Origin of the sequence: Actinocatenispora comari (assembly GCF_017312725.1) — a bacterium.
Lineage (GTDB): Bacteria > Actinomycetota > Actinomycetes > Mycobacteriales > Micromonosporaceae > Actinocatenispora > Actinocatenispora comari.
In genome coordinates this window covers 225752-283422 of record NZ_BOPO01000055.1, presented here as the reverse complement: position 1 = coordinate 283422, position 57671 = coordinate 225752, and the positions used below count along the sequence as shown (strand labels likewise).

The following is a 57671-nucleotide window of genomic DNA, read 5'->3' as shown; positions in this document are numbered from 1 at the left end:
GTCACGCAACCCCGCGGCGCCCCGGCGGGCGATGGTGCGCAACTCGCTCGGCTCCCGCGTCCAGTCACCGGTGGCCGCATCGCGCCGCTCGTAGACGGCCACCGCCGCGGTCAGTCGCCACGGCGTGGACAGGCCCTTGGCGAGAGTCCCCTGCGGATGCTCGTCGAGTTGCCGCAGCACCGGCTCCCACCGCTCGGCGTCGTCGCAGCGCCGCTCGACGAACTCCCGCACCGTGGCCGGCCGTACCGGGGCGATCTGCACACGGACCGCGTCCCTGGGCCACACCTTGATGGCCTGCAGGGCCTGGCAGGTTCGGGTCCGGCAGGTCAGCACGACATCCGCCTTGCCCGTGCCGGCACGGTAGGCGTTGATCGCCCGTACGGCCTTCCCGGAGCGCGACTCGTAGCCGGGTTTGGCGGCCCCGTCCATCTCGTCGAGTCCGTCGAGCACCGGCAGGACCCGCCGGTCCTCGACCAGCGCCGCGGCGGTCTCGGTGTTCAGTCCGTAGCCGTCCTGCAGGTGGGCGACGAGCCAGTCCTCCAGCGACGTGTCGTTGGGCCAGGCTTCGAGCGAGAGCCGTACCGGCACCGCGTCGCCGGGGTCGCGCAGCGACAGCAGGTCCAGCATCAGCTGCAGCGCGAGGACCGTCTTGCCCGACCCGGGCGCGCCGCTGATCACCAGCCGCCGCCGCCCGACGGGCAGCGCTCGGAAGTGGGTACCGATGTCACGCAGTTGCAGCCGCTCCGCGGCCACCTTCCCCTCGTGCCGGGCGGCCGGCTCGATGCTGAGGTCGAGGTCGAGCGCCTGGTCGTCGTCGCCGAGCAGCCGGGCACGTTCCTGTCGCTCGGCCGCAGCGACCGAGCGGGCCAGCCGATCCGCGGCGACCGCAACGTCGTTCTCCTGCCGGCGGCCCCGCCACAGCGGCCACACGCTGGCGGCCAGCGAGGCCAGCCCGACCACCGCCGACACCGGATCGACCTCACCGAATCGCAGCCGCCGCCACACCAGCGCCACCGACACGACGAGCCCGACCAGCCCCAGCAGGCCGACGGCCCAGTCCGCCTGCCGCCGCGTCGTCGCTCTCCCCATAACCGACCATGATGTATGAGCCGTTCCAACCACGATCGCCCGGATCGACCGCGAAATCACGGCCGATCCACCACCACCGGCGACGGACGGTCCTCAGATCACGCGGTGCCGCGGACCGGCCGCCATCCTGCGAATCTGCCGTTCAGGATCGGCGAGTGCCCAACTGTTCGGCCACGAGTGGTCCGGACCGTCGGTGGCAGCCATGCGCCTGATCTCCGGCGCGCTCGGTGCGCTCGGTGCGCTCGTCGGCATCGCCCTCTGGCAGAGCGCCGTCGACGACGGCTGGAACGGCGACGTCGAGCGCAGTCACCCGGTCCGTCGCGTAGAGGCGCGCGAAACGCGTCAGGACACCTGCTCCTGCAACAGCCTCGGTCTGCCACCGTCCGGCGCGGTAGGCAATACTCACGTCCGTGACCGTGACCATGATCGAGATGGACGACAAGGTGCGGTTACGCACCTGGACTGCGGGCTCCACGGTCTCTCAGCGATTCCCCGCGGTGTTGCTGCACGGTGGGCCGGGCCTCCCCGACTATCTCGCACCGGTCGCACACATGATCGACGACCTGTGTCTGATCCATCGCTACGACCAGCGCGGCACCGGCGATTCGCCCTGGCAGGGAGAACACACCATCGACCGCCACGTTCGAGACCTGGCGTCGTTGCTCGATGCGTGGGGGCACGACCGGGTGGTGTTGATGGGCCATTCGTTCGGCACCAACATGGCCAGCTACTTCCTGCTCGCCCATCCTGAGCGGGTGGCCGGTCTGGTTCAGATCGCCGGGCCCTTCCTGGACCCGTGGCGAGAAGCCGACCAAGCCGCGCAACGGGCGAGGCGTACTGACGAGCAGCAGGCAAGGCTCGACGAACTCGAGGCGATCGAGTCGCGCACGGAGAGCGAAGAGATCGAGTACCTCACCCTCTCATGGTTCACCGATCACGCCGACCAGACTCGGGCCTGGGAGTGGGCGCTCGCATCAGCTCACACGCTACGGCCGGTCAACTACACGATGAACGCCCAGCTCAACGCCGCCAAGAAGATCGACCCGCTGGAAGCCCATGTGGACGAACTGCGTGAGCACCTGCCGCCCGGCGCCGTGATCATCGGCGGTGCCGGCGACAGCCGCCCCGCTGATGCCCTGCGACGCCTGGGAGAACAACTGGGCTGCGAGGTCAGCATCCTCCCGAACGCCGGGCACAGTCCGTGGTTGGACGCACCGGAACAGTTCGCTGCGGTGCTGCGCACCGCAGTCCAGGCCAACCCAACGGCCAGCTGACCAGGCACTGATCCTTCACGTGCCGCCGCTGATTCCTCAGCCCAGCATGTAGCGGCGCCCGGTCTGTATGACTCGACCGGTCAATGATCCGTGGGCGCGGTGACCGTGCGGGCGCACCATCGCGCCCGCACGGCGTGAGTCAGTAGTGCGTTGTATGAGTCCAGAACGTGCAGTGGTGCTGGTCGCGTAGTTGTTGGGTGGGGATCAACAGGCTCGCGCCGGCTGGGCGTATCGACAGGACCTGCTGGTGCTGCCGGTCGTAGCGTGGCCAGGTCGGGCTGTGCGCGGCGGCCGGGTTGCCGGTGCGGGCGAAACTCGTCCACTCGGCGAGCAGTTGGTCCTGCAGCGCGGCCTGGTTGGGATCCAGCTTTCCGGACGGGTAGTGCACGAGCAGGTTGGTCCCGCTGTGTACGGCGCCGACCGGTGCGGTGATCTCGTGCGCCGGGTTGTCGGCGTCCTCGTCCAGGTCGGCGTAGAGCGGGATGTGCCGGGCCAGGTTGTCGTTGGCGGTCAGCAGCGGGCACACCGACGCCGAGTCGGCCATGATCGTGCGGTAGGCGATGAACGGCGAGGAGTACCGGCTGAGCGGGTAGAGCCGCCGCACCGTGGGGGCGAGCCGACCGAACTGCTCGGTGGTCAGCTGCCGGTACTGCGCCGGCGTGTCGGCGACCACGGTGTGCAGTCCGGGCTGGTTCGCATAGATGCCGCCGTTGAACTCGTCGCGTCCCACGTCGGTGATCAGGCTGACGTGGTTGACGTGACCGGTGGCGAACGCCTTCGCCGGCGACATGGTCAGCGTGGTGCCGTTGACGATCGGGCCGATCGTGCCGCCCGCGGTCGGATCGACGAACTGGCCGCCCTTGTCCACCAGCGTGGCGACGGGCACCTTGCGCAGGCACACCGCGACGTCCCCGTGGTCGCAGCCGAGTTTCGCGGCGAACTGGGCGCCGGTGCGCTGCGCCTGCGACTCGGTGTAGTACGTGGACTTGCAGTCGGCCTTCGACCAGATGGTGTTGTTCTCGTAGTTGTAGAAGCCGCTGACGCTGATTCCCTTCTGGAACAGGCGCTTCGCGGTGGGCGAGGCGACCTGGTCGCAGACGCTCGCGCCGCCGGCCGACTCGCCGAAGACCGTCACGTTGTGCGGGTCGCCGCCGAAGTGCGTGATGTTGCGCTGCACCCAGCGCAGCCCGGCCTGCTGGTCCTGCAGGCCGTAGTCGCCGGAGTGCTCGCCGAGCGCCGCGTGCGCGAGGAAACCGAGCACGCCCAGCCGGTAGCCGACGTACACGTAGACGACCCGCCCGGTGCGCACCAGGTTCTCGCCCTGGTCGGTACGGTTCTCCCCCAGGAACCCGCCGCCGTGGAACTCGTACATCACCGGCAGATGCTCACCGAGCTTGGCGTCGGCCGGTTTCTCGATCTTCAGGTACAGGCAGTCCTCGCTGGTGTCGGCGCCGGCCACGCTGGGCTCCGGGCAGCTCTTGGCGGGCTGGGTCGCCGGCAGCGTCGTGCTCCACGGTTGGTGCGGCTGCGGCGGCCGCCAGCGAAGGGCACCGACCGGCGGCGCCGCGTACGGGACGCCCTGGTACGAGGTCACGCCATCGGCGCTGGTGCCGCAGACCGGGCCGTCCGCGGTGGCCACGGTGGTGCCGGAGGTGCACGACGGGGCGGCGGCGCCGTGCTGCGAGCGCGTCCACAGTGCCGGTACCGCCAGCGCGAGCGCGGTGATCACCGCGATGCCGGCGGCGGCGATCGTGGTACCCGGTCGCCACCGGCGTTTGTCGTCGGGTAAGTGGGCCATCTGGGTGCTCCCCTCACGCAGTCCTGCGTTTCGTGGAGCCGAGGATCTGGGCTTACCACACGCGAGACGGTCCTCAATGGACGGTCAGGCGAGCGTCTCCGACACCATCGGGCCCTGCGCCGGATGGTCCGGGGGTGGGTCTGCGTCGTCCTCGGGCTCCGTGACCGACGCGCACGCGGGAAGCCACCTCCACGACGCCCGAGCGGGAGCGACGCTCGAACCACCACCGGATCTCACCCATGTCGAGCCACCTGACCGACCAGTCGATAGATCCTCTTTGTGGCGAAAGTACTGCTATCGCAACATGCTTGCAATGCATTCCACCGACAACCCCCGGGCAGGTAGCGCGGCGGGCCAGCCGCGACGGGACGACGTGCGCGGCAACGCGACCGCGCCGCGGGCCGCCCACCGGGACCGACCACGCCGGCGTTGAGCCGTGACCGAGATGCGGCTATGGTCATGCCATGGGCGCGGGTGTACCTCGGGTGCGGTGTCAGCTTTGCGGGAAGCGCGACCAGCACGCCACCCGCGTCGGGCTCAGAATGGCCCCACTGATGTTCTGTGACGGCTGCACCAAGCGGCTGGAAAAGGGCCAGGTGACCGAGGTTCCGCTGCGCGTCGTGCGCCAGGTCTGCCGGCAGCTCGACTCCCGGGACAGCAGCGTGCGCAACTGCGCCACCCGCAAGCTCGCCCAGCTTCGCGACCCGCGTTCCGCGGATGCCCTGGACGCCTTCCTGACCAGGGTCGACAACAACTCTCTGGACGGCCTGCGGGCGTTGCTGAACACCGGCGACCCCCGCGCGGCCGAGCACCTGCGAGCCTGCGTGACGAAGTACAACTCGCACGAGGCCATGAAGATGCTGGTACAGGCCGGTGATGAGCACGCGTTGGCAGAGCTTGGCGCCCTCCTCGTCAAGCACCCGTCGTACCTGGCGTTGAGGTCGCTGGTGGAGGTCGGCGACCAGACCAGCGTCGAGTACATCTACCAGACGCTGCGCGATCACCAGAGCTGGTGGACGACGAGTACCTCGTCGTACAACGCGGCCGAGTCGCTGGGCGGCGCACCGGACATCACCCACGTCACGAGTTGGGAGATCGACAGTGCGCTGCTTCGGCTGCATACCCTGAGTAAGCGGCTGACCGGCGACGGGCACCTGCTGTCGGTGCAGATCGCGGCCCGCCTGGCGCAGGACCCGGCGTGCGCGCACCGCGACGCCGCCGCGGACGCGCTGATGCGCTACCTGGTGGAGTGGCGGCTTGGCGGCAACGCGGCCTGCCGGAAGGTCGTTGCTGCCGCGGTAGGTCACTTCGAGCAGGGCGATGACGCCAGCCAGGCCCGGGCCGAGAAACTGCGCCGCATCCTCGATCCTGCCTGACAGGCGGCGACCTGGCAGCTCAGAGGCGGGCCGGGACGCCGGGAGTTCGAGCCCTACACCCGCGACGGGTCGGAGGGAAGGGAAGGGGCGCCGGCGGCGCCCGTGTGCGCCGTGCCACCCGCGTAGGCGGTGGTCGCGGCTTGGAAGAACGAGCGGATCAGCGGACTGGTGTGCCGCTGGTTCCAGGCGGCCACCGCGCGGCTGGGTGGCATGTCGATCAGTGGCACCACCGCGAGTCCGTCGGCGGGTTCGTGGTCCAGGACGGTCATGCCGACCGTGCCGTTCCAGAGAACGGCCTGCTGGCACTCCTGGACGGTGCGCACCACCGGGCCCTCGCGACGTTGTCCACCGTGCCAGTACGACTGCCAGCGGGGGTCGGTGCCCTCCGGAAACCGGAACCAGCGGCGGTCGGCCAGGTCGGCGAGCTTCAGGCTGTCGCGGCCGGCGAGCGGATCGTCGGCCCGCAGCAGCGCGCCCACCGGATCGGCGCGCAGTTCCCGTACGGTCAGGGCGGTCTCGTCGAACGGCCGGCGAGTCAGCGCCACGTCGACCAGCCCGGCGTGCACCCCGCAGGTGGGGTCGGTCAGCTCGGTCTCGCGGACACGTACCTCGACGCGCGGGTGCTGCCGGCGGAAGGCGACGGCCAGCCGGGTCACCCGCGGATCGGTGCTGTCCCCGAGGATGCCGACGGTGATGCTGGCGGCACCAGCGGCCGCGGCCACGCGTACGCGCGCCTGGTCGGCGCGGGCGAGCAGGGAGCGCGCCTCGTCGAGCAACACCTCGCCGACCGGGGTGAGCGTGACACCAGCGGGGGAACGGACGAACAGCTCCGCGCCGACCTCGGTTTCCAGCTGCTTGATCGCACGGCTCAGTGGCGGCTGACTCAGGTGCAGCCGGGCGGCGGCCCGGCCGAAGTGCAGCTCCTCGGCGACGGCCACGAAGTAACGCAGGGACCGCAGTTCCATACAGCGACGATACCCATCGGGTATCGCGGTCTCGGGATAGGTCTTGGACAGGGGCACTGCCCTGGCAGTGGAATCGAGGCATGACCGACGAACCGACAGCCACCGGGCCGGCGGCCGACCCCGCCGTCTCGGTGGTCGGCCCGGGCGACGGGGAGACCATCGTCCTGGGCACCACGCGACTGCGCATCCTGGAAGACGGCAGCAACACCGGACACCGCCTCGGGCTCGCCGAGTCCGTCCTCGCGCCGCACACCCCCGGACCACCGCAGCACCGCCACGCCCAGCACGACGAGGGTTTCTACGTCATCTCCGGCACGGTGCGGTTCACCGTCGCGGACAAGGACCACGACGCCACGGCGGGCACGCTGGTAATGGTCCCGCCCGGCGCTCCGCACACCTTCGCCAACGTCACCGACGAGCCGGCCACCATGCTCAGCACCTTCACGCCGGACCTGTACGTGCAGTACTTCCGCGACCTGCAGGACATGATCGCCAGCGGCCAGGCGCTGACGCCACCGGCGAGCATCCAGGCGATGCGGCGCTACGCCACCGAGCCCGCCACCGATCTCAGCGAGAATCCGTAGGCGGTGAGAGCCCCGGCTGAGCCCGTGGGCGCGGCCGAGGCGCTCCCTGCAGGTACGGTCAGCCCGCGGGCTTCGCCGCCACCGGGCCGGTCGGGGCCACCGTGCTCGCCCATGCGGTCGGGCTGCTGCTGAGCGTGTAGCGAAGCGTGTTGGTCGAGCGCAGCGTGTCCAGCGGCAGCCACGAGCGGGCCTGGCTCTTGCCGTCGGCGCGCAGCGAGCTGATGAACGGTGCGCTCGCGGCGTCCCGGTCGGTACGGATGCGCAGCCGGTGGTTGCCCAGATGCACGGTGGCGGACGGGAACTGCGGGGTGGACAGCGCCAGCCCACCGTCGGCCTGCGAGGCCGGGAACATCCCCAGCGAGGCGAACACGTACCAGCTGGACTCCGCGCCCATGTCGTCGTTGCCGGGCAACCCGTCACGGCCGGTGCCGAAGGCGGTGTGCAGCAACTGGTGCACGACGTACTGCGTCGAGGCGGGCTTGCCGGCCCAGTTGTACGCCCACGGGGCCGGGAATCCCATCTCGTTGCCCATGTAGAAGCCCTGGGAGTCCTGGCCGCCGTTGAGCTGCTGGAGTGTCGGTACCTTCGTCAGCGCCGAGTCCACCGAGAACAGCGTGTTGAGCCGGTCCACCGCCGCGGACTTGCCGCCGATCGCGTCGATCAGCTCCGGCCAGGCGTAGCCGAACGACCAGAAGTAGTTCGGCTCGGTCGACTCGTGGTACCAGCCGGCCTCCAGCTCACCGGGCTCACCGGTACTGGTCGGCGGCTTGCGGGCGGCGATGGTGTCGTTGTTCGGATCGAAGATGTGCCGCCACCAGCCGGCCCGGTCGTCGAGCGTGGCGATGTCGGCCTGGCTGACCTGCACACTCGGGTCGGACCGCACGCTGGCGGGCAACGCCGACAGGAACGCGGCCGCGGCGTGGTCCACGGCGTACTGCTCGATGTTGGGCGAGGTGGTGTCCGGGTAGTAGCCGTCGGCGAGGTACCGCTGGGCGCTGGCCATGCTGGCCCGACCGTTGCAGGCGCTCGTGGGGTCGAACACCGACTGCTTGACCAGCCGCGCCGCGGTGGTCACGTCGAAGTCGGTGGCCCCGAAGCTGTACGAGGCGGCCAGGACGGGAAGGGCGTTGTCACCGGCCATCGGCGTCGAGTCGTCGCTGGCGTCCACCCAGTGCGGGAACGCCCCGCACTGCTCGCCGTCGACCACCAGCGACTGCATCACCTCGCTCGCCTCCCTCGGCGCCAGCATGGCCAACAGCTGCGCGTCGGAGCGGTAGGTGTCCCACATCGACAGCCCCGTGTAGTGGTACCGGGGGTGCCCGGTGCTGCCGTCGGGGCGGGTGAACGTGTCGTCGGCGACGTTCGCGACCGGCCGCTCCTCCACGCCCCCGGCGGTGTCGACCGAGCTCGGGTACGGCGGTGTCGCGGTCATGCTGCGGTAGTCGCCGTTGACGTCGGAGTAGATCGTCGGCGTGCCGAACACCCGGTACAGCGCGGTGTAGAACTTGGTCAGGTTGTCGCGCTGCGCGCCGGTGAGGCGCTGCGGATGCGCCGCCTCGTCGATCTGCACGCTGTTGAGCCGCGCGTTCCAGGCCGCGTCCGCGTGCCCGCGCACCTGCGCGAACCGCGAGCGCGCGTTCTCGGTCTCGAGGTTGAGCTTCGCGTTGGCCACGCTGACCGAGGAGATGCCCACCCGCATGGTCAGCGTGCGGTCCGCGCCGCTCAGGTCGTACTGCAGCAGTGCCGCACCGTGCTGCACCGTGTTGAGGGTGCTGCCGGCCGGCTGGGCGCGCAGCGACTTGTCGAACTCGGCGTAGAAGTAGACGTTGGAGTTGAACTGGGTGCCGTACGGCGTGCAGAACGCCGGCGCGACCGTCTTGCCGGTCAGCACCCGGCCGTGGTCGGCGATGTTCAGCGCCGTGTTGTCGGCCGACACCTTGCCGGCGGTGCTGGCCATGTTGCTGTTGGCGTTGAGCCGGGTGTCCAGGGGAAGTAGCCGGAGTCCTTGCCTGGGTAGGTGAACTGCGCCATCCCGGTGCGGGTCGTCGCCGTCAACTGCACGCCGACCTTGTTGTCCAGCCGCACCGAGTAGTAGCCGGGCGACGCCGACTCGTTCGCCGTCTGGAAGCCGACGCCGGTCGGCACGCCCGTGTCCGAGGCGACCGCCTGCGGGGTGGACGCCGGCATCATCCCGACCACGCCCTGCCCCGGGCAACCCGGGCCGTTGAGGTGGGTGAGGCTGAAGAAGTTGATCCGGCCGTCGGTCGCGTCGGCGCCGGTGAGGTAGCCGCCGGAGCCGTTGAAGTTGGTCCGCGGCGTGTCCGGCCCGAAGTCGACCATGCCGAACGGCACCTGCGCGCCCGGATTCACATTCCCGGCGTACCCGCTGGTCGACGAGACCGCGGTGCCGATGAACGGGTTCACGTACTGCGTCAGCGGCAGCTCGCCGTGTTGCCTGCCGTGCTGCTGCGGCGCCGCACCGGCCGGCTGGAGCACGCCGAGCACCAGCGCCGCGCCTGCCACCACCGCCCCGCACCGGACCCCGACCCGTAACCTGCGCACACCCATCGCCCTCTCCATCAACTACGGCCGTGATGACAACGCTGTCATTCGCGGCTCACCCTAGAGAGAGCGCGGCCGGTTGGCAATCGACTCGTCCCCACTCTGGCTGGCGGCGAGGTCGACGTGCGACGGCGTGCTCACTCGGCAGTCACCGGCTGTCGATCCCGGCCGTACGCGGCGCCTGCCTGCTACGGGACCTGCGTGAACGTGTCGAGCTGTTCGGCCAGTCGCGCCAGTTCCGCGGCTGCCGCGGGCGAGCTATCGCTGAGCCCGCTGTGTACGGCCGTGGCGCTGCGCAGGAAGCGTCGGAGTGCCCAGACGAGCAGTCCGTGCGGCAGGGTCTGCACGGCACTGAAGGCGCGAGGTACCGGCGGCGTCGGCATGGCGGCCAGGTTCTGCCGGATGCGGCCGAGCATGCGGCGCACCGCGTCCGGATCGTCGGCCAGCGCGACCGGGCCGCCCGCGACGTGCACGGCCTGCCCGAGCGGTACCTCGAACGCGGCGTGCGTCGTGAGCCAGGCGTCGATCCGCGGCTCGGCCTTGGCGCTGAGGCCGGCGGCGCGGAACGTGCGCACGATCCGTTCCAGTCTCGGCGTGGTGTGGCCCTCGGGTTCGCCGATCGGCATCGCGACCCGGCGGGTCAGGACGTTGGGGGCGCGGTACCGGACCACGCCACCGTCCATCGTGCCGCCGACCGCAGGTAAGCCGAGCAGTACCCGCCGGTGGCCCAGCACCGCGCGAAGCGGCTTCGCGCCCGCGGCCCAGTTGTGCAGGAACAGCACGTCGCCGTCGACGTCGGCGAGGGACTCCAGCACGTCGTCGACCTGATGGGCCCGAACGAACACGGCGATCAGGTCGTAGCCGTCGGCCGGGCGCTCGACCACCGGCACCGCTATCCGCCGGACGTCCGGGCTGTCCTGCTCGGCCAGTTGCAGCCCGTGTCGACGCAGGGCGGCCAGGCGCTCGCCTCGGGCGAGCAGCGACACGTCGTGGCCGGCCTGCTGCAGCTGGGCGGCGAACAGGCTGCCGCAGACGCCGGCGCCGTACACGAGCAGTCTCATGGCGATCCTTCGTGGCCGGGATTCATACGTTCGTTTTAATCAAACGTCTGTATGCTAGCCAACCGTGGCCTCCTCCGACACCCGCACCCAGCTGCTCGACGCGGCGGAACGCCTCTTCGCCGAGCGCGGGTACCGGGGCACCTCGGTTCGCGCGATCACCGAGCTGGCCGGGGCGAACCTGGCCGCCGTCGGCTACCACTTCGGTTCCAAGGCTCAGCTGCTGGCCGCCGTCGTTCGCCGCGTGATCGAGCCCATCAACGCCGCACAGTGCGCCGGGCTCGATCGGCTGCTTGCCCGTACGTCGCAACCGCGGGTCGCCGAGCTGGTCGAGGCGTTCGCGGGGCCGCTGTTCGACGTGATCACCGAAGGCGACGAGAGCAGCGCCCAAACCTCGCAGCTGATCATGACCATCCTCAGCGACCCGGCCGAGGAGATGCGCAGCTGGAACGGCCCCGTCGAGGACCTGGTCCGCGACCGCTACCTCGCAGAGTTCCAGCGCGCGCTACCAGACCTGTCGCCACCGGAGCTGTGGTTCCGGATGCGCGGGCTTCTCGCGGTCACCGCCGTGGACCGCGTCGAGATCTCCCACCGTCGACCCGTCACCGGCCCCTCGCCGGCGGCAGGCGAGGAGTCCCGACGCTTCGCGATCACCTTCCTGGCAGCGGCCATGAGCGCGCCACCGACCCGGACCTGACGAACCACGACACCGCCGACGGTGGCCTGGGACATCAGTTGCGAGGTCGAACAGACGAGCTTCCGGTCGCCGAACGCGTGGTCCGCGAGCAGCCTCCCGCTCAGACAGGTTCTCCAGTCTTGATGTGGTAGTGCGCCGTCAGGCGCCCCAAGTGCCGAACGCCACCGATTAGGCTTCGCCGATGGATTCCGGATCGAGCCACCGCCGGGTACGACACCTCGCGCGGGCCGGGTTGGTCGTCGCGGCGGCCGGCGCGGCACTGCTTCTCACCGGTACCGCCGCATCGGCCGTCTCGACGCGGTCGCTGGTGCCCGAGCGGGTCTTCCAGTACGACCCGCTGCCGGCCGGCGACAGGGCCATCCAGGCGTTCGACCACGGCCGCGGCCACGACATCCTGTACACCCAGCGGATCGGGACCAACACCCAGCTGTCGCGCTGCCAGGAAACCTCGGCGAAGACGTGCACGCAGCTCGACACGGTCAGCCTGCCCGGGTACGGCCACGGGGAGTCGCTCGACGTGTACACCAGCGGCACGCACACCTACGCCTGGATCGGCAGCAACCACGGCTCGGTCTCGCCGTACTGGAGCCGGGACGCCTCGCTGATCGAGTACCTGCCGGCGGCCAGCGGCTCCACGAAGGCCTCCTACCGGGTGCTCGGCACCGTCACCGGGCTCGCCGCGGTCGCCCCCGGCCACTCCGGCGAGGGCTACCGCAACGCCGTGGCGATCGCCGACGGCAGCGACCGCATCGCGTTCCGGTCGCAGCTCGACAGCAGCGCCGCCAACACCTACTACGGCGTCTACAAGCTGGCGGCACTGACCAAGGCGCTGACCGCCGACTCGGACCGCCGGATGTCGATCGCGCAGCTGTCGGGCTACCGGGTCTCGCACTTCAAGCTGTCCACCCGGCCGAACAACTCGTTCCAGGGCTTCGACATCAAGGGCGTGGGATCGGGCCAGAAGTTCCTGTACCTGTTCGGCGGCGCGGCCGGGCAGCATCCGACGATCTACAAGTATCTCTACACCAACGGCGGCACCCTCACGCACGTCAAGACGTACCAGATCAACGGCGGGTACGTGGGTTCGCTGGAGGCCGAGGGCGTCAAGGTCGAGGCCGACCCCGACAACGGCGGCAAGGAACGCGTCTTCATCGGCCTCAACCCGACCCGCACGGACACCAACGGCCGCAAGCAATACCGCCTCTACCGCTTCGCCGAGTAACAAGGGTCGGTCGGGTGAGGCCGTTGCCCGCTGCTTCCCTCTACCCGGCACCACTTTGCCATCGGTTCCCATCACTTCCCGTCCAAGACATGGGCTGGTTATGGCACGGAGAACGAGCGAGTGGACGCCGCCGGCAGGCGCCAGCCAAACGTCTCATCGACTGGGAGGGCCTAGCCGGCGGGCGAAGCTACGGAACCCGACATGTTCCGGCTGAGCGGAACAGTCGGTGCCGGTTACGTCAGCACTTGCGCTGGTAGTCGGCGATGGTTTCGGCGATGGCACGCTGACCGGCTGCCGCCAGCGCCGGATTGCTGACTCGGTAGACGCGTACGGCTCCGAGCCCGGCGCTCAATGCCCAACCGCGCCCCCGCATCCAGGTCGCGTCGTCGGCGCCGGATTCCGCGCGAAACAGGTCACGGGTTCCGGTGGCCAGCAGCGTCCACGCCGGCAGCATGTCGCAGGCCGGATCTCCTAACCCAAGTAGTCCAAAGTCGATGACACCGGTCAGTAGGCCGTTGGTCGCGAGCAGGTTCGAAGGGAACAGGTCACCGTGAGTCCACACGGGCGAGCCACCCCATGCGGGCGCCGCCAGCGCGGCTTCCCACACGGCGATCGCCGGCTCCAAGTCGATGACTCCCGCGGCGGCGAGAGAGCCGATGGTAGATCGGACCGCCTCGTCGTCTCGGGGATCGACTGGCGTGGCCCGAACCGACAGCGGTCCGTCGGTGGTGTCGATTCGCTGAAGTGCGGTGAGGAACCGCCCGAGCCCGACGGCTACGTCTTCCCCGTCGACGCCGGCGTCGTGAGTGAGGTCCGTGCCGACCAGCCACCGATAGACCGACCATGGGTAGGGGTATTGGTCGTCAGGCATGCCCGCTGCCAGCGGCACTGGTACTGCCAGCGGCAGAAGCGGAGCAAGCTTCGGCAACCACCGCTGCTCCTTTCCCACCATCTCGGCCGCTCCGGGTACACGGGGCAGGCGTACCGACATGTCGTCGCCCAAGCGGTACATCGCGTTGTCGGTGCCGTCCGATGCGACCTTGACGACGGGCAGGTCTGCCCACTGCGGAAATTGCGTCGCGAGCAACCTAGCGACCAGCGGTGGGTCGACGTCGGCTTCGTCCGGATGCATCTTCGGCGTTGGCACGGGAGCCTTTCGAGTCCGTCGTTGTTGCAGAGACTGACCGAAGCATCGCGACGTATGCCGTGACGTACCACCGCGGCTAGCCGCTTCCGTGAAACAACTACCACATCGAGGTCCGCCATCCCGTCGCCGTCGCCCCACCCTCCGGAGAGCCGGCCGGTGTCAGGGCTCGTCACCCGCCCGCGGCCCGGACCAGCCCACGCCGGCGGCCCCGGCGGCAGTCTGTTCGGCTGCGCTTGGGGGGCCGTGACGGGATAGCCTCCGCCGGTTATCACCCGACAACCCGAAACGCGCTCCAGCTCATAGGGTTCGTCCCGAGAGTGGCTGCCGCGCCGCGTCGATGCGTTCGTTTCTGGCGACGGCCCTCGGCCTTCAGCACTCCCCAAGCGCGCCGGAGCGCCGTTTCGCAGCGGTGTCGCTCATGGATGGTCTTCGGACTGCACCAGTGAAACGAGCGCGTCGAGTAGCTGCGTCCATCCTGGTTCGAGGCCGGCGACGGCCGGGGCCGCCTCGGGCGACACGTCCGACACGCGGATGAGCAGGGTGACGGTGGTGGTACCGGTGCGGTTCTGGTGGATGTCGACCGTGTGCTCCGCGGAGAACAGCGGCGTTCCGGCCTGATCGACCGGAGCCAGGCTGAACACCAGCCGGCGGTCGACGTCGGCCTCGATCACCCGGCCCACCGACTCGTACCGGGCGTGGTCTCCTTCCCGCAGTACGAGCCGGATCGGTGCGCCGGCGCGCGGTGCGAGGTCGAACGTCTCGACGGCGAAGTGTCGTGGCGCCCACCAGCGCGCCGCCTGCTGTGGTTGCGTCCACGCCGCCCACACGGTGGCGGCCGATGCCCGTACGGTGCGGTGCAGCCGCAGCACTCGCTCACCCGGCGCTCGTGCGGTCTCGGTGGCGATCGCGGCCTCGTACCGGTCGAGCACGTCGTCGTCGGGGTCGCTCTCGGCCAGACGGCTGAAGTGTTCGGCCACCCGTTGCAGGGTGGCCCGGTCGAGGCGGGCGACGCGGCGGCGCCCCAGCTTGTGCAGCCGGACGACGCCGGCCGCCGCCAACGTCTGCAGGTGCTTGGTGGTCTGCGGTTGCAGGGCACCGATCGCCTCGGTCACCTCACCCACCGTGCGAGCCCGGGCGGCGAGCAGTTCGACGATCCGGTACCGCGTGGGCTCACCGACGGCCGCGAGCGCGCGTTGGATGTCGACCGGCTCGCCGGCCGAGTCGGCGGCGGGTGTCACTCTGCCGCGACGAGCTGGGCGAGGTTGTCCAGTTCGTTGGTGCGTCCGGCAACCAGCCGGCCGGTCCACTCCTGGTCGTGCATCTCCTCGATGCGCATCACGATGCGGGTGCCGCCCTCGACCGGGGTCAGCTCGATCTCGGTGAGCTGCTCGTACGGCTCGTGGTCGGGCACGAAGTCGATCACGGACCGGTAGCCCAGGCGGGTCGGCTCGTCGAGGTCGGTGAAGTGCTTGCGGGACTCGGTGGCCAGCGGCATCCCGTGCTGCTGCATGAAGGCGACCTGTTCGGGCGCGACGGCGGTCATGGTGTAGGTCAGTTCGCCGCCGGGCCGCAGGTCGAGCTGGGTGACGTCGGTGCGGAAGCCTTCCGGTGCCCACCAGCGGGAGATGCCCTCGGGGGTGGTCCACAGCTGCCAGACGTGCTCGGGCGATGCGGCGACGACGCGTTCGATCGTTTCGGTCATGCGCTCATCATACATTCCTCCAGACGAATGTAAAGCCCTCCGTCGTCCCTGCTCGCCCGCCAACGCGCCGGCTCGAGGACGGCCGCGCGGATCGGTTACTCCAAGGTGATCATGGCGTTGCCTGAGGTGACCGTCACGATGTGACGCAGCACCCACACCAGGAATCGGGAGCCACCCGGGCAAAGCAATCCACGCGTACCGCGCAGGCGTTCCAATTGCCGCGTACAGCGCACACCTCCGGTCACACTCCGTCTACGGTGGGCGCTGCCGTCGGATGGTCCCCCGGCCGCCCGCGACATGAGCCCCAGGCTCGGAGCCCGAGCCGAGGCCCGGACAAGTGCATCCCCCCGACAGCGGCCACGGCGAACCCCCTTCCCCATCGCCGGACCGCCGACGCAAGGACTCCCCCCATGAACCCCCTGTCGTTGCTGTTCCGTGCCCTCGATTCGGCACTACGTAGGTTCCTGTCGCTGCGCACCACGCTGCGCGCGACGCCGTGGCGGCGGCGCACCGTGGCAGCGCTCCGCCCGTTGCAGACCGCACTGCGGACAACGGGTCGACGTGCCGCTACGGCGCTGCTCGCCTTCGGGGCCATGCTGCGGACCACGCCGTGGCGCCGGCACGCCCGTACGGCCTGGACCGCGCTGCGCACGACACCCTGGCGGCAGCATGCTCATAGCGCCGCGCGCACAGCCTGGACCACGCTGCGGACGACACCGTGGCGGCGGCACGCCCGTACCGCTCTCGTGTCTTTCTGGACCACGCTGCGGACCACGCCGTGGCGTCGGCACGCACGCACGGCCGTGGCCCGCGTGTCCGACCCGCGCTGGTGGCGGGGCGTCGGCAGGCGAACCGTGGCGCTCGCCCGGCGCCCGCGGACGCTGCGCATCGGTGTCGCCGCGTTGATGGGCAGCGTGGTCATCGCCGCGAGCGCGACCACGGCGGTCGCGGTACGCACCGGTGACGGCGGCCAGGTCACCCAGGCGGCCAACGCATCCGCCCAGCAGTCCGATGCCCGGCGCCACACCGCCGCCAGCCGCGGTCAGGACCGGCCCGCACCGGGCGACACCAGTACGCCGAGCCACGAGCCGGCGAAGCCCGCGGAGCAACAGGACGGCGCCCGCACGCCGGCGAAGCAGCCGGACACGCGCAAGCCCGCCGCGAAGCCCGCCAAGCCCGCGCCGAAGCCGACCTACGTCGATCGCGGCAGTGCGTGGCGACTGCCGGTGGATGCCAAGCGCTTCTGGGTGAGCTCCCGGTTCGGCACCCGGTGGGGCGTGCTGCACGCCGGCGTCGATCTCGCGGTACCGATGCGCACCCCGATCCACGCCGCGCACGCCGGCCGGGTCAGCATCGCCGGCTGGTACGACGGGTACGGCCGCGCCGTCGGCATCGAGAACGGACAGGGCATCGCCACCGTCTACGGCCACAACTCCAAGGTTCTTGTCCACGATGGACAGTGGGTACGCGCCGGCCAGGTGATCGCGCTGTCCGGTAACACGGGCGACTCGCACGGCCCGCACCTGCACTTCGAGATGCGCCGCAACGGCGTCCCCTTCAACCCGCTCCCCTACCTGAACGCGCACGGCCTGCACGTCCTCCGCGCCGCCGGCCAAGGCTGAACGCTCAGCCTGCTTGGCTGCACGTCAGGCCCGAGGCCGGGGCGGCGCGCTGAGGCCTGGAGCAGCGATGGTGCGCTGACGCCGAGCCGGTGGGGCGCGCCTTACCTCGATGGCGCTTGACACCTCGGCGGCGCGTGACACCTTGGGGCGCTTGACACCTCGGGGCGCTTGACACCTTCGGGGGCGCTTGGCGCAGGAGCCCATGGTGGGGCGCCGACGGCGGGAGCCTGTCGCGGCGGGGCACCGGCCGTACCGTTACCGCTGGATGCTTCGCCGCCACCGGCGCTCGCCGTCCTGCCACCGGTCGGTGGGCGCCAGGCCGGCCGCGGCAGCAACGGCGGCCGACGCCGCATGGTCGGGGTGGATGTGCGCGACGATGGCGTGCACAGGCTGCTCGGCGAGCCAGTCAACGAGCGCCCCGGCGGCCTCGGTCGCGATGCCCCGGCCCTGCCATGCAGTACCGATCACCCAAGCGACCTCGGCGACCTGGCCGTCGCCGTCAGAACCGATGGTCGCCTGGACCGTACCGGTCAGGTGACCGTCGCTCCGCAGCCGGATGACCCAGTTGAGCCAGGTGACCATCGGGTCGGGCGAGCCCGCAGACCACCGCTCGTAGCGTGAACGCAGCTGCTCAACGCTCTCCGGCTCCCCACCGATGTAGGTGTGCAGCGCCGGATCACCCAACACCCGAGCCATCTCCTCGGCATACTCCACCCGTACCGGCAACAATTCCAACCGCTGCGTACCAATGACCTGTGCCTCGATCCCACTCACCCTTCGACCATGCCACCACGTTCGTAGCCACCGTCGACCCGGGCTCTTCACCTCTCATTGGCTCGAAGTGACTGGCCGCCAGGGCCTCCGCACGGGCGACGGGACAACAGCCGGAGATTGGCGGTCGACGAGCTTCGGCGGTTGGGCAAGCACGAGCGGCGCGTGGCAGAGGACCTGGCCGGCGTGCGTGACACGATAGCGCAGCTGATCAAGGAGCTCGTACCACCCCACGCCGCTACCAAGCGCACACACGAGGTGGTCAGCACCAGCGGATACAGCCGCGTCCTGGTCGAAGCTGCCCGCGGCGGCGAGAACACGTGGTCACGCCTCCCTCGCTGCCCCAGTTCGGAGCCAGGAGCACATCCACCGAGGCGTGGTTCGGCGGCCGCGGTCAACTCACGGTAGCCGCCCAGTGTTGCGCTTCGGCGGCGAGACCGTTCTTGGTGAGTTCCTTCGCCTTGGACAGGAACAGGTCGCGAAGGCAGGCGCAGTCGGTCACGTCGGCCAGCCGGGCGGCGCACAGTGCCACGCCGGTGAGCCGCAACCCGAGTGCGTACTTGACCAGCAGCGCATCGATCGGCAGCGGCATCTTCGCGGTCATCGACTCGATGAAGGCGCGGACGAACTTCTTGGCCGTACCAACAGGTCGGGGCACCACGATGCCCGCAAGCACTCGGCCCACGAACTGGTGCAACGCTGTCCGCTCTCGGTCGATCCGGTTCGCTGCCCACGCCAGCGTCTGGCACGAACGCGGACTCCATCGCTTCGCGAGGCTGTCCCACAACGCATCCCCGACGATCTCCGCTGCCTTCTCCCGGACCGCGCGCATCGGCGCGGGATCAGTGGCGATCTCCACGAGCTCCGGCGGCAGGCTCAGCGCCTTGCCACTCCTCGGCCACCCCTCGCCCGACACCTCCGGACGCCCGCTGCTGGTCGCCGGTCGTCTCGGGCCGGGCGATCTCGACGGCTGCACCGGCTTGTTGTGCGCAGCCGGATGCCAGAGTGGCGACCTGGTGGCCCGGCCGCCGGAACGATGGTCCTGGCAGTACCGGAAGTTGACCAGCCAACGACGGCATTCGGTGTGACGTTTTGTCTCCCTACCGCAGAAATGGCCCATACGCCGATCGGAGCAGCGTTATCGATGTCAGTCAATGTCCGATTCCTACGCTTGACACGGGGCCCCACACGTGGCAGCGGCGCGGGCCGCCCCGACATCGACCCGTGCACAAGTGTTCGGGCGCATCGACGCCATCCTCGACAGCCTCGAAACGAGCGCGGCAGCGATGTGACGCCGGCATCGCTGCCACCGCTCGGATCTCTCGTCAGGCACGCGTCACGAGCTGGTCGGATCATCCGCATCAGGTGGCTGCTCCCGGCGCTCCGGCTGCTGGCGACGCTCTTGGGAGGCGAGCCAGTAGGTCGCGACCAACGCCAGCATCGTGGTCAGCAACGTGTTGAGGCGGTTGGTCCAGGCGTCGTCGTGGATGGCGTACCAGATCAGCACCACCACCGCCACGACGACCAGCGTGACCGGGCAGCTCACGTTCGAGATCATGTTCATCAGCACGGACCCTTTCGTCGATTCGCCGACACGCCGTCCGGGAAGGCCGGGATCATTGCTGCGCTGAGCGCATCGCGCGCACGGCGTGCGGCACTCGCGGCCGCACGGTGGGCATCGAGTTCTCGCTGTACCTGGTCGATGTCGGCGACGATGCGGCGCTGTTCGGTCGGCGACGGTACGGCGACCATCAGCTCGCCGAGCCGCGCGGTGTTGATGGTGCGCACCGTGGTGCCGGTGCTGTTGCGCCGAAGCCACCGCGTCACGTCCGGCAACAACAGGTACCGCAGCAGGTAGCGCGGATCGATCGCGTCGTCCTCGACCCGGAACCGGACGAGCGACGTGGCCAGAATGGCACCGTCCACTGCAGAATCGGCCAGCGCGAACGCGCCCACCTCGCCGGTGCGGACGCCGACCAGGTCGCCGGAGCGCAGGGCGTACCGGTCGGTGTTGGGCTGGTAGCCGATGCGCAGCTCGGTGGGTGCGGCCGCGATTGCACCGTCCCCGAGGTCGCGGGGCCGAAGCAACCGCACCCGCACCGCGCCGGTCGGGTCTTCGCGGAGCGTGCCGCCGGACGGGCCCGGCTGGATCGCGCACAGCTCGCGGAGCGGCACGGTGCGATGCCTGCGCGGCGGAACCGCATCCGGCAACGACGGCGCCCGCCGAGCACCGATGTCGGCCGCCATCCGCCGTGCGCGCTCGAACGTGGCGAAGGCACCGGCCAGGTCGGCGGTGCCCGGGTCGGCGTCCGATCCGATCGTGACGTAGCGCCGCGGATCGAGCGAGTGTCCGGCCGCGATGATCTGGTCGGCGGTCACCTCGCGGCAGGGTACGTCGACGTCCAGCTCGCCGCCCTCCCGCCAGGACCAGTAGCGCTGGGCGATACGGCCGGGTGCCGACAGCTCGACGCGACGACCGGCCCGCCGTGCCTGTTCGGTGGCGTCGATGAACAGTGTCCGATCGTCCTTCTCTCGGCGAAGCACCCACAACATCACCTGCGCGCCGGTGTCCGGGAACAGCCGGGACGGCAGTGCGACGATGCATTCGACGCTGCCTCGTTGCACCAGCTCGGCGCGGACATGCAGATCGGCGTCGTTGGCCGACACGGCGACCGTGTTGGGCATGACGACGAAGCCCCGGCCGCCCTTCGCCACGAGCGACTCCCAGATGTGCTGCAACCAGCCGACATTGCCGTTGTGGTCCGGCGGCCGACCGAGCGGCCACGTCGTGCGGCCGAACATGCTGGTGGGCGCGTTGAACGGCGGGTTGGAAACCACGACGTCGTAGGGGCCGGACCGGTCGGCCAGTGGATGGGGGCCGCAGTCCGCCAGCTTTACCCTGTACAGGCCGAGTCGCTGCCGGGCGATGTCCGTGGTGTGCGGAGGCGGAGAGTACGCAGCGACCTCGCGGCACGACTCGCGCCGGGCGACGACCGCGGCGAGCAGTTCGCCGGTGCGACAGTACGGGTCGTAGGCGGAACGCGCGGTCTCCGGGCTCATCAGGCCGACCAGGTCGGTCAGGCTCGACGGGGTCACCGGGTCGCTGCTGCGACGCTTGTCCCGTAGCTGGAACTCGTCGATCACCCGGCCGAACAGCTGCGGCATCGTGGCGCGGTCGACGACGCCATGGTCATGCAGGACGGACAGGATCTCGCGCTCGGCCTCTCCGACCGGCCGCGGCTCGTCGCCGACGTCCGCGATTGTGTCCAGCAGGCACTTCCGGTAGCTGGTCGGGTCCGTGCGGGCCGCACGGGTTTGCAGCAACGCGGCCACGGTCCTGCCCAACCGGTCGGCGGGATGCTGCTCCCGGTCCTCGTGTCGCTGCGAGCCTGCGGGCGCGTCGCCGGCAGCACGAAACCGCTGCCCGTACGTCGTGCCCGACTGTTCGGTGCCCAGCAGCGCGTCGCGCGGAACGCGGCGGCTGTCCAGCCACGAGGCGATCTGGTCGGCGGTGAACAGTGCCCGGCCGCCCACCATCTGGACGGGCGCCGGAAAGTCGGCGTGCCGGCGCACCCAGTTGCTGACCGCGGGCAGTTTCACCTGAGCCCGACGCGCGATGTCGGCCTGACTGACGAGCGTCGTCACGCCGCGCCTCCCTTATCGCCAACATTTGTTAATGCCGGCGCGACAGGAAGCGCGCTCCAGTCACCGACCCTGCCCGCACGACAGCGCCCTCTTGCGAGGTACGTGCAGTTTATTCCGTCGATCATGCCGCAAGCGTATTGCTCTTCCCGACGAGAAGCAATCGCGCAGTGTGTTGCGCTGAACTGTTAACGCGCGCCCTGATGAGACTCCAATCGGCTGTTGTGCCGGTCAGTCGGCGGAGCGCCAGCGGGGTTGGTCGCCGTTCTTGCTGGTGCAGCGCATGGGGGTGCCGCGGTCGGTGACTCCGACAGCGCCTTCCGAGGAGCAGAACGCGCCCGGATGTACGACCGACGCCCCGCCACCGTTGTCGGTCGAATGCGTCGGCGGGGCCTGGGACGTGTCCGGCGGTGGCGCAGGCGTTGTCGCGGGCGGCGGGGGCGGCGCGACCGTCGTCGTGTGGGGCCTCGGAGCGGCGCCACCGCAGTCGCGGAGAGTGGATGCCATGACGTCGTGTTCGGCGCTGGTGACCCAGAGGCCGTAGGTGGCCTTGACGGTGATCTGGTCCGCGACGTAGGTGCAGTCGAAGGCGTTGTTGGGCGGCAGCCATTGCGAGGCGTCCTGGTCGCCCTTGGACTCGTTGGCCGGGCCGCTGACCGCGAGCAGTTCGATCGGGTCGTTGGCAAACTGCTCTCGCTGGTCGGTCGACATGCTCTGCGCGCCGGTGCGCCAGGCGTCGGCGAGCGCCACGAGATGATCGATCTCCACCGCCGTGGACGTGGTTTCCCCGCGGTGGAAGGTGATCGTGGTACCGGTGTAGTGATCGCTCAGCACGCCGCCTGCCACGACGCAGCCGTGCGTACCGGCCTTGGCGGCGACGCCGGACAGGTCGCGGCGCAGGATGTCGTTGCGGGTGTCGCAGCCGTTGTGGTCGGTGTCGATCCAGCCGTGACCGTACTGGTCGCGGCTGTAGCCGGCCATGGAAGCGGCGGGTTTGACCGGCAGCTTCGCAAGTTCGGCGAGGGCAGCCGAAGCCGCTGTACCGGTACCTTCCCCGTCCTGCGGCCCGGCCGTCGGCGCCGCGGCCGGCGGAACGGTCTCGGGCGCTGTGCTACGAGGCGGCGCGGGACTGTGGCTGGGCGGCGCGGCAGTCGTCGGGCTGTGGTGAGGGGTCGCTGCGGGCGCCTGGCTGCGGCCGGGTGAGGTTGTTGCGGACGAACCGTCGCCGGCTGCTTGGGTACCGGCCGGGGTCGGGCTGGCGCTCGTGTCCGCGGCGGGCAGCACCCCGGTGGCACCGAGAATCCCCAGCGTCACGAACAGGACAAACGCGCTGCCCAGTACGGTACCGGCGATGACCAGGATCCGGTGAAAGATCCCGTGTTGCTTCTTCGGCGGTGGTGCTGGCGCACCGACGGGGATCGTCATGGCACTCACCCACTGTGCTGGCGAGTAGAAGGTGCCGCCGTCAACGAGCGGCGATGCCAGCATGCGAGCGGTGAACCGCCGACACCATCGGGTTAGCGGATAGTAAGATCATGCGTTCGTTCAGTAAGATCGCCCGATGCGCGGGCCAGGTTCATCCACACGTTCATACAGGAGAACCAGCCCGAACCCCTTGCAGAACAGCGGACCGGCCGCACGGCCGCGAGCGTGACCAGGAACCCGCAGCGCGCGCCATCCAGGCAACCCCGCGTGCGCAGGGGCAGCCACGAGGGCTCGCCCAGCACAAAGGCTCGTACTCGAACTTGGCCGTGGGCATGGACAGGAAGTGCCGACGACCGCCCTACAGTGAAGGCTGCGACCCCCGAAGGGCGTCCGTGAAGTTCGTCCACGCTTCCGGACGCGTGCCGTCCCCGCGCACGCGGGGCTGTTCCCGCGACGATCAGCAGGCCGATGCCGAGGACTGCGTCGTCCGCGCGCACGCGGGACTGTTCCTGGGCCGAGATGGGGCCGGGCCGGGCGCGATCTCTTCCCCGCGCACGGGCGGAAGAGATGCGGTCCGACCGGGAGCAGATCGAGACCGACGGAACAGCCCCGCGTGCGCGGGGAAGAGGGGGTCCCCGGTTTTCCCTCCCAGAGCGATCAACCGCCTACCAGCTCGACAGCGGCCTCGCCGAAGGCTCGGACCCGGGCGGTGGCGGCGTCGGCGGGCCAGTGCATGGACCACTCCAGCGGCGAGGCATCGTCGAAGGGGATGTAGGTGACGTCAGGGCGGGCGTAGTAGCGCTGGAAGTGCGCACCGACGATGAAGGCGCCTTGGCCGGCGCCGATGAGAGTGAGGGCCTCGTTGAAGGTCTTGGTCGCGGGGCCATGTTCGATCGGGTGTCCAGCGGGAGTGAGGCTGGGCGCGTAGTGGTCCTGCAAGGAGTCGGGCACGCTCTCCGGCAGCCGGAGGAGACGCACCCGGGCCAGATCCTGCAGGGACACCGACTCGCGGCGGGCGAAGGGATGCCCCACGGGAACTGCCAGCATGCGCGCCTCGCGCAGCAGCGCCGGGCCGGAGACGAGACCGGGTTCGTGCACGGGGCGAGGGGCCAGGGCGAGGTCGACCACTTGGTCGCGGATCCAGGGGAAGACCTCTGACAGCTGCGCCTCGTGCAGCAGTACTTGACAGCCGGGCTCGCGTCCGCGGAACAGTTCGGCGACTCCGGCCATGAGCTGACCGCCGGCGGCGCCGACGAAGGCGACACGCAGCGTGCCGGTGAGGCCGCGTCCGTTGTCGACCGCCCGCTCGACGGCGGCGGTGATCTGGTTCCAGGCGGGCCGGATCTCTTCCTCCAGTTGCCGGCCGACCGCGGTGAGCGCCACCCGGCGGCTGGTGCGGTGGAACAGCGGGACGCCGATGCGCCGTTCCAGCTTGGCAATGGTCTGGCTGACCCGGGTGGTGGAGAGGTGCAGGCGCTCGGCGGTGCGGCCGAAATGGAGCTCCTCGGCCAGGGCGAGGAAGGCGTCCACCTCGTGTCGTTCCAGCATCGCGCCTCCCCGATCGTGAACCCAGGCTTCACGATCCTTGCACAGGTCGGCGTTGATGGGGGCTGCGGCACCCGCGAGGGTTGAAGCAGCTCAGCACCCCATCTGACCTGCAGAGGAGCCCACAATGTACGTCACCGACGCCGCCGCCCTGTCCGCTCCGGCCACCGAGCCCGCCAACGTCGCGGCGCAGCTGCGCGACCGGGTGGAGATCATCGACGCGCTGTACCGGTTCGGCCTCGGACAGGACCTGAAGGACGCCGAGTTGTTCGCCTCGGCATTCGCCGCCGACGCCGAACTGGACTTCAGCCCGGCAGCGGCCAAGTGGGGCGGAAAGGCGCCGCTCATGGTCGGCCGGGACACGATCGTCGCCACCATCCTCGGCCTGTTCGACGGCCGCGTGGACACCACCCATCAGGTCACCAACCCGCGCGTCGCCGTCGACGGTGACACCGCGCGCCTCACCGCGCTGGTCGAGGCCCAGCACCTGCTGATCGCGGACCGCGGCACCTTCGCGTTGTTGAAGAACCCCTACGCCGTGGATCTGGTCCGCGACGGCGACCGCTGGGTGGTCCGCCGGATGCGTATCGACAACGCATGGCACACCGGCGACCCCGCCGCGATCTTCACCGCCTGACGACCCTTCGAAAGAGAACGAAGCTCATGAAGACCCTCTTCCCGCGCTCGGGGCTCGCCCTGGCCCTGTTGGCGTTCGCCCAACTGATCATTTCCCTCGACTACAACATCGTCTACGTGGCGCTGCCAGAGATCGGGGATGGCCTCGGTTTCTCCTCCCAGACCCTCCAGTGGGTGGTCAGCGCCTACGCGGTGGGCTTCGGCGGGTTCCTGCTCCTCGGCGGCCGCGCCAGCGACTTGTTCGGCCCGCGGCGGATGTTCGTGACCGGACTGGTGCTGTACGCGGTGGCCTCGCTGGCCGGCGGGATGGCCCACGCGCCCTGGCCGCTGGTGGCGGCGAGGGCTGTCCAGGGGCTGGGCGGGGCGCTGCTGTTCCCCGCGACCCTCATGCTGATCAGCACCGGATTCGCGCCGGGACGGGAACGCAACCGAGCCTTCGCGGTATGGGGCACCGCCGGCGGCGGCGGGATGATCCTGGGCTCGCTGCTGGGCGGGATGCTGACCGAGGCGTTCGGCTGGACGGCGGTGTTCTTCGTCAACGTGCCGCTCGCCGGTGTGGCCGCGCTGGCCGCCCTGCCGCTGATCCCTGGCCAGCGCCGGCCGGAGGGAACGACGCGACGCCGATTCGACGTCGCCGGAGCGCTGACCGGGACTGCCGGAACCACCCTGCTGGTGGTCGCGCTGGTGCAGGGCCCCGAGTCGGGATGGGCGTCCGCACCGGTCGTCGGGGCGGCCGTGGCCGGGATGCTGCTGCTGGCCGCGTTCGTCACCATCGAACGGCGCGGGAGCCACCCGCTGCTGCCGCTCGGGCTGCTGCGTGGCCGGGACCTGGGTTCGGGTGCGCTGGTCACCTTCCTTTACATGGGCACCTTCGGCTCTCTGCTGTACTTCCTGACCGTCTACTTCCAGGCCGTGCTCGGCTACGGCGCCCTGCGCACCGGCCTGGCGTTTCTGGTCCCGATGGCCGCGATCGTTGCGGGCTCCCAGCTGGCCGGGCACCTCGCGACCGTGCGCGGGGTACGAACCACCATGGTCGGCGCCCTGCTCGTGGGGCTGGTCGGGACGCTCGTCCTCGCGACGACCCTGGCCGTCGGATCGTCCTACCTCGCCCTCATCCCGGGGCTGTTGGTCCTCGGGATCGGTCAGGGCGCGGGTTACACCCTGATGTTCGGCGCGGCGACCTCCGCGACCCCCGCCGAGCAGCAGGGCGTCGCGTCCGGAGTGGTCTCCACCACCCAGCAGATCGGCGGTGCGATCGGCCTGGCCGTCCTGGTGGCCATCGCCAACTCCGGCACCGACGGGCTCACCGGCGCGGCGTTGCGGGCGGCTACCGTCCACGGCCTGCGGACGGCGATGTTCGTCGCAGCGGCGGGCATCGCACTGACCGCCCTGGCCGCGCTCGGATTCTCCCGCGCCGGCAAGCCCCGATCCGCTCCCCGTGCCGTGTCCACCGATGACCGGATGATCCTTGAGGAGAGCCAACGATGAACGCTCTGACCGAATTGCGCGACCACGTTCGCGGCCGGGTGCTGCTTCCCGGGGACACCGGGTTCGACTCCGCCCGCCGACCCTGGAACCTGGCCGTCCAACAGGACGTCGCCGCGGTGGTCGAGGCGGCGGACGCCGCCGACGTCGCCGCGCTGGCCCGTTACACCGCGGCCCACGGGCTGCGGGTGTCGGCCCAGCCCAGCGGGCACGGCGCCACGGGCGCCCTGGACGGCGCGATCCTGCTGCGCACCCGGCTCCTGGACGAGGTCGCGATCGACGCCGCCGGTCGCACCGCCCGGGTCGGCGCGGGTGTGCGCTGGGGCCAGGTCCAAGAAATCGCCGCAGAGCACGGTCTGACCGGGCTTCCGGGAAGCTCCCCCGTGGTGAGCGTGACCGGCTACACCCTCGGCGGCGGCCTCAGCTGGTTCTCCCGCGCATACGGCTGGGCTGCCGACAGCGTCACCGCCATCGAGGGCGTCTGCGCCGACGGCACATCGTTCCGGGTGACGGCCGGCGACGAGCTGTTCTGGGCCCTGCGCGGCGGAGGTGGCGACCACGCGCTGGTCACCGCGTTGGAGTTCACCCTGCATCCCGCACCGCGGCTCTACGGTGGGCGGATGCTGTGGCCCGCCGATCGGGCGGCCGATGTCCTGGACACCTACCGGACAGTCACCGCAGCGGCACCGGAGGCCCTCACCGTCTGGTTCGACCTGCTGAACTTCCCCGGGAGCGCGCCGCTGGTCGCCGTGGACGCAACCTATCTGGGCGATCCGGCCGAGGGCCGGGACCTGCTCCGCCCGCTGGCGGACCTCGACGGGCTCCTGTCCGACGGCCGCGGCCCCCTTTCCACCGCTGACCTCGGTTCCATCACGGCCGAGCCGACCGAACCGGGGCCGGGGCTGTCGCGGGGGGAGCTGCTCACCGCGCTGGACGACCGCGCGGCCAAAACCCTCCTGGCGGAGCCGATCGACCCACTGCTCAGCGTGCAGCTCCGGCACCTCGGCGGCGCACTCGCCCGCCCCTCCGACAGCCCGCACGGCCCCCTCGAGGAGCCGTACGCCCTCTACCTGTTCGGTGTGCCGAGCTCACCGGAGTCCGCCGCGGCCGTGCGGGCCCGGCAGCGAGACCTCGTCCGAGACCTCGCGCCCTGGATCAGCGGGCACAAGCCGTACACCTACCTGACGTCGGGCGAGACCGCAGCCGACGCCTTCGCACCCGACACCCTGGCTCGGCTGCGCGCCATCAAGCACCGTTTTGATCCGCACCACACGATCCGCAGCAACTACCCCATCCCGTTCTGACCGCCCGCGCCCCTCACTCGCGCGAGAAGGGAGGAAGACGCATGACTGACACCGACACTCCGCTGGCCAGAAAGGCGACGGGCGCCGGGGTTGAACTTGATGTGGGCTCAGATCAGAGCAGCGTGCGGATGTCGTCGCCGAATGCTGCCGTGTCGGTCAACTCGAAGGCGACGCGTTGCAGCAGGAACCCGTGCAGCAGACCCATCACCAGTCGTGCGGCACGTTCCGGCGGTACGGCGGAGGGCACGGCGCCGGCCGTCTGGCCGCGCTGCAACGCCTCGGTGATGCTGCGCCGGACGGACTCGAAGCCCTCGACGGCGTGCGCGCGCACGGCATCGTCGCGCAGCAGCTCCGACCACGTCTGCACGGCGCAGCGCAGCAGTTCCTCGACCGGTACCGGATGCCCCGCAGCGTCGGTGACCGTCTCGGCGCTGAGTACCTCCAGTGACGCCGCCATCAGGTCGGCAACGGAGGCGGCGCGGGTACCGGCCGCAATCCGCTCGACCGGTTCGAACAGCAGCCGGAAAGCGTCTCCGGCGATGGCGACGATGATCTCCTCTTTGCTCGCGAAGTAGCGGTAGGGCGCTCCGGCCGAGACGCCGGCCTCGGTGGCGATGTCGGGCATCGAGGTCTGGTGGAACCCGTCGCGGGAGAAGCAGCGACGCGCCGCCGCCAGGATCTCCGCACGCTTGGCCTCGCGGCGCTCAGGCGTGATGCGCGGCATGTCGGCGCCTCCTTCAACGTGAATGATCATTTACCTTGACCCTCGAATCGCCTGATCGTACGGTACATAGTGAACGATCATTCACGGAAGCTGGGGAGACGATGACGACGAAGCTGAAGATCGCCACCAACACCTACGAGCACGTCGAGGCGCTGTTCGACGGCCGGGTCGCGATCGACGGGGTCGACGCCGGTTTCGAGACGGCGCCGCTGGTCTCGGACATCTTCCGGGGCATGGTGCAGGGCCGCTACGACGTGGCGGAGCTCGGCCTGACCTACTTCCTGCGAACCCTCGACACCGAGGACGCGCCGTTCCTGGCGCTGCCGATCTTCCCGGCCCGCCACTTCCGGCACTCGGCGGTGTTCGTGCACAAGGATGCGGGGATCGAGCGGCCGCAGGATCTCGCGGGCAAGACGATCGGCGAGTTCGCGCTGTACGGGAACGACGCCGGCGTGTGGCTCAAGGGGACCTTCGCCGAGGAGTACGGCGTGACGCCCGAGCAGAGCCGTTGGGTCATCGGGGGCACCAACCATGCCATCCCCGCGTTCGACTGGATCCCGCTGCCGGTACCGGCCGGGGTGGACGTGCGGCACGCGCCGGACGGTGAGTCCCTCGGCGCGATGCTCGAAACCGGCGAGATCGACGCGCTCCTCTCGATCGACGTTCCCCGGTCCCCGCGGAACGGATCGACGCGGATCGCCCGGCTGTTCCCCGACTACGAGACGGTGGAGCGCGACTACTACCGGCGCACCGGGATCTTCCCGCAGATGCACGTCGTCGCCGTCCGCAAGGAGCTGGCAGACCGGACCGAGTTGCTGAGGTCGCTCTACCGCGCCTTCGTCGAGGCCAAGAACCTCACCCAGGACAAGTACCGGCGTGCCGCCGAGAAGCAGCACATGACCGTCGTGACCCCCTGGTTCAGCGCGCTGTTCGAGCAGAACCGGGAGTTGATGGGAGAGGACTGGTGGCCGTACGGGCTCGCCGCGAACCGCACGGCGATCGACACGTTCCTGCGCTACCACCACCAGCAGGGCCTGTCCGCGCGCCGGCTGACCAGCGAGGACATCTTCGTCCCCGCGCTGCTCGACACCTGAGCCGCAGGAACGACCGAAACGTCGCGCGACACCGCACCACACCGGAGGCTCCGCCGTGACCACCAGGCACCTTGACATCGCCGTCACCCGCTACGACCACACCCGGGCGCTGTTCGACGGATCCGTCCCGTTCGACGGCGTCGATGCCACCCTGCACAGCCCCGCCATCCCGGAGATCTTCGCCGGCCTGGCATCGGGCCGCTACGACGTGGCCGAGTTCGGCCTCACCCACTACCTGCGCGCGCTGGACGCCGGCACCGACCTGATCGCGATTCCGGTGTTCCCCGCCCGCGTGTTCCGGCATGCCAGCGTCTTCGTCAACACGTCCACGGGGATCACCGGGCCGGCGGATCTGGTCGGCCGCACGATCGGCGAGTTCGGCATGTACGGCCAGGACTCGGGTATCTGGGCGAAGGGCATCCTGGCCGAGGACCACGGCTTCGCACCGGAGCAGAACCGCTGGGTCGTCGGCGGACTGGAGACACCGCTGCCCGCCGGATTCGAGTTCACCACACACCGGCACCCGGACAACGTCGACATCCGTTTCGCACCACCGGAAAGCACCCTCGCACAGCTGCTCGACCACGGTGAGATCGACGCGCTGTTCAGCTCCAACGCACCCACGACCTACCTCGCCGGTTCTCCGAACATCGCGCCGCTGTTCGCCGATCACGAAGCCCGCGAACGCGACTGGTACCGCCGCACCGGCATCTTCCCGATCATGCACACGATCGTCGCCCGCCGCGAACTGTTCGACGAGGACCCCGGCCTGGCCCGGCGTCTCTACCAGGGCTTCCTCGCCGCCAAGGACATCGCCGCCGCGCGCTACCGCGACATGCGGCGGCTCTTCCAGGTCACCACGATGGTGCCGTGGATGTACCAGCTGTTCGAGGAGAACCGCGCGCTGCTCGGCGACGACTGGTTTCCCTACGGCATCGACGCCAACCGCACCGCCCTGGAGACCTTCCTGCGGTACTCCCACGAGCAGGGGCTGATGGCCGCTCCGCGCACCGTCGACGAGATGTTCGTCGAAGAACTGCGGAACTCATGAGCGCCGAGGCCGCATCGTCGCGCTCGAAGAGCACAGGGTTCGGCCCGCGTCTCGCCGCAGCAGCCCGGGCCGCCTGCTGCATGTTGGCTCATCCCCTTTGCGCCGCGGTCGGCGCCGGCTGACTCACGGACGGTCCCACACGTGAACCTGGACCGATCGACGACGCCGACCGCGCTGGACGGCGTACGAGCTGTGTCGCTACGCCGCAGTCACCTTGCCGGTTGCCGCGCGCCACGCCGGGGCGTGGCACGCGGCCGGCGCATTCACTGCTCCTTGCTCTTCATCGAGCACCTCCCCGAGCTGAACGTAGGTGAACCTGGACGGTCCGCCCCCAGGTCGGTCCGGTCGTAGGAAGCCGGTACCGGTCGTGGCGCCCCACCGTCGGCCGGACTGAGAGCGAACCTAGCGGCGCCGGCTGTCGCCGCACTATCGCCGACCGGTCCGCCCCGGCGACCGCGTCCCCCGCCCCGCGATAGCGCGGTGATAGGCCGCTGCGAGGCGACGTTCGTACCGTTCTCGGACGGGTGCGGCGAACATCGGCGCCAGTCCCCGAGCGTCGATGTCAGGAGAGCAAGGGACATGGGTGTCGTGGAACAGCCCGGGGCGGCGCGTCGGGTCGGGTTCGCCGAGGTGATCGGCGTCCCGGAGTTCAGGTCGATGTGGTTCGCCGAGATCCTCTCGATCTTCGGCGACCAGCTGGCCCGGGTCGCGCTGTCCGTCCTGGTGTACGGGCAGACCCGCTCCGCGCTGCTGAGCGGCCTGGCGTACGCGATGACGTTCGTACCGTCCCTGCTCGGCGGGATAGCGCTGACGGGGCTCGCGGACCGCTTCCCGCGCCGCACGGTGATGGTCGCCACCGACGCCGTGCGCTGCCTCCTGGTTGGACTCGCCGCGATCCCGCAGCTGCCGCTTCCGTTGATGATCGCGCTGGTCGCCTGCCTCTCGCTGCTGAACCCGCCGTTCAAGGCCGCGCAGCTCGCCCTGCTGCCGCAGGTGCTGGAGGGTGAACGGTTCCCGGTCGGGCTGGCGTTGCGCAACATCAGCACGCAGTCCGCCCAGCTCGCCGGGTTCGCCGGCGGCGGCACCCTGATGATCGTCCTGGATCCGCACCTCGCGCTGCTGGTGGACGCCGCGACCTTCCTGCTGTCCGCGGTACTGGTACGGCTGGGTGTCGCCGCCCGGCCCGTCGCGGCCGGCGGTACCCGGCGGGCGCCGCTCGGCGCGATCGGCGCCGGTGCCCGGCTCACGTTCGGCGTCGCGGCGCTGCGCACGCTCGTGCTGTTCACCTGGCTCGCCGGGTTCGTTCCGGTCTACGAGGGCCTCGCCGCGCCGTACGCCGCGGTGCTGGGCGGCGGTTCGGTCGTCGTGGGGCTGATCCTGGCCAGCGACCCGCTCGGCAGCGTGCTCGGCGCCTGGTGCTACGCCCGGTGGGTGCCCGAGTCGGTACGGCCGCGCCTGACCGCGCCACTGACCGTCCTTGCCCCGATACCGCTGCTGGCGTGCTTCCTGCACCCCGGGATCATCGTGTCCGTGCTGCTGTTCGTGCTGACCGGTGGGCTCGGCACGGTGGCGCTGCTGCAGGCGACCGCGTCGCTGACGGTCGCCATCCCGGACCACGCGCGCGGGCAGGTACTCGGGCTGTCCAACACCGGGCTCACCACCGTCATGGGGCTGGTCCCCCTGCTGGGTGGGGCCCTCGCCGAGCGGTTCGGGCCGTCCGCGACCGTCGGTGCCTTCGGCGTGGCCGGTGTGGTGCTGGGCACCGCGCTGGCGTGGGCGTGGCGCCGAGTCGGTGCGGGAGCCGTCCCTGCCGCGCCGGCAGCGGCCGAGCGCTGACGACCCGGTCGCCCGCCGCGGTCGCTGTCCCGGTACGGCCGTCGCGGTCCGGGCGGATCGGCGACGTGGCCATGCCCGGACCGGATATGATCGCCGCTGGTGCCCGCCGCCCGGACCAGTCACCACACCGTGGGTCCTCCTGCACCGGTCGACCGACCGTGGGCGCCGGGTTCGAGGCAAGGCAGGTGCATGGCTGAGGTACGGATCGCGGTGCTCGGCGCGTTCGAGCTCTTCCTCGATGGGCGCAGGCTTTCGGTGACGAGTCGGCGTCAGCGCGCCGTGCTGGCGGCACTCGCGTTGTCCGCCGGCCATGTCGTGACCAGCGAGACGCTGGTCGAACAGGTCTGGGACGCAGCGCTGCCAGACCATCCCCGAGCGAACGTGCAGACGCTGATCAACCGGGTCCGGGCCCTGGTCGGTACGGACGTCATCGCCACCGTTCCGGGCGGCTACCGGCTGGAGTTGCCGGTCGACGCGGTCGACGCGCTGGCCTTCGGCCGGCTGGCGACCATCGCGGCCGGCCAGCCGGCCGACGCGGCCCGCCCCACGCTCGTTGCGGCGAAGCGGCTGTGGCGCGGTGATCCACTCACCGATGCCGGCTCGGAGGTGTTGCTGCGAGACCGCGCACCGGCGCTGGTCGAGCAGTACCTGGGAGTGATCGAGCGGCTCGCCGAGCTCCGCCTCCGCGATGGTGATGCCAGCGCCGGCCTGGTCTCCGAGCTGACCGAACTGGTCCATCGGTACCCGTTGCGCGAGTCGCTGTGGGCCCGGCTGATCACCGCGCTGGCCGCGGTCGGCCGGCCGGCCGATGCGCTGTCGGCCTACCAGCGGATCCGGCAACGCCTGGCCGACGAGCTCGGCTCGGACCCGTCACCGGAACTGCGCCAGGCCTACACGCAGATCCTGGCGGACGATCGCCCCGCGACGCCCGGCGCGCCCGATGCCCGCGGCGTGCCGCGACAACTGCCGCCGAGTACGGCCCGGTTCGTCGGCCGCACCGGCGAGATCGCCGCCCTGGACGCCGCACTCGCCGAGCAGCCCGGTCCGGGGCTGATGGTGCTGCACGGACCGGGTGGCGTCGGTAAGACCACGCTCGCGGTCCGGTGGGCGCACCGGGTGGCCGACCGGTTCCCGGACGGCCAGCTGTACCTGGATCTCGGCGGGTTCGGCACCGAGGAGCCGCTCGACGCGGCCGCCGCACTCGACAGCGTGCTGCGCGCGCTCGGGGTCCCCGCCGCGGACATGCCCCGGGAGGCCCGGGATCGGAGTGCGTTGCTGCGCACCGTGCTGGCCGACCGGCGGGTACTGCTGCTGCTCGACAACGCCCGGGACACCGCCCAGGTGCGCCCGTTGGTGCCCGGGGGCGGCGCCAGCCTGGTGCTTGTCACCAGCCGCAACCAGCTGCGGGGGTTGGTGGTTCGAGACCACGCATGGCATCGGCAGGTGCGCGGCATGTCCACGGCGGAGGCGGCGGAGCTGGTCGCGACGGTGGTCGGAACCGCGCGAGCTGGCGCGGAGCCCGCCGAGGTGGCCCGGCTGGCCGAGCTGTGCGGCCGGCTACCGCTCATGCTGGTGGTGGCATCCGAGCAAGCGGTCCGGCTCTCCGGCACCTCCCTCGCGGAGCTCGTCTCGACGCTGCGCACCGGCGCGGAGCGGCTGGCCCGACTCGCCGACGCCACCGACGGCGAGATCGATCCGCGCACCGTGTTCTCCTGGTCGTACCGGCGGCTGGCGGCGCCCGCCGCGCGCGCTTTCCGGTTGTTGAGCCTGCACCCCGGCGGGGAGGTGACCACCGACGTGGCGGCCGCCCTGCTGGGTACCGACCCCGCGCGGGCCCGCGCACTGTTGGACGCGTTGACCTCGATCAGCCTGCTGGACAACGACCGGCCGGATCGGTTCCACCGCCACGATCTGCTCGCCGCCTACGCCACGGAACTCTGCGCGGCCGAGGAGCCGCCGGCAGAACGGCAGGCAGCGCGGCGCCGGATGCTCGACTGGTACCTGCACACCCTGTGGCGCGCCCGGGCCGCGGCCTTCTCCGCCTCGCCCCAGGCTCCGCGTCCGGCGGCGCCAGTGGTCTCCCCTGGCACCTTCGACGGCGTGGAAGACGCCAGTGCGTGGTACCGGGACACCCGTCGGATCCTGGTCGCGGTCGTGGAGACCGCCGCCAGCGGCGGGGACGACCGACACTGCTGGCAGCTGTCGAACCTGCTGCGGCCGTTCCAGCAACTGGCCCACGACGTGGACGACCAGCTGCACACGACGGCGCTGGCCGTGCGGGCGGTGGAGAGCTGCGACGACGACACCGCCCGGGTGGCGACCTGGCACGACCGCGGCATCGCGCTCAACAACTCCGGCGCGCACCAGGAGGGTGACGCCTGGCTGCACAGGGCGCTCGATCTGGCCGAGCGGCGCGGAGACGACCAGTCCGTGGCGGCGGTGCTCTCCTCCTTCGGCGTGGAGCTGACCAAACGCGGCCGGGCCGACGCCGCGATCTCGTTCCTGCATCGGTCGGTGACCGCCGCACGCCGTGCCGACCAGCCGCTGCGGCTGGGCCACTCGCTGCTCAACCTCGCCTTCGCGGAGGGTTCCGCCGGAGAGTTCGAGTCGTCCGATGAGCACAGCATCGAAGCGCTGGCGATCTACCGGCGGCACTCCGCGCCGTACCAGCAGTCGCTGGTGCTCGCCAACCTGGCCGAGAACGCGGTGGACCGCGCCGATGCGCGTACCGCCGTCAGCTACGCCGACCAGTCCCTGGCGCTGCTGGGCGACATCGACGACGCGACCGGCGCCGCCGGCGCGATGGTGATCAAGGGGCGGGCTCTGCTGCTGTTGGCCGACTACGACCAGGCTCGGCGGGTGCTGCGGCAAGCGCTGCCCATTCTGGAACGCTCCGACGATCCACAGGTCACGCAGGTACACGAGCTGCTTGCGGGTATGCCGGGCGCCGATCGGCGCCACTGACACGGCACCCTCTCGCCCGAGCCGTCCCGGTGGTTCGCTTTCACCGCAACGGATGTTGCGACCGCTGCCGTTGGCCGGCCCTGCACACGTGGATGGCCGTGCCTCGGCACCCGCCGACCGCGGCCGGTGAACCTGCCGGAACACCGGATGAGCCTCACGCACTGCCGATGATCTCCTCACCGCGTACCCAGCGGTACTCCCGTGGACAGGCCACCAGCGCCCACCGCCGCCGATCCGACCAGAATCCTCGACTGCGCTCGCGGCGATAGTGGCGTGAAAGGCGGTGCTCTTACGGTGGCGACACGGACAACCGCAGGAGGTGCCGCCATGAGCAAGGAACAGTGACGAGCTGAACCACGCGAAGCAGCGTGGCCGACGGACATCCGCGCGGCGCACCGGTTTCCGGTCAGGCGCCGCGTCGCCGCCAGGCCCCGACGATGGCCCGGTGGCAACCCGGCTCGCGACGCCGTCGGATCACAGCTCATCGCTGCCGACGCGGGCGCCCGGCCCACCATTGTGGCGGGAGCAGCTACGTCGTGGGCGAGCCGGAGATCGAGCCAGCAGCCGCACCGGAACCTGCGCCGACGGGTTCCCGGTGGAAGGCCTGGCGCTCCTTGGTCGTCCGCAGTCCGTGCCGTGAAAGCCAGATCGTGGTGGCTCCGGGGCTGGCTGGTATCGCGAGCCGGATCGATATCGACACGATGACGAAAGGCGAACCCCTATGCGCATTCGCAGGATCGCGGCTGCCTCCGTGGCTGCCGGGGCACTGATCACCGGCATGTTTGCTCTCTCCGCCCCGGCCGCGGCCGGTACCCGCGTCACTGACCTGACGCCCACCTCGGTGACCGCCGCGCAACCGGCGAGCGTGCCTGGAGAGTTCTTGGGCGACGGTGTCCGGATCCACGCAACCAGCGACCTCAACAGCGCGACGGTGGGGCTCGGATACCGCAGCCACTCGGTGACCGTTCTCTGCTACACCTACCCGGCCTCCTACTTGACCGACAACACCACGCACGTGACTGGCTGGGTCTCGTCGACGTACGTCACCTCGAACAACGCGCCGATCTGCTGAACCCAGCCCCTCCGGGCCGCTATGACCGGCAACGGTGGCGGCCCGGAGGGGGAATGGCCACATGCCCGGCGCGCACCGCGCCCGGCTCGTCTGACCCGGCGGTTGCCGCCGGCAGAGCCGGAAACCGGGCCCACGGTCGGTTCCGCCTCGACGCGGCGCCGACCACGATGCCGGGACCGCAGTGTGAGATGCGAACCGGAAAGTGGTACTGGCGGGAAAGCGCTCCTGCCTCGGGTGTCCGACCGGTCGGCGCAGGTCGATCGGTCAGCTCATGCCGAACGGTCAGGCCTGCGCGACCGATGCCAGTGCCTCCAGCAGGCGCAGGTAGGCGGTTGCACCAGCGTCGGGGATGCCGGCGCTTCGCTCCCCGACCCACGCTGCGCGGCCTCGTACCGCAGGCATCTCGCTGGTGGCGGCCACCCCGACGCGGGCCGCGGCCACCATCGCGGTCAGCGCGGCGGCGCGGCCAGGCGGCGCCGAGCGCAGTGCGGTCACGCTGGGCACCAACGCATCCAGCACGGTTCGCTCCCCTACGGCGGCCCGGCCCCGTTCCGCGATGCGGTCGGCGGCCGCATCGAGCGCACCGGCCACGGCCTCGCGGCAGTCCGAATCGGCGGTATCGAGGTACTTGGCGGCCGCGAGAAGGCCCGCTCCGGTGAGCGCGGCGAACGAGGACGGATTGCCGCGAGCGAACGCCGCGCCAGCGCAACGAACCAGGTCTGGCAGCGTGACGTCTGCCGGCAGGCCGGCGAGAGCGGCGGCAACGCCGGTGGCGCCCGCCGCCACGGTCACACCCAGATCGCCGTCGCCGGCGGCGGCGTCGAGTTCGGTGAGCTCGTCGCGCGCGGCGGCCCACCGCTCGCATGCGAGCGCGAGCCAGCCGGCGATGGTAGGGACGTCGGTCATCGCAGACTCCCGGGAAGAAACGGCGACTGGCAGGGCGCGTCGAGCAACGTGCCGAGCTCGTCGTCGAGGTGCAGCACGCTGACCGAGGCACCGGCCATCTCCATGCTGGTGGCGAACTCGCCGACGAGCGTGCGGTGCACGACGACGCCGCTCCGGTCGAGACGGGAATGCAGGCGCCCGGTCAGTACGTAGAGTTCCTCGGCCGAGGTCGCACCGAGCCCGTTGACCAGCAGGGCGACCCGGGCGCCCGGGGCCAGGTCGAGTTCGGCGGTGACGGCATCCAGGAGGGTGTCGGCGACCGCGTCGGCGGACTGCAGCGTGCCTCGGCGGACCCCCGGCTCGCCGTGAATGCCGATGCCGATCTCCATCTCGTCGTCGGCCAGTTGGAAGGTGGGCCGGCCGGTGGTGGGTAGCACCGTCGGCGACAAGCCGACCCCTGCGGTACGGGTCCGGGCGGCGACACGTTCGGCGACGGCGGCGACCTCGTCGAGGCTGGCGCCGGCTGCCGCGGCGGCTCCGGCGCACTTGTAGGCGAAGACGACGCCGGCCACCCCGCGCCGGTCAGCTGATCGCTCCGGTGGCGCGGACAGCACGTCGTCGGCGAACAGTACGAGCCGGGTGTCACGGCCCTCGGCATCGGCGAGGTCGCGGGCCAGTTCGAAGTTGAGCCGGTCACCGGTGTAGTTGCCGATCAGAACCAGCACGCCACGACCGGCATCGGCGGCCCGGATGGCGGCCAGCGCCGCGTCGGAGGACTGCGCGGAGAACACGTTGCCGACCGCCACGCTGGTGGCCAGGCCGGGGCCGACGTAGCCGAGGAACAGTGGGAGGTGCCCGGATCCGCCGCCGGTCGCGATCCCGACCTCGCCTGCCGAGGCCCCGCCCGCGCGGACCAGCACCCGCGGTTCGGCGGGGTCTGCGGTCAGGTGCTCGGGGTGGGCGCGGAGGATGCCGGCGAGGGTTTCGTCGACGAACGCCGCTGGGGAGTTGAGGAGCTTCTTGATGGGGTGTCCTTCCCCTGTGGCGGCGCGCAGGATGCGCGGGGGCGAAACTCGGTGGGAAGCACCACCTCGCGCGGCACGAACCGGTCGCCGGCCAGCAGGTTGATCAGGGCCCGCGCGGCCTCCACACCGATGTGGTAAGCAGGCTGGGCGATCGCGGTGATGGGCGGGTCGACGTACGGGAACAGGTCCATGTCGTCGAAGGTGACCAGCGAGACGTCGCCGGGAATGGCGACCCCGGCCTCTCGGAAGGCCCGCAGTGCCCCCACCGCCAGCATGTTGTTGAACGAGAACAGCGCGGTCGGGCGCGGGGAGAGCGCCAGGACCTCGCGGGCGGCCCGGTAGCCGCCGTCGACGCCGAGGAAGCCTTGCCTGACGCACTCCTCGCGCAGGGTCAACCCCGCCTCCGCGCACGCGGTCCGGAATCCCTGCAGCCGTTGGGATGCGGTCGGCAGGGTCGTCGGCCCGGAGATCATCGCCAGGTCCCGGTGACCCAGCTCGATCAGGTGGGCCACGGCGTCGTGCGCGGCGCTGAGGTTGTCGGTGCGAATCACCGGCGCCTTCACCCCGTCGCCGGGCCGACGGTCCACGAACACCAGCGGCAGCCCGGTGTCCAGCAGCCGCTGCATCGCCTCGGTGGCACCGGAGGCGGACACCAACGCGACCGCGTCCACGGTGCGGGCCGCGAACGAGGCCAGCAGCTGGTCCTCCCGGTCCTGCTCGAAATCGGAGCTGCCCACCAGCACGTGGTAGCCGTGCTTGGCCGCCTCGTCCTCCAGGCCGCGGGCGACCTGGCCGGAGAACGGGTTGGCGATGTCGGACACCAGCAGCCCGAGCAACGAGGTACGGCCCCGGGACAGGCTGCGCGCCACCCCGTTCGGCACGTACCGCAGATCCTCGACGGCTTGCTGGACCCGGGCCTTCAGATCGGGGCTGACCGGCGTGCGTCCGGACAGCACCCTGGCCACCGTCGCGGTGGACACGCGCGCGTGCCTTGCCACGTCCCGGATGCTCGTCACTGGTCGCTCCTTCGTGGACGGTCGCGATCGACCCTTCAGAGTACGGGCGTCGGAGCCGGTCGCGAATCCCGCCGTGGGCTTCGCCGCGGCCGTCAGTGCTGCACCACGCCGGCCTTGGTCAGCGCCTGCCGGATGGTGTCGCGCTCGACGTCGCTGACCGGGGTCAGTGGGCTTCGGCCGTGGCCACCATCGCGGCCCTGCAGGGCGAGCGCGGCCTTGATGCGGACGGTCATGTTCGGGCCGTCGATGGCCCGCCAGACCGGCAGCAGTTTGTTGTGGATCGCGAGGGCCTCGGCGTGATCGCCGCGCTGGACCGCATCCCACTGGGCGACGCACAGTTCCGGCACCACGGTCAGGGTCGCCGAGATCGCCCCCTGCGCGCCCAGTAGGTACCCGGGGTAGAGCAGGTCGTCGACGGCGGTGAACACCTTGCCACCGGTGGGCGCGTAGTGCAGCAGGTCGGCCAGCTGATGGATGTTGCCGCCGGACTGCTTGACGGCGATGACACCGGGCACCTCGTTCAGGATGCGAGCCACCGTCGTGGCGGGGATCAGCGCGTACGGAATGACGTTGTAGATCAGCACCGGCAGGCCGGTCTCCTCGCTGATGCGCCGGTAGTAGGCGATGGTGTTCTCCTCGTCCGGCTGGAAGAGGTAGTGCACGGGCGTGACCTGCAGCGCGTCGACTCCGGTCTCGCGCAGCAGGTTGCCGTACCGGATGACCTCTGCGGTGGAGTCGCGGATGATGCCGGAGATGACCGGGACCCGACCGGCGACCTCCTTGACGGCCGCGGCGGCGACGGTCGCGGAGTCCTCCGCGGACAGCATCTGGCCGTCGCCGGTACTGCCGGTCACGCACAGGCCGTGCACGCCGCGGTCGAGGTGGTAGCGCACCTCGGCGCGCAGTGCGTTCTCGTCGACGCGTTCGTCCGCATCGAACGGCGTGACCAGGGGCGGGATGATTCCGTGCAGATCGATCGTCATGGAGGTCCTGTTCGCCGGAGTTGCCGATGCACAGATGTCATCGGTTACATCGTTTCCAGGGATACACGGCGAGACCAAGCCGTGTCAACACGGGAAACACGCTCTTGACATGGGCCTTTGCCGGGTTCATGGTGTGAAACCGGTGACATTGCCAGATCAGAGGAGCGCGGACATGCAGACCACCGAGGTCTCCCCCGGCGTCGGCGTCGACCAGCCGCGACGACCCAGGGGACGCAACTTCCGCTGGGTCGTGATCGGTGTGATCACGGTGCTGACCATCACGAACTATCTGGACCGCGGCAACCTGTCGGTGGCCGCCCCGCTGATCCGGCACGACCTCGGCATCAGCGCCACCGAGATGGGCGTGGTGCTCTCCGCCTTCGTGTGGCCGTACGCGGTGATGAACCTGCCGACCGGGTGGGCCATCGACCGGTTCGGCTCACGGATCATGATGGCGATAGCGGCCGGCGCCTGGTCGGTGGTGGCGATCCTGACCGGGCTGGCCCGCTCGATCGGGATGTTCGTCGGACTGCGCGCCGCGCTCGGCGTCTCGGAGGCGCCGATGTTCCCGGCCGCCCTGAAGGCCACCGACGCCTGGTTCCCGGACCGGGAGAAGGCGCTCGCCACCGGCATCTACATCAGCGCCACCCAGGTCGGGCTGGCCATCTCGCCACCGATCGCGACCGCACTGATGTTGGCGTTCGGCTGGCCCATGATGTTCGTCCTGATGGGCTTGCTCGGCTTGCTCGCCCTCGTCGGCTGGCTGGTGTTGTACCGGGAGCCGGGCCGCAGCCGGTTCGTCAGCCGTACCGAACTGGACTACATCCGGGCCGGTCAGATCACCAAGGACGCCAGCACCGTCGGCACCGAGCAGAAGGCCACCGTCCGGGAGTGGGCCAGCCTGTTCCGCTATCCCACCACCTGGGTGATGGTGATCGGTGCGTTCTGCCTGCAGTACGTGTTCTGGTTCTACATCACCTGGCTGCCGTCCTATCTGGAAAGCGCGCAGCACTTCACCATCGGGCACGCCGGCCTGCTCGCCGCGCTGCCGTACATCGCCGGCGCGGTCGCGGTGCTGCTCGGCGGCCGGATCTCGGACCGACTCATCGTGCGCGGGATGGATCCGGTGCGGGCTCGGAAGTACACGATCGCCGCCGGTGCGCTGCTGACCGCGGTGGCACTGTTCGCGACCGCGTTCAGTCACGGTCAGGCGGTCGCAGTGGTGCTGCTGACCATCGGGATGTTCACCTACAGCCTCAGCTCCGGCGTCTACTGGACGCTTGCCACCAACGTGGTGCGCACGCCACGGCTGGTCGCCTCGATGGGCAGCGTGCAGAACTTCGGCGGTTTCCTCGGCGGCGCCTGCGCGCCGGTTGTGACCGGTGTCATCGTGGATCAGTTCGGCGGCTTCCCGATTGCGCTGGGCGTCACCGCGGTGCTGTGCCTGATCTCCGCAACCATGTACGGCGTGGTCCTGCGCCGCCGACTGCCGATCTGAGGAGCTGTCGATGCACGAGCACTACGACGTGGTGGTGGCCGGCGCCGGCTCCGCCGGGGTGGCCGCCGCCTGCGCCGCCGCCGAGTCCGGCGCGCGGACCCTGCTGGTCGAATCGACCGGTCAGGTCGGCGGCACACTGGCCTGGCAGCTGCTGGAACACTCCGCCGGCTTCCACGACGTGGCGGGTCGACAGGTGATCGCCGGCTTCGGCCAACGGCTGGTCGATCGGCTCGCCGAGTACGGCGGAACGCCCGGCCACGTGCGCGACGATGTCGGCTACACCGCCACCCGCACCCCGGTCAACCACGCCGAACTGGCCCTGGCCGAGGCGATCATGCTGGGCGACGCCGGGGTCACGATCTGGCTGGACACGATCGTGACCGGCGCGATCACCGAGCAGACCGGGCCGAACGAGCCCGCAAGCACGACCCGACGGGTTGTGGAGGTGGCGACCTGGGGTGTGGCCGGGCAACGAGTCGTGCGGGCCGGCGTCGTCGTCGACTGCACCGGCGACGCCGCGGTCGCAGCCCTGGCCGGGGCGGTGGTACACACCGACAGCCGACAGCGCCGTCAACCGGCCTCGCTCACCCTGAAGCTGGGCGGGATCGACTTCGCGCCGCTGCTGGAGTACGTCCGGCAGCATCCGGCGGAGCTGCGTCCCGGCAACGTGATCGGGTCTGCCCACGACGAGCACGTCAACCTGTGGGGCTTCGCCACGCTGCTGCGAGCCGGGCACGAGGAAGGGCTGCTTTCGTTCGCCCGCAACGAGATGCACGTGGCGGGCTGGCCCCGGCGAGGCGAGGCGGTGATCAACCTGACCCGGACCCCGGCCGGGGAGCCTGGCACCGGATGGGCGGGCGATGCGCTGCCGGTACTGGCCCGGCAGGTGCTGGAGGTGGCGCACTGGTTCCGGCAGCGGGTGCCGGGCGGCGCGCAGGCGTACGTGGCGGCCGTCGCCGACCGGGTCGGCGTGCGCGAGTCCCGCCGCATCGTCGGCGAGTACACGCTGACCCGCGACGACGTGCTCGGCGCGGCGCACTTCGACGACGCGGTGGCGCGCGGGGCGTTCCCGATCGACATTCACGCCGCCGACCGCCCGAGCCTGTCGCACACCGACCAGCTCGACGCCGGCTACGACATTCCGTACCGCTGCCTGGTCGCCTCCGGCCTGGACAACCTGCTGGTCGCCGGCCGCTGCCTGTCCAGTACGCACGAGGCCAACGGCTCGGCGCGGATCACCGCCACCTGCTTCGCCACCGGGGAGGCGGCCGGGACCGCCGCGGCGCTGGCCGCTTCGACCGGTGGCTCGGCACGCGACGCTGATCTGGCCGAGCTGCGGGCCCGGCTGGTCGCCCGCGGCGTACTGCTGTCGGCAGCGCAGCCCGATGCCGCGGCCATCCCGCGGTGACATCGAACCGCCGTACGGGTGCGACGTCGCGCCAGCCGTGGTCGCCCGGCTTCGGCTGACGCGTCGACCGGCATTGGCATCGGGTTCCACACCGGACAGATGGCGGGCTCGAGGTCAGGCTCGGCGAACCTGCCCGGCCTGGATGACCGCGGTGGCGCCGAGCAGGTCGGTGCCGAACGCGATCGGCATCCCGCCCTGGTCGGCCAGTCGCAGCGCATCGAACACAGGGGCGGCTCGGCGCTGCGGGCCGAACGCTTCGGGCTGGAACGGTTCGACCGGGACGGCTACCCGTTCTGGGGCGTCCCGCGACGAAGTGGCCGACCGGTACGAGGAGTGACGAACCGCGGTCTGCGCAGCTCGGCCGTCAGCCACAGACCTGCGGGCGGGCGCTGGCGGCAGCGTTGGCCGAGTTCGTCCCACTCGATCGACGGCGGCGCACCGAGGCCCGGGTGAGCCGAGCTAACCACGTCGACGACCCAGTGCCGTGACCAGGTCGGTCACCAGCGTCCAGCGCGCGCCGGGCGCCGAAAACACCGCGGTCGCCGGCTCAATCAGCGCTTCCACGCTCCGCTCAGCCGTGTCGGGCGCCGAACTCGGTTCACCGTCGGTGTTCTGGTGGCTGGCCGACGGCGTAACGCAACACCATGGTCTCGCCCTCCACCTGGGAGGAGAGCATCCGCAGCCGGATCGGGGCGCCACCAGTTCGTTCGAAGGAGCGGACACCTCCGCCGACGAGGACCGGGGCGATGTGCACGATGATCTCGTCCACGAGCCCGGCCTCGAGGCACTGTCGAGCGACGTTGGCTCCGAGGACGACGACATTCGCACCAGCCGCGGCCTCCTTTGCCCGTACCACCGCGTCCTCGATCACCGTGTCGAGGAACTGGCCGGTCACGCCCTTCACGACGGGAGGTTGCGCCGGCGGGTCGTGGCGCAGGACGAAGAACGGTCCGCGGAAGGCGCCGCCGTAGAAGCCCGGTTGGTCGCGGTCCTCGACATCCTGGGTGCGTCGGCCGACCAGCAGCGCTCCCGTCGATCGGACGATCTCCTCGGCGGTCTGGCCGGACCCGCCATCGACGTCGAAGACCCACCCCAGGTCGTCGCCCGGGCCGGCGATGAAGCCGTCCAGGCTCAACGGCGTGTGCCAGAGCACCTTCCCCATCCTCGCTCACCTTCCCGACCGCAGCCGCCAGGTCCCTGACCTGAATCATCCCCCGGCTGCGTCACCGACACCCGCGTCGCACCACAACCGATCCGGCGCGCTCCGTACCGTCGAGGTCAGGCTTCGGGTGACTCGATGTCGTGGACGGTGGGCCGATGGGCGCGGAAGCAGGCGAGCGCGCGCGACAGCCCCAGGGAGGTTCCGTCGAGCTTCAACGCGCCTCGCCGCCCGCGGAGAACGATCGTGCAGGATCGGTCGAAGGCCGGATGCAGATCGTGCTGCAGAACCCGCGCTCCCAGCTCGATCCGCGGATGCGGATCCGCGACAGCGTGCTCGAACCGCTGCGGGCGCGGCGATCCGGCACCCGGGCGGCGATCCACGACCGGGTCGCCGAGTGCCTCGAACTGGTCGGACTGCAACCCCGCCAAGCCATCGGACGGACACCTGCTCGATCGCCCACACTCGGCGCGCCAGCAGGCCACAAGCGCTACACCGCCTGCCGCCGGCCCGGCGCTGGTGGCTGGCGGTGTCAGGAGACGGCGGTGCGGATCGCCTCGACGACCTTCTTCTCGACCGCCGCGCTCCAGCGCAGCAGCGCGAACGACACCGGCCACATGTCGCCGTCGTCCAGGCGCGCCGCGTCCTGGAACTCCAGCGTCGAGTAGCGGGTGCCGAACTTCCCGGAGTTCTTGAACGCGACGATCAACTTGCCGTCGGCGTTGGTGTAGGCGGGCATCCCGTACCACGTCTTCGGCAGCAGATCCGGTGCGGTGGCGGCGATCGTGGCGTGGACGCGCTCGGCGAGCGCACGGTCCTCGGGTGCCATCTTCGCGATCGCGTCGAGCGCCGCCTGCAGCCCCTCGGCCTTCTTCTCGCCCTTCCTGCCCTCGGCGCGCAGCTCGGCGGCGCGCTGCTTCATCGCGGCGCGTTCGGCAGCGGAGAAGCCGTCGGTTCCGGTGGTGGTCTCGGCCATGGTCCTTGCCCTTCGTACGTGTCCGGCCGGCATCGTGCCGGCCGCCGCATCGAACGCTACGGGGCTCACGGCCGTCGGTGCTTCTCGATTCCTGATCTGATCGCGACGCCGGGCCGACGCAGCTCGTACACGGTGGCCCGAACAGCCTCAACCCGGGCGGAACTGCCCACCGGGCCCGGGACCGCGCTGCTCAACGGTCTGACGGGACGGGCGCCTCGGATCCGTTCCCGAACGGCTCGGGAGGCGCTGCGTGTGCGGCCAGGGGCGACGCGCCGCGGCGATCGTCACGTTGACAGCATCACGCGTCCAGGGCTTCGCCGCCCTCCGGACTGCCTGGTCCGTGTCGGACGTCGTGTCGGGGTCCAGTCGAGCTGGGGCGAGACGGTGGCGTCATCCGGTCGGCAGCTGGTAGGCGGTGCCGCAGAGGTACTCGTTGACGACGTTGACGGCGGCCAGGATGAGCTGCCCGGTGTCGGGGTCGTCGGGGCTGGTTCGTTCGACGTCGAGCGAGACCGTGATCGTGCGCGTGCCGGTCGGGTCGGTGAAGCTGAGCGTCTGGTAGCCGACCGTCTGGCCGGTGGCCCCCCACATCTGGCCGCAGGTCAGGCCGACCGACTCGAGCCCGAGGCCGTACTGCGGGAACACCGGTGCCTGGCCGGTGGGGTGTCCGGTGCGCATCTGGTTCAGCATGGCGGGCGGGACCAGCCGACCGCCGAACAGCGCCTGGTAGAAGCGGTTCACGTCCCGGCCGTCGGAGACCATGCCGAATGCCGCCCACTCGAACGACGGGTCGAGCTCGGTCATGGCGGTCAGCATGTCGGGGTGCGCCGGGTCGAGTGCCACATAGCCGGTGGCGTGCGGGTCGGGCAGGGTGTGGTCGTCGACCGGGAGGCTGGTGTGGTCGAGCCCCAGCGGTCCCAGGATCCGGTCTCGCAGCTGCGTACCGAGGTCCTGACCGGTCACCCGCTCGACCAGCCGGCCGAGCACGATGTAGTTGGTGTTGGCGTACGAGAAGCGCGCGCCGGGCTCGGCGACGGGCCCGAGCGCGACGCCGGCCCGGATCAGCTGCTCGGGAGTGTGGTGCCGTTGGGCGTACTGGCGCGGGTCCTGGAAGCCCGGCGCGGCCATGTAGTCGGCGAGACCGCTGGTGTGGTCGAGCAGTTGCCGCACCGTGACCGACTCGGCGTCCGGGATGATGTGGGGCAGCCAGTCACCGACCGGCCGATCCAGCGCGAGCCGGTGCTCTGCCACCAACTGCAGCACCAGGACCGCCACGAAGCTCTTGGTCAGGCTGGCGATCCGGAACCGGCTGTGGACCGATACCGGCCGCCGGGTGTCCACGTCGGCCATCCCGGCGGTACGGGTCCAGTGCCGGCCCGGCTCGTCGACCCGCGCCAACACGCCAGGCACCCCGGCACGTACGGTGGCGCGCAGCGCGGCCTCGACCCGCCGCATTCCCGACTGGTGCGCGTCGGCGGGCCCGGCGATCAGCGTTGCGGCGACGGCGAGCACCGTCACCGCCACCGGCACGAAGCGCCTCATGTCTCGTCCTCCCCCTCCGGCCCTGCTCGGCGGCCGGGCCGCCACCAGCCTCGCCGAACGCGGGTACCGCGCGCGTCCGCCGGGCGGCTGATCCGTTCTCCGCCCGTGGTCGCACGCTCCAAGCGCAGCGATCGGCCTGGTAGCGGTTGCGTGCCGGCACTCGCCCTCGCGGACCGAGACACGCGCGCACCGCCGCTGCGACGCAGCCTCGGAGGGGACACCCCGCGAGTTGACGGGCCGGGATTCCACACGCCGACAAAGACGGCCCGCTGGTGGGCGACGGTCGCCCGACCGTACACGGCGGGTTCGATGTCAGGCTCGGCGAACCTGCCCGGCCTGGATGACCGCGGTGATCTCGTCCGCGGGGGACGCGAGAGGGCGGATGTCGGCCAGCGGATCGTGCTGGGTCAGCAGCAGGTCGCCGTGCGCGCCCGGGGCGATGACACCGAGGCGGCCGCGCTGGTTCAGCAGTTCCGCGGCGGTGGTGGTCGCCGATCGCAGCACCGCACCGGGCGTCTGGACCTCGGCTCGCAGGGCGAACTCCTCGTTCTGCCGGCGACGCATGTCGCCGAGAAGGTCGGTGCCGAACGCGATCGGCAGCCCGTCCTGGTCGGCCAGCCGCAGCGCCTGCAGCCCGCCGTCGAGGACGTCGAAGACCTTCGCGTGGCTGTCGGGAGCCAGGCCGTGCGCGCGGCCCTCCTCGGCCAGCGCGGCGTAGGTGACCAGTGTCGGCACGTAGAAGGCGCCGGTTTCCTGGAAGGCGGCGATGCTGGTCTCGTCGAGCAGGTTGCCGTGCTCGACGGTGCGTACTCCCAGCCGCAGCGCCCGGTTGACCGCGGCCGCGGTGTAGGCGTGTGCGGCGCAGTAGATGCCGGCCGCGGCGGCTTCCTCGACGGCGGCGGTGATCTCGGCGTCGCTGTACTGCAGGGAGTCGATCCGGTCGGTGAGGCTGGCGCAGCCGCCGGAGAGCATCAGCTTCAGGTGGTGTGCGCCGCGGCGGATCTCGTCGCGGGCGGCCCGGCGTACCTCGGTGACGCCGTCGCAGACGCGACCGAGCCCGGGCATCGCGTAGTGGGTGTCGTGCACGTTCTGGCCGGCGGTGCGCAGGTCGGCGTGCCCGCCGGTCGCCGACAGCGCCTTGCCGCCGAAGAACAGCCGCGGCCCGACGACGTGACCCTCCTCGATCGCCTGCGCCAGACCGTGATCGGCACCGGCCGCGTCGCGCACCGTGGTGAATCCGCGGGCGAGGGTGGCGGCGAGCTCGTCGACCGCGCGGGCGGCGACGTAACTGGGTGACTGGAGGGTGAGCGCGTGTTCGTCGGCGGTGTAGGCGGTGACGTGCACGTGACAGTCGATCAGGCCCGGAACGGCGTAGCGATCGGCGCCGTCGAGCTCACCGTCCCGCACCGCGTCGCCGGGATCGTCGGCCACCTCGGTGATCACGCCGCGTTCGATGACGATCCGCTGGCGTTCCCGTACCCGTTCGGTGTCGGGTTCGACCACCGAGACTCGGCGGATCACCCTGTCGCCGACGATCATGTCCGGTTCCTTTGTCCTCGAGGGGGAAGGCTCCGGGGCGGCGCCACTGCGCCGCCCCGGAGCCTGGGGGCAGTTACGCCGGTGTCGCGGTCGCCCCGTCCGCGACCATGTACCCGTACTCACCGGGCAGCACGTTGGTGACCGACTCGCGGGCCAGCACCAGGATGCTCGGCTCGAACGGCGCGGTGAGCACCTCCAGCTCCTCGAACGTGTACGGGCTGAGGATACGGCCCAGCACGGTGCCCTGCGGGATGCGCTCACCGATCCGGTCGGCGCCGTAGTCGGACTGCAGCACACCGCCCACGGCCGGCTGCAGGATGCGCAGCGTGGTGATGATGGACTGGTCGGCCGGCGGCGGGGTCGGCTCGCCGGGCAGCATCTTCAGCGTCCGCAGCACGTTGAGCGTGCCCGCGACTCCCTTGTCCAGGTAGTGGTCGATGCGCTGACCGCCGCCGCCGAGCTCGCTGACCATCGCACCGATGCCCTGCTGCAGCGCCCAGTCGGTCGCCGAGCCGACGTAGGAGGCGTGCTGGTACAGCAGCGAACAGCCGTAGGCGCGGGACATCTCGGCGCCGGGCTCGTGCAGGTAGGAGTATTCGACGGTGGCGAAGTTGCCGCCGGAGTGGAAGTCGATCAGGTGGTCGGCGCCGGCGATGATCTCGCACAGTACGGCGGCGATCTGTTCGGTGACGCTGCCGCCGCGGTTGCCGGGGAAGATCCGGTTCAGGTTGATGCCGTCGACCGGCGTGTTGCGGCTCAGTGCCTGCAACGCCAACGGGTTCGCGACCGGAACGGCGGTGACGGTGCCGGACAGCTGCGCCGGGTCGATCTCGGCGAGCGCCCGGCGTACCGTCTCGGGGCCGAGCGGTTCGTCGCCGTGCACGCCGCCGAGCCACACGATGCGCGGTCCGGGCGCGGCGCCGGTGACGGTGTGGACGGTGAGGGCGAGCTGGTGTCCGTCGGGCAGCGTGGTGACGGGTACCTGGTCGACGGTGTGGCCGGGCGATGTGCTCATACGGGCAGCTCCTCCTTGGATACCTGACAGGCGACCTGTTACTCACAGGCAACCTGCTACTGGCTGGCAGCCTGTCGCTGGCTGGCAGCGTCGTGCTGGTCGTCGGCGTGCTGATCGGCGTCGTGCGGATCGGTGGTGCGCTTGCCGGTGTCGAGGTCACGCCGTCGTGGCTTCGCACCGGTTCCGGTGAGTCCGGCGAACACGCCGGCGCGGGCGAGCAGCACTGCCACAGCGCCAGCGAGCACCAGCGCGGCGCCGATCAGGATCGTGGACAGGGCGGCGAGCGTGGGGTCCTGGTACTTCTGCATGTAGACGTACATCCAGACCGGCAGCGTGTTCTGGTCGGGTGCGAGCAGGAAGATGGTGGTGTCCACCTCGTCGAAGCTGATCACGAAGGCGAACAGGGCCGCGGCGATCAGTGCGGGCCGGATCTGCGGCAGGGTCGCCAGCCGGAACGCCCGCACCGGGCCGGCACCGAGGTCACGGGCGGCGGCGTCGAGGGTGTCGTCGGCGTGCTGCAGCGCCGAGGTGACGACGATGACCACGAACGGCAGCACGATCACCACGTGCGCGGCGACCAGGCCGACCGGTCCGCCGAACAGCCCGATCCGGTGCAGGTAGACGAATCCGGCGAAGCCGAACGCGACCTTGGGTACCACGGTGGGCGACAGCGTCAGCGATTCGATCAGCCGCCGCCCGGGCGGTGCGTGCCGTACCAAGGAGGTGGCGGTGAGCGTGCCGATGACGGTGGCGATCACTGTGGACGCGACGGCGATCTCCAGGCTCAGCAGTACCGCGGAGCCCAGGCCCGGCTGGTGCAGCAGGTTGCCGTACCACTTGGTGGACAGTCCCGGCGGCGGCCAGGCGCCGTACGACACCGAGGAGAACGACTCGATGACGATGACCACCAGCGGCGCCAGCACGAACACGTCGACCAGTACCAGCCAGCCGATCCAGCCCCGCGCGCCACGCGGCTCGGCGGCCTGCGCGGTGACGCCGCCCTGCGCCGCGTGGCCGGCCCGGCGTTGCAGCACCGTGAACAGCACCAGAGCGACCGCCGCGAGCGCGAGCAGCACGTACGAGGAGACGGCGGCAAGCGGCCAGTCGACGTTCTGCACGTCGTTGTAGATGTCGGTGGCGAGCACCTGGACCCGACCACCGCCGAGCAGGCTCGGGGTGGCGAACGAGCTGATCGACAGCGCGAACACCAGTTCCGCCCCGGCGATGAGCCCGGGCAGCGTCAGCGGCAGGGTCACGGTACGGAACCGGCGCCAGGCGCCGGCGCCCAGATCGCCGGCGGCCTCGTCGAGCGCACCGTCGAGCTGGCCGAGCGAGCTCATCACCGGGAAGACCATGAACGGCAGCAGGATGTGCACCAGCGCCACGATCACCGAGGTCTGCGCGTACAGGATGCGGGCGGGGCCGAGGCCCACGGCGACCAGCAGCCAGTTCAGCACGCCGGTGTCGCCGAGGATCAGCTCCCAGCCGTACGTGCGGGAGATGACGCTGGTCAGCAGCGGCGCGAAGACCACGAACAGGCCCGCGTAGCGCCAGCCGGGCCGCTTGATCCGGCTCAACGCGAACGCGGTCGGGAAGCCGACCAGCGCGGTGATCACGGTGGCGAGCACGCCGACCTCGACGGTCTGCCACACCACGTGCCAGTGGTACCCGCCGGTCAGGAACGCCTGCCAGGTGGCCAGGGTGCCGGCGATGTCGCCGCCGCCCGGCGGGTACCGGTGGAAGCTGTACTCCAGCAGGGTGAGCATCGCGCCGACGAACACCGCGATGATCACGACCAGGGTCGGCGCGGCCAGCAGGTAGCCGGTGCGGTGCCGGCGCATCGAGGCGGCCAGCCGTGCGCTCAGCGCCGGCCGGGGCGGCGAGCCGGTCGGTTGCTCGGGGCCACTCCGGGCGTCGGCGGGCGCCCGCGGGGCCTCAGATGTGGGACGAGACATCGCGGTTCCAGCGCTGTTGCCAGGCGGCGTTGTTCTTGCCGACCACGGCGTAGTCGACGTCGATGAAGTGTTCCCGGGTGTGCGCCGAGAACGCCGGCAGGTGCGCGAGCTTGGCCGGCAGTACCGCCTTGGTGTTGGCCGGGGTCTCGACGCTCGCGTCGGCCCAGCGGGCCGACCACTTCGGCGAGATCATCTCGTTGATCATGTCCTGCGCGACCTCCAGCTGGCTGTCGGTCGAGCCGGCCACCGACTGCAGGTACACCGGCAGCGAGATCGCGCCCTCCTTGGGCACCACGTACTTCAGCGGGGCGCCGGAGTCGATCCACTGCTGCCCGGTGCCGGCGAAGTAGGTGGTGAGCGGGGCGGTGCCGCTGCTCAACACGTTGAGGTACTGCGGGTTGGAGTCCACCATCAGCCGGATCTGGTCGGCCTTGTCCTGCCACAGCTTCCAGCCCGGTTCCATGTCGTCGATCGACCCGCCGTGCAGTTTGGCGGCCATGAACACCGCGTACCACGGGTTCTGGAACAGGCAGAGCTGACCCTTGTAGGTCGGGTTCCACAGGTCGGCCCACGAGGTCGGTGCGCTCGAGAGCTTCTGGTGGTTGTACACCAGGCCGAACTGGTCGGCGCCGATGCCGATGCCGTACTGGTCCGGGCGCTGGAACTGCTTGCTGATGTCGCTCGCGTTGGACATCGCGGAGTAGTCCAGCTTGCTCCACATGCGATCGCCCACGCCCTGCACCGTGGTCTCGGCGTTGAAGAAGCCGAGGTTGACCAGCGGCCGGTGCGGGTCGGCCTTTTGCTGCGCCAGCATCTTCGCGTAGCCGACGGTGTTGGACTGCTCGTAGATGTCGATCTGCACGTTGCGGTGCGACGCCTCGTACTCCTTGGCGAACGCCTTGGGCATCGTCGCCAGGTCGCCGCCGAGGAACGCGAACAGCGTCAGCTTCAGCTTGCCCTTGCTGCCACCGGTGGACGACGACTGTGACGACGGGGCGACGCTGCCGCAGCCGGCGGCGAGGCCCAGCGCACCGGCCAGACCGGCCGCACCCGACAGCAGCCGGCGGCGAGACAGCGGTACGGATTCGGATTGCGACATGGCCTGCTCCTGACGTTTCAGTGGTCGAGCATGACGGCGGCGTCGACCGGCCAGCCGGTTTCGACCTCGGTACCGACCGCCAGTGCCGGCGTCGCCTCGTCGCGGCGCTCGGCGGTGACGGCCACCCCGGAGGGCAGCCGGACCTGGTAGCGGATGCTGGCGCCCTGGAAGACGACCTCTTCGAGTCGGCCGGTGAACCGGTTCGGGTAGCCGTCGCCGAGCTGCGCGGCGACACTCACCCGCTCGGGTCGTACCGAGGCGAACCGGCCGGGGCCCGGTACCCGCACGGCGATGCCGGCACAGTCGAGCACCTGATCGCGGTGGGTGCCCTCGAACAGGTTGGTGTCGCCGAGGAAGGTGGCGGCGAACCGCGTCGTCGGTGCGCGGTAGAGCGTGGCCGGATCGCCGACCTGTTCGATGAGTCCTTCGTTCATCACGGCCATCCGGTCGGACATGGTCAGCGCCTCGACCTGGTCGTGGGTGACGTAGAGGAAGGTGGTGCCCGACTCCTGCTGGATGTGCTTGAGCGCGCGCTGCATCTGCACCCGCAGCTTGAGATCCAGCGAGCCGAGCGGCTCGTCGAGCAGCAGGACCGCCGGGCGGTTGGCGAGTGCCCGCGCGATCGCGACCCGCTGCTGCTGCCCGCCGGACAGCTGCGCCGGGTAACGCTTCTCCAGCCCGGAAAGGCCCACCAGCTCCAGCATCTCGGCCACCGTGGCCGCGGTCTCGGACCGCGAACCGCGCCGCAGCCGCGGCCCGAACGCCACGTTCTCGGCGACCGTCAGGTGCGGGAACAGCGCCAGCCGCTGGAAGACCAGGTTGGTGGGTCGGCGGTGCGCCGGCCGGCGGGCCATCGACTCACCGCGGATGAGTACCTCACCGGCGGTGGGTTCCTCCAGGCCGGCGAGGATGCGCAGCGTGGTGCTCTTGCCGCAGCCCGACGGTCCGAGCAGCGAGAAGAACTCACCGCGCTCGACGCGCAGCGAGACGTCCCGTACCCCTCGGGCACCGCCCGGATACTGCTTGCGGACACCACGCAGTTCGGCGTCGGGCGTGTCCATCGTTCACCCCCTGGTCGTGGCGGGGCGAGGCCCCGGCCGGCCGGTCATGTCGACTCGCTCAGCTGCGCGAACGCCTCCTCCGCGGCGGCCAGCAGCGCACTGACGTCGTCGTCGGTGTGCGCGGTCGACAGCGCGGCGTGCAGCAGCGGTTTGCCCGGCAGCAGAATGTGGTGGCGTTCGGCGGCGGCGCGCAGCGTCGCGTACCGCTCGGCGTCGGTCCGCATCGCCTCCCGGTAGCTGCCCGCCGGTCCGGTCAGGAAGTACGGCTGGAAATGGCCGCCGGCGCCGGCCAGCACGACGGGGATCGAGTAGCGCGCCGACAGCTCGGCGAACCCGTCCCGCAGCGTGCCCAGCAGCTTGTCCAGGTAGGCCTGCGACTCCCCGGTGGCAAGCACCGCGAGCGAGGCGTCGGCCGCGGCGACCGCGCTGCCGTGCCCGTTGTAGGTACCCACCCAGCCCACCGGCCCACCGACCGGGTCGGTGGTGGCCATCAGCTCGCGTCGGCCCTCCACCGCGGCGATCGGGTACCCGTTGCCCAGCGCCTTGCCGTAGGTGGTCAGGTCGGGAACCACGCCGTACACCTCGCGGGCGCCGCCCGGTGCGAGCCGGAACCCGGTGAGCAGCTCGTCGAAGACCAGGACGATGCCGAGCTCGTCGGTCAGCTCGCGCAGCCCGCGCAGGTACGCGGAGGTGGCCGGCACGTACCCGATGTCGATCAGCACCGGCTCGACCACCAGCGCGGCGAGCTCGTCGGCGTGCTCGCGCAACAGCGCAGCGGTCGCGTCCAGGTCGTTGAACGGGACCACCACCGTGTCGGCGGTGACGGCGGACAACCCGGCCGAGCTCGGCGGTACGCCCGGGCGGGACTGCGGGCCGAGCTGGTCGGCGGTGGGCCAGGTGGACACCCACACCGGGTCGAACCAGCCGTGGTAGGCGCCCTCGGCCTTCGCGACCCGCTGCCGGCCGGTCACGTGCCGGGCGATCGCGAGCGCGTGCATCACCGCCTCGGTACCGGTGTTGGCGAACCGCACCTGGCCGAAGTCCGGCACGATCGCGGCGAGCCGTTCGACCGCCGACACCGCGGCGGGGGTCTCCAGCCCGGTGGTCAGCCCGTCTCGTACCGCGCCGGTGACCGCGGCGTCGACGTCGGGATGCGCGTGGCCGAGCAGCACCGACCCGTTGCCCATCGTGCAGTCGAGCCAGCGCACGCCGTCGGCGTCCCACACGTGGGCGCCCTCGGCGCGGACGAAGTACCTCGGGTGCGGCTGGGCGAACCGGGTGTCGGAGTGGACACCGCCCGGCACGTGCACGGCGGCCCGGCGGTAGAGGGCGGCGGAGGCGTCGGTCATGCGGTACTCCTCGGGGTCAGGGACAACGTGGCGACCTGGGCCCGCAACGCCGGCAGGCTCTCCTGCGCGCGTTGCGGGGTGAACCGCGCCGCGGGGCCGGCGATCGACAACCCGCCGACCGCGTGCCCGTTGCGGTCCAGCAGCGCCGCGGCGCGGCAGCGCAGACCGACCGTGTAGGTACCCTCGTCCACCGCGTAGCCGTCCGCGCTCGCCTGCGCGAGCTCGTCGGCGAGCCCGGCCAGCGCCTCGTCGACCCCGTCACCGATCGCCGCCCGGATCACCGTCGTACGGCGTTCGGCGGGCAGGCAGGACAGCACGGCCTTGCCCATCGCGGAGGTGTGCGGCGCGATGATGTCGCCGACCCGGGCCACCGCGCGCAGCGAGTGCGGCGACTCCTTGCGGGCCACCAGGACGATCTGCTCCCCGACCAGCAGCCCGGCGCTGACGCTCTCGCCGGTCTCGGCCGCCAACGCCTCGACCGCGGCCTTGAGCCGGTCGGCGTCGTGCAGCTGCTCGGTCGCGCGCATCGCCACGTGCAGCAGCCGCGGCCCGGCCGCGTAACCGGATCCGGGGATCGACACCAGGAAGCCGTGTTCGCACAGCAGGTTCAGCAGCCGTGACGCCGTGGACACCGGTACCTCCGCGGCGGCGGCGATCTCCGACATCGGCAGCGGCGCGTGCTCGTGGGTCACCGCGACGTCCAGCACGTCGAGCAGGCGGGCCAGGTAGCTCGGCCGTCCGTTCTCACTGAGTGGAACTTTGTTCGCGTTCATTGGGAGGGAATGTAGGAGCGGTCGATCCGACTGTCAATGGGCACCACACCCGACGCAACGTGGGAAGGCATCGACCGGGTGAACCCGCGCCGCCGGGCCGGGCCTCGCGGCGGGCTCGGCGGATTCAGCCTCGATGTCAGGCCGACGGGTGCCCTGCCTCCCCGACCCTTGACAGCGCTGAAGTGATACTTCTAGTGTCTGCCGAAACCTGAAGTGATACTTCAGCCGCGGGCCGGACCGGCCCCGGCGGGTCGAGGAGGTGCCGGTGAGCGGCGTGTTGCCCAAGCTGCGTGGTCTGTCCGACCACCTGACGCCGGCCGAGCGGCGAGCCTGCGACTACGTCCTCGCGCACCCGGAGTTCGTCCTGGCCAGCCGGCTCAACGAGGTGGCGAAGGCGAGCCGGTCGAGCGAGGCGACGATCATCCGGCTGTGCCGCAAGGCCGACCTGAGCGGCTACCAGGAGCTGCGGCTCGCACTCGCCCAGGAGGACAACGGCCGCGGCCGCGACATCGAGGGCATCCACGAGGACGTCGGCGCCGACGACTCGCCGCGCACCGTGCTGGACAAGGTCTTCCACTCGTTCATCGACGCGCTCAAGGACACCCTCGACGTGGTCGATGCCGACGAGTTCGCCGCCGCCGTCGCCGCGATCTCCGGCGCACGGAGCCTGAGCTTCTTCGGGTTCGGTGCCTCCGGGGCCGCGGCGCAGGCGGCGCACTTCCGGTTCATGCGGCTGGGCGCGCCGACCTACGTGCTCACCGACGTCAGCGCCCAGCTCAGTCGGGTGGCGCTGCTGGGGCCGGGCGATGTCGTCGTCGCGATCTCGCACTCCGGCCGCACGAAGGACCTCGTGTTCTCGGCGGGCCAGGCACGCGAGCGGGGGGCGAGCGTCGTCGCGATCACCCAGTACGGCAGGTCGCCGCTGACCGACGCCGCCGACCATGCGCTGCACACCTCGTCGGTCGAGACCGCGTTTCGCGCCGAGGCGATGGCCTCGCGGGTCGCGCAGCAGGCGCTGCTCGACGCCCTGTTCGTGGCCGTGTCGCTGCCGAAGTCGCACGAGGTCGTCGGCGCGGTCGACGAGCACCACCGGCTTCTCGACGCCCTCCGGCAGCGCTGAAGACGATGGCACTCACTCGACGACACCTGCTCGCGACCGGGGCGGCCGCCGCGGCGGGCCTGTCGGTGGCCGGCTGCGGCCGCTCCGGTGCCGGCGGCGGTCCGAGCCCGACCGATCTGAACTTCTGCCAGGCGGTCCAGGTGACCTCACTTGCCCCGATGGGCAAGCAGCCGCAGGGGTACCCGTCCGGATACGAGGCGGCGTTCGCGGTGTACTCCGGGCTGGTGCGGCTGGCGCCGGACATGAGCTTCCAGCCGGACCTGGCCCGACGCTGGTCGGTCGCCGCCGACGGCAGGACGTGGACCTTCCAGCTGCGTACCGGGGTGCGGTTCCACGACGGCACGGCGTTCGGCGCCGACGATGTCGTCGGGTACTTCACCAAGATGCTCGACCCGGACTACAACCTGTCGGCCTACAGCCTGTGGTCGCCGATCGCGTCGGTGCGGCGGGTGGACGCGCGTACCGTCCGGATCACCACCAAGCAGCCGTACTCGGCGCTGCTCAACACGCTGGCGCACGGCTCCGGGCTGATCCCGAGCCGGGCACTGGTCGCCGCCGGCGAGGCGAAGGCCGCCCTGCACGCCGTCGGTACGGGCCCGTACACGCTGTCGTCGTTCACGCCT

The 57671-nt window shown here is 70.8% G+C and carries 50 protein-coding genes (2 of these 50 running past the window's edge); 18 read left to right on the top strand and 32 right to left on the bottom strand.

Annotated features, from left to right (window positions below; genetic code table 11):
- Positions 1-1089, bottom strand: the 5' end (the start) of a protein-coding gene (locus NUM_RS17500) for an NACHT domain-containing protein (protein WP_207125931.1). Its footprint begins 1176 nt before the window's first position; only the first 1089 of its 2265 coding nucleotides appear in the window; it begins with the start codon at positions 1087-1089; its stop codon lies off the left edge, out of view.
- 142 nt (positions 1090-1231) lie between these two features.
- Complete coding sequence (locus NUM_RS17495; RefSeq protein ID WP_207125930.1) at positions 1232-1495, bottom strand: hypothetical protein; 264 nt, start codon at positions 1493-1495, stop codon at positions 1232-1234.
- A gap of 4 nt (positions 1496-1499) precedes the next feature.
- On the opposite strand from NUM_RS17495, the gene NUM_RS17490 reads away from it, so the two are divergent.
- Positions 1500-2363: an alpha/beta fold hydrolase gene (locus tag NUM_RS17490; protein WP_207125929.1), complete on the top strand. Its 864-nt coding sequence runs from the start codon at positions 1500-1502 to the stop codon at positions 2361-2363.
- A 139-nt stretch (positions 2364-2502) separates the two neighbouring features.
- On the opposite strand, the gene NUM_RS17485 is transcribed toward NUM_RS17490, so the two are convergent.
- Entirely contained in the window at positions 2503-4161 is a 1659-nt protein-coding gene (locus tag NUM_RS17485) for a carboxylesterase/lipase family protein (RefSeq protein WP_207125928.1), read from the bottom strand.
- A gap of 464 nt (positions 4162-4625) precedes the next feature.
- Between NUM_RS17485 and NUM_RS17480 the strand changes: the two genes are divergently transcribed.
- Positions 4626-5537, top strand: coding sequence for a HEAT repeat domain-containing protein (locus NUM_RS17480; RefSeq protein ID WP_207125927.1), 912 nt, complete (start codon positions 4626-4628; stop codon positions 5535-5537).
- A gap of 53 nt (positions 5538-5590) precedes the next feature.
- Here NUM_RS17480 and NUM_RS17475 read toward each other — a convergent pair whose 3' ends face one another.
- Positions 5591-6502 (bottom strand): LysR family transcriptional regulator, encoded by a 912-nt coding sequence (locus NUM_RS17475; protein WP_207125926.1) that lies wholly within the window; start codon positions 6500-6502, stop codon positions 5591-5593.
- Positions 6503-6582: 80 nt separating this feature from the next.
- Here NUM_RS17475 and NUM_RS17470 point away from each other — a divergent pair, with 80 nt between their 5' ends.
- Positions 6583-7086, top strand: coding sequence for a cupin domain-containing protein (locus NUM_RS17470; protein ID WP_207125925.1), 504 nt, complete (start codon positions 6583-6585; stop codon positions 7084-7086).
- A gap of 58 nt (positions 7087-7144) precedes the next feature.
- Here the strand turns inward: NUM_RS17470 and NUM_RS17465 are convergent, their stop codons facing one another.
- The 3 genes from NUM_RS17465 to NUM_RS17455 form a co-directional block, all read right to left on the bottom strand.
- Positions 7145-9043 carry a glycoside hydrolase domain-containing protein gene (locus NUM_RS17465; RefSeq protein WP_207125924.1) on the bottom strand — a complete coding sequence of 633 codons (1899 nt, stop codon included), beginning with the start codon at positions 9041-9043 and terminating at the stop codon, positions 7145-7147.
- The gene (locus NUM_RS17460) at positions 8998-9654 is read right to left on the bottom strand and encodes a hypothetical protein (protein ID WP_207125923.1); all 657 of its coding nucleotides are present in this window, start codon (positions 9652-9654) and stop codon (positions 8998-9000) included. Before NUM_RS17460 ends, NUM_RS17465 begins: the two co-directional genes overlap by 46 nt.
- A 182-nt stretch (positions 9655-9836) precedes the next feature.
- Positions 9837-10709 carry a ketopantoate reductase family protein gene (locus NUM_RS17455; RefSeq protein WP_207125922.1) on the bottom strand — a complete coding sequence of 291 codons (873 nt, stop codon included), beginning with the start codon at positions 10707-10709 and terminating at the stop codon, positions 9837-9839.
- A 64-nt stretch (positions 10710-10773) separates the two neighbouring features.
- Between NUM_RS17455 and NUM_RS17450 the strand changes: the two genes are divergently transcribed.
- Complete coding sequence (locus NUM_RS17450) at positions 10774-11403, top strand: TetR/AcrR family transcriptional regulator (RefSeq protein WP_207125921.1); 630 nt, start codon at positions 10774-10776, stop codon at positions 11401-11403.
- A 181-nt stretch (positions 11404-11584) separates the two neighbouring features.
- The gene (locus tag NUM_RS17445; RefSeq protein WP_207125920.1) at positions 11585-12625 is read left to right on the top strand and encodes a hypothetical protein; all 1041 of its coding nucleotides are present in this window, start codon (positions 11585-11587) and stop codon (positions 12623-12625) included.
- A gap of 238 nt (positions 12626-12863) precedes the next feature.
- On the opposite strand, the gene NUM_RS17440 is transcribed toward NUM_RS17445, so the two are convergent.
- The 3 genes from NUM_RS17440 to NUM_RS17430 form a co-directional block, all read right to left on the bottom strand.
- Positions 12864-13772, bottom strand: coding sequence for an aminoglycoside phosphotransferase family protein (locus tag NUM_RS17440; protein ID WP_225918646.1), 909 nt, complete (start codon positions 13770-13772; stop codon positions 12864-12866).
- 416 nt (positions 13773-14188) lie between these two features.
- A complete protein-coding gene (locus NUM_RS17435; RefSeq protein ID WP_207125919.1) occupies positions 14189-15010 on the bottom strand; it encodes an SRPBCC domain-containing protein in 822 nt (273 codons plus the stop codon).
- Positions 15007-15474 (bottom strand): SRPBCC family protein, encoded by a 468-nt coding sequence (locus NUM_RS17430; protein WP_207125918.1) that lies wholly within the window; start codon positions 15472-15474, stop codon positions 15007-15009. The genes NUM_RS17435 and NUM_RS17430 overlap by 4 nt, the downstream gene beginning before the upstream one ends.
- Before the next feature lie 410 nt (positions 15475-15884).
- On the opposite strand from NUM_RS17430, the gene NUM_RS17425 reads away from it, so the two are divergent.
- A complete protein-coding gene (locus NUM_RS17425; RefSeq protein ID WP_207125917.1) occupies positions 15885-17096 on the top strand; it encodes a M23 family metallopeptidase in 1212 nt (403 codons plus the stop codon).
- A gap of 255 nt (positions 17097-17351) precedes the next feature.
- Here the strand turns inward: NUM_RS17425 and NUM_RS17420 are convergent, their stop codons facing one another.
- The 6 genes from NUM_RS17420 to NUM_RS17395 form a co-directional block, all read right to left on the bottom strand.
- Entirely contained in the window at positions 17352-17870 is a 519-nt protein-coding gene (locus tag NUM_RS17420) for a GNAT family N-acetyltransferase (RefSeq protein ID WP_207125916.1), read from the bottom strand.
- A gap of 391 nt (positions 17871-18261) precedes the next feature.
- Positions 18262-18783: a hypothetical protein gene (locus tag NUM_RS17415; protein ID WP_207125915.1), complete on the bottom strand. Its 522-nt coding sequence runs from the start codon at positions 18781-18783 to the stop codon at positions 18262-18264.
- 420 nt (positions 18784-19203) lie between these two features.
- Entirely contained in the window at positions 19204-19431 is a 228-nt protein-coding gene (locus NUM_RS17410; protein WP_207125914.1) for a hypothetical protein, read from the bottom strand.
- A complete protein-coding gene (locus NUM_RS17405; RefSeq protein WP_207125913.1) occupies positions 19431-21512 on the bottom strand; it encodes an N-6 DNA methylase in 2082 nt (693 codons plus the stop codon). Before NUM_RS17405 ends, NUM_RS17410 begins: the two co-directional genes overlap by 1 nt.
- A 228-nt stretch (positions 21513-21740) precedes the next feature.
- On the bottom strand, positions 21741-22997 hold the full coding sequence (locus NUM_RS17400) for an HNH endonuclease family protein (RefSeq protein WP_207125912.1): 1257 nt from the start codon (positions 22995-22997) through the stop codon (positions 21741-21743).
- A gap of 594 nt (positions 22998-23591) precedes the next feature.
- Positions 23592-24482, bottom strand: a complete 891-nt coding sequence (locus NUM_RS17395; RefSeq protein WP_207125911.1) for a LysR family transcriptional regulator — start codon at positions 24480-24482, stop codon at positions 23592-23594.
- 124 nt (positions 24483-24606) lie between these two features.
- On the opposite strand from NUM_RS17395, the gene NUM_RS17390 reads away from it, so the two are divergent.
- From NUM_RS17390 to NUM_RS17380, 3 genes are read left to right on the top strand one after another with little or no spacing between them, the layout of a single operon-like run.
- On the top strand, positions 24607-25116 hold the full coding sequence (locus tag NUM_RS17390; RefSeq protein WP_207125910.1) for a nuclear transport factor 2 family protein: 510 nt from the start codon (positions 24607-24609) through the stop codon (positions 25114-25116).
- Positions 25077-26603, top strand: coding sequence for an MFS transporter (locus NUM_RS17385; protein WP_207125909.1), 1527 nt, complete (start codon positions 25077-25079; stop codon positions 26601-26603). Before NUM_RS17390 ends, NUM_RS17385 begins: the two co-directional genes overlap by 40 nt.
- Positions 26600-27904 (top strand): FAD-binding oxidoreductase, encoded by a 1305-nt coding sequence (locus tag NUM_RS17380; RefSeq protein ID WP_207125908.1) that lies wholly within the window; start codon positions 26600-26602, stop codon positions 27902-27904. Before NUM_RS17385 ends, NUM_RS17380 begins: the two co-directional genes overlap by 4 nt.
- Positions 27905-28016: 112 nt before the next feature.
- Here the strand turns inward: NUM_RS17380 and NUM_RS17375 are convergent, their stop codons facing one another.
- Positions 28017-28628, bottom strand: a complete 612-nt coding sequence (locus NUM_RS17375) for a TetR/AcrR family transcriptional regulator (RefSeq protein WP_207125907.1) — start codon at positions 28626-28628, stop codon at positions 28017-28019.
- Between the two features lie 101 nt (positions 28629-28729).
- On the opposite strand from NUM_RS17375, the gene NUM_RS17370 reads away from it, so the two are divergent.
- From NUM_RS17370 to NUM_RS17350, 5 genes are all read left to right on the top strand, one after another.
- A complete protein-coding gene (locus tag NUM_RS17370) occupies positions 28730-29722 on the top strand; it encodes an ABC transporter substrate-binding protein (protein WP_207125906.1) in 993 nt (330 codons plus the stop codon).
- 55 nt (positions 29723-29777) lie between these two features.
- Positions 29778-30773 (top strand): substrate-binding domain-containing protein, encoded by a 996-nt coding sequence (locus NUM_RS17365; protein ID WP_207125905.1) that lies wholly within the window; start codon positions 29778-29780, stop codon positions 30771-30773.
- Positions 30774-31352: 579 nt separating this feature from the next.
- Positions 31353-32609 (top strand): MFS transporter, encoded by a 1257-nt coding sequence (locus NUM_RS17360; protein ID WP_207125904.1) that lies wholly within the window; start codon positions 31353-31355, stop codon positions 32607-32609.
- 189 nt (positions 32610-32798) lie between these two features.
- Entirely contained in the window at positions 32799-35573 is a 2775-nt protein-coding gene (locus NUM_RS17355) for an AfsR/SARP family transcriptional regulator (RefSeq protein ID WP_207125903.1), read from the top strand.
- 721 nt (positions 35574-36294) lie between these two features.
- Entirely contained in the window at positions 36295-36645 is a 351-nt protein-coding gene (locus NUM_RS17350; RefSeq protein ID WP_207125902.1) for an SH3 domain-containing protein, read from the top strand.
- A gap of 282 nt (positions 36646-36927) precedes the next feature.
- On the opposite strand, the gene NUM_RS17345 is transcribed toward NUM_RS17350, so the two are convergent.
- The 4 genes from NUM_RS17345 to NUM_RS17330 form a co-directional block, all read right to left on the bottom strand.
- Positions 36928-37551 carry a DAK2 domain-containing protein gene (locus NUM_RS17345; protein WP_207125901.1) on the bottom strand — a complete coding sequence of 208 codons (624 nt, stop codon included), beginning with the start codon at positions 37549-37551 and terminating at the stop codon, positions 36928-36930.
- Positions 37548-38450 carry a dihydroxyacetone kinase subunit DhaK gene (locus NUM_RS17340; RefSeq protein ID WP_263975131.1) on the bottom strand — a complete coding sequence of 301 codons (903 nt, stop codon included), beginning with the start codon at positions 38448-38450 and terminating at the stop codon, positions 37548-37550. The genes NUM_RS17345 and NUM_RS17340 overlap by 4 nt, the downstream gene beginning before the upstream one ends.
- A 23-nt stretch (positions 38451-38473) precedes the next feature.
- Entirely contained in the window at positions 38474-39571 is a 1098-nt protein-coding gene (locus NUM_RS17335) for a LacI family DNA-binding transcriptional regulator (protein WP_207125900.1), read from the bottom strand.
- Positions 39572-39663: 92 nt separating this feature from the next.
- On the bottom strand, positions 39664-40554 hold the full coding sequence (locus NUM_RS17330) for a dihydrodipicolinate synthase family protein (protein WP_207125899.1): 891 nt from the start codon (positions 40552-40554) through the stop codon (positions 39664-39666).
- Between the two features lie 172 nt (positions 40555-40726).
- On the opposite strand from NUM_RS17330, the gene NUM_RS17325 reads away from it, so the two are divergent.
- On the top strand, positions 40727-42052 hold the full coding sequence (locus NUM_RS17325; protein ID WP_207125898.1) for an MFS transporter: 1326 nt from the start codon (positions 40727-40729) through the stop codon (positions 42050-42052).
- A 10-nt stretch (positions 42053-42062) separates the two neighbouring features.
- Positions 42063-43460 carry an FAD-dependent oxidoreductase gene (locus NUM_RS17320; protein WP_207125897.1) on the top strand — a complete coding sequence of 466 codons (1398 nt, stop codon included), beginning with the start codon at positions 42063-42065 and terminating at the stop codon, positions 43458-43460.
- 598 nt (positions 43461-44058) lie between these two features.
- On the opposite strand, the gene NUM_RS17315 is transcribed toward NUM_RS17320, so the two are convergent.
- The 11 genes from NUM_RS17315 to NUM_RS17265 form a co-directional block, all read right to left on the bottom strand.
- Positions 44059-44622 carry a dihydrofolate reductase family protein gene (locus NUM_RS17315; RefSeq protein WP_225918645.1) on the bottom strand — a complete coding sequence of 188 codons (564 nt, stop codon included), beginning with the start codon at positions 44620-44622 and terminating at the stop codon, positions 44059-44061.
- Between the two features lie 116 nt (positions 44623-44738).
- Positions 44739-45041 (bottom strand): hypothetical protein, encoded by a 303-nt coding sequence (locus NUM_RS17310; RefSeq protein WP_207125895.1) that lies wholly within the window; start codon positions 45039-45041, stop codon positions 44739-44741.
- A gap of 110 nt (positions 45042-45151) precedes the next feature.
- On the bottom strand, positions 45152-45595 hold the full coding sequence (locus NUM_RS17305) for an iron chaperone (protein ID WP_207125894.1): 444 nt from the start codon (positions 45593-45595) through the stop codon (positions 45152-45154).
- A 390-nt stretch (positions 45596-45985) separates the two neighbouring features.
- On the bottom strand, positions 45986-47137 hold the full coding sequence (locus NUM_RS17300; RefSeq protein ID WP_207125893.1) for a serine hydrolase domain-containing protein: 1152 nt from the start codon (positions 47135-47137) through the stop codon (positions 45986-45988).
- A 312-nt stretch (positions 47138-47449) separates the two neighbouring features.
- Positions 47450-48676, bottom strand: a complete 1227-nt coding sequence (locus NUM_RS17295; RefSeq protein WP_207125892.1) for a metal-dependent hydrolase family protein — start codon at positions 48674-48676, stop codon at positions 47450-47452.
- 73 nt (positions 48677-48749) lie between these two features.
- Positions 48750-49691 (bottom strand): succinylglutamate desuccinylase/aspartoacylase family protein, encoded by a 942-nt coding sequence (locus NUM_RS17290; RefSeq protein WP_207125891.1) that lies wholly within the window; start codon positions 49689-49691, stop codon positions 48750-48752.
- A 56-nt stretch (positions 49692-49747) separates the two neighbouring features.
- Complete coding sequence (locus tag NUM_RS17285) at positions 49748-51646, bottom strand: ABC transporter permease subunit (RefSeq protein WP_207125890.1); 1899 nt, start codon at positions 51644-51646, stop codon at positions 49748-49750.
- Positions 51627-52745, bottom strand: a complete 1119-nt coding sequence (locus NUM_RS17280; protein WP_207125889.1) for an ABC transporter substrate-binding protein — start codon at positions 52743-52745, stop codon at positions 51627-51629. The genes NUM_RS17285 and NUM_RS17280 overlap by 20 nt, the downstream gene beginning before the upstream one ends.
- Before the next feature lie 17 nt (positions 52746-52762).
- Positions 52763-53806, bottom strand: a complete 1044-nt coding sequence (locus tag NUM_RS17275) for an ABC transporter ATP-binding protein (RefSeq protein WP_207125888.1) — start codon at positions 53804-53806, stop codon at positions 52763-52765.
- 44 nt (positions 53807-53850) lie between these two features.
- On the bottom strand, positions 53851-55155 hold the full coding sequence (locus tag NUM_RS17270) for an aspartate aminotransferase family protein (RefSeq protein ID WP_207125887.1): 1305 nt from the start codon (positions 55153-55155) through the stop codon (positions 53851-53853).
- Positions 55152-55928, bottom strand: coding sequence for an IclR family transcriptional regulator (locus NUM_RS17265; protein ID WP_207125886.1), 777 nt, complete (start codon positions 55926-55928; stop codon positions 55152-55154). The genes NUM_RS17270 and NUM_RS17265 overlap by 4 nt, the downstream gene beginning before the upstream one ends.
- Before the next feature lie 265 nt (positions 55929-56193).
- On the opposite strand from NUM_RS17265, the gene NUM_RS17260 reads away from it, so the two are divergent.
- The gene (locus NUM_RS17260) at positions 56194-57048 is read left to right on the top strand and encodes a MurR/RpiR family transcriptional regulator (protein WP_207125885.1); all 855 of its coding nucleotides are present in this window, start codon (positions 56194-56196) and stop codon (positions 57046-57048) included.
- A gap of 5 nt (positions 57049-57053) precedes the next feature.
- Positions 57054-57671 carry the beginning of an ABC transporter substrate-binding protein gene (locus NUM_RS17255; protein WP_207125884.1) on the top strand. It continues 984 nt past the right edge of the window, so only the first 618 of its 1602 coding nucleotides appear in the window; it begins with the start codon at positions 57054-57056; the stop codon falls past the right edge of the window.

What these genes read in the sequence shown, in the direction of transcription:
- NUM_RS17485 (WP_207125928.1), bottom strand. Translation starts at nt 4,161, where the DNA reads ATGGCCCACTTACCCGACGACAAACGCCGGTGGCGACCGGGTACCACG.
- NUM_RS17480 (WP_207125927.1), top strand. Translation starts at nt 4,626, where the DNA reads ATGGGCGCGGGTGTACCTCGGGTGCGGTGTCAGCTTTGCGGGAAGCGC.
- NUM_RS17475 (WP_207125926.1), bottom strand. Translation starts at nt 6,502, where the DNA reads ATGGAACTGCGGTCCCTGCGTTACTTCGTGGCCGTCGCCGAGGAGCTG.
- NUM_RS17470 (WP_207125925.1), top strand. Translation starts at nt 6,583, where the DNA reads ATGACCGACGAACCGACAGCCACCGGGCCGGCGGCCGACCCCGCCGTC.
- NUM_RS17465 (WP_207125924.1), bottom strand. Translation starts at nt 9,043, where the DNA reads ATGGCCAGCACCGCCGGCAAGGTGTCGGCCGACAACACGGCGCTGAAC.
- NUM_RS17460 (WP_207125923.1), bottom strand. Translation starts at nt 9,654, where the DNA reads ATGGGTGTGCGCAGGTTACGGGTCGGGGTCCGGTGCGGGGCGGTGGTG.
- NUM_RS17455 (WP_207125922.1), bottom strand. Translation starts at nt 10,709, where the DNA reads ATGAGACTGCTCGTGTACGGCGCCGGCGTCTGCGGCAGCCTGTTCGCC.
- NUM_RS17445 (WP_207125920.1), top strand. Translation starts at nt 11,585, where the DNA reads ATGGATTCCGGATCGAGCCACCGCCGGGTACGACACCTCGCGCGGGCC.
- NUM_RS17430 (WP_207125918.1), bottom strand. Translation starts at nt 15,474, where the DNA reads ATGACCGAAACGATCGAACGCGTCGTCGCCGCATCGCCCGAGCACGTC.
- NUM_RS17425 (WP_207125917.1), top strand. Translation starts at nt 15,885, where the DNA reads ATGAACCCCCTGTCGTTGCTGTTCCGTGCCCTCGATTCGGCACTACGT.
- NUM_RS17410 (WP_207125914.1), bottom strand. Translation starts at nt 19,431, where the DNA reads ATGAACATGATCTCGAACGTGAGCTGCCCGGTCACGCTGGTCGTCGTG.
- NUM_RS17400 (WP_207125912.1), bottom strand. Translation starts at nt 22,997, where the DNA reads ATGCTGGCATCGCCGCTCGTTGACGGCGGCACCTTCTACTCGCCAGCA.
- NUM_RS17395 (WP_207125911.1), bottom strand. Translation starts at nt 24,482, where the DNA reads ATGCTGGAACGACACGAGGTGGACGCCTTCCTCGCCCTGGCCGAGGAG.
- NUM_RS17390 (WP_207125910.1), top strand. Translation starts at nt 24,607, where the DNA reads ATGTACGTCACCGACGCCGCCGCCCTGTCCGCTCCGGCCACCGAGCCC.
- NUM_RS17385 (WP_207125909.1), top strand. Translation starts at nt 25,077, where the DNA reads ATGGCACACCGGCGACCCCGCCGCGATCTTCACCGCCTGACGACCCTT.
- NUM_RS17380 (WP_207125908.1), top strand. Translation starts at nt 26,600, where the DNA reads ATGAACGCTCTGACCGAATTGCGCGACCACGTTCGCGGCCGGGTGCTG.
- NUM_RS17375 (WP_207125907.1), bottom strand. Translation starts at nt 28,628, where the DNA reads ATGCCGCGCATCACGCCTGAGCGCCGCGAGGCCAAGCGTGCGGAGATC.
- NUM_RS17370 (WP_207125906.1), top strand. Translation starts at nt 28,730, where the DNA reads ATGACGACGAAGCTGAAGATCGCCACCAACACCTACGAGCACGTCGAG.
- NUM_RS17360 (WP_207125904.1), top strand. Translation starts at nt 31,353, where the DNA reads ATGGGTGTCGTGGAACAGCCCGGGGCGGCGCGTCGGGTCGGGTTCGCC.
- NUM_RS17355 (WP_207125903.1), top strand. Translation starts at nt 32,799, where the DNA reads ATGGCTGAGGTACGGATCGCGGTGCTCGGCGCGTTCGAGCTCTTCCTC.
- NUM_RS17350 (WP_207125902.1), top strand. Translation starts at nt 36,295, where the DNA reads ATGCGCATTCGCAGGATCGCGGCTGCCTCCGTGGCTGCCGGGGCACTG.
- NUM_RS17345 (WP_207125901.1), bottom strand. Translation starts at nt 37,551, where the DNA reads ATGACCGACGTCCCTACCATCGCCGGCTGGCTCGCGCTCGCATGCGAG.
- NUM_RS17330 (WP_207125899.1), bottom strand. Translation starts at nt 40,554, where the DNA reads ATGACGATCGATCTGCACGGAATCATCCCGCCCCTGGTCACGCCGTTC.
- NUM_RS17325 (WP_207125898.1), top strand. Translation starts at nt 40,727, where the DNA reads ATGCAGACCACCGAGGTCTCCCCCGGCGTCGGCGTCGACCAGCCGCGA.
- NUM_RS17320 (WP_207125897.1), top strand. Translation starts at nt 42,063, where the DNA reads ATGCACGAGCACTACGACGTGGTGGTGGCCGGCGCCGGCTCCGCCGGG.
- NUM_RS17315 (WP_225918645.1), bottom strand. Translation starts at nt 44,622, where the DNA reads ATGGGGAAGGTGCTCTGGCACACGCCGTTGAGCCTGGACGGCTTCATC.
- NUM_RS17305 (WP_207125894.1), bottom strand. Translation starts at nt 45,595, where the DNA reads ATGGCCGAGACCACCACCGGAACCGACGGCTTCTCCGCTGCCGAACGC.
- NUM_RS17300 (WP_207125893.1), bottom strand. Translation starts at nt 47,137, where the DNA reads ATGAGGCGCTTCGTGCCGGTGGCGGTGACGGTGCTCGCCGTCGCCGCA.
- NUM_RS17295 (WP_207125892.1), bottom strand. Translation starts at nt 48,676, where the DNA reads ATGATCGTCGGCGACAGGGTGATCCGCCGAGTCTCGGTGGTCGAACCC.
- NUM_RS17290 (WP_207125891.1), bottom strand. Translation starts at nt 49,691, where the DNA reads ATGAGCACATCGCCCGGCCACACCGTCGACCAGGTACCCGTCACCACG.
- NUM_RS17285 (WP_207125890.1), bottom strand. Translation starts at nt 51,646, where the DNA reads ATGTCTCGTCCCACATCTGAGGCCCCGCGGGCGCCCGCCGACGCCCGG.
- NUM_RS17280 (WP_207125889.1), bottom strand. Translation starts at nt 52,745, where the DNA reads ATGTCGCAATCCGAATCCGTACCGCTGTCTCGCCGCCGGCTGCTGTCG.
- NUM_RS17275 (WP_207125888.1), bottom strand. Translation starts at nt 53,806, where the DNA reads ATGGACACGCCCGACGCCGAACTGCGTGGTGTCCGCAAGCAGTATCCG.
- NUM_RS17270 (WP_207125887.1), bottom strand. Translation starts at nt 55,155, where the DNA reads ATGACCGACGCCTCCGCCGCCCTCTACCGCCGGGCCGCCGTGCACGTG.
- NUM_RS17265 (WP_207125886.1), bottom strand. Translation starts at nt 55,928, where the DNA reads ATGAACGCGAACAAAGTTCCACTCAGTGAGAACGGACGGCCGAGCTAC.